The organism is Enterobacter soli (genome assembly GCF_964208575.1).
GTDB lineage: Bacteria > Pseudomonadota > Gammaproteobacteria > Enterobacterales > Enterobacteriaceae > Enterobacter > Enterobacter soli_A.
In genome coordinates, this window is record NZ_CAXOFU010000009.1 from 55942 (window position 1) to 112220 (window position 56279).

The 56279-nt window shown below is 53.6% G+C and carries 54 protein-coding genes and 1 tRNA gene (2 of these 55 only partly in view); 23 read left to right on the plus strand and 32 right to left on the minus strand.

All coding sequences use genetic code 11. The features are described from left to right. From AB6V08_RS11310 to AB6V08_RS11320, 3 genes are all read right to left on the minus strand, one after another. Positions 1 to 24: the start of a helix-turn-helix domain-containing protein gene (locus tag AB6V08_RS11310; protein WP_315687450.1), read on the minus strand. 276 nt of this gene lie to the left of the window's left edge; 24 of the gene's 300 nt are visible here — the first part of the coding sequence; it begins with the start codon at positions 22 to 24; the stop codon falls past the left edge of the window. Beyond that, on the minus strand, positions 21 to 371 hold the full coding sequence (locus AB6V08_RS11315; RefSeq protein ID WP_368542748.1) for a type II toxin-antitoxin system RelE/ParE family toxin: 351 nt from the start codon (positions 369 to 371) through the stop codon (positions 21 to 23). Before AB6V08_RS11315 ends, AB6V08_RS11310 begins: the two co-directional genes overlap by 4 nt. A gap of 189 nt (positions 372 to 560) precedes the next feature. Next, the gene (locus tag AB6V08_RS11320) at positions 561 to 845 is read right to left on the minus strand and encodes a SymE family type I addiction module toxin (RefSeq protein ID WP_368542749.1); all 285 of its coding nucleotides are present in this window, start codon (positions 843 to 845) and stop codon (positions 561 to 563) included. Positions 846 to 973: 128 nt separating this feature from the next. On the opposite strand from AB6V08_RS11320, the gene AB6V08_RS11325 reads away from it, so the two are divergent. Next, entirely contained in the window at positions 974 to 1135 is a 162-nt protein-coding gene (locus AB6V08_RS11325) for a YlcI/YnfO family protein (protein ID WP_368542750.1), read from the plus strand. Between the two features lie 473 nt (positions 1136 to 1608). Here AB6V08_RS11325 and AB6V08_RS11330 read toward each other — a convergent pair. Continuing rightward, positions 1609 to 1703 (minus strand) — tRNA-Sec (locus AB6V08_RS11330). 290 nt (positions 1704 to 1993) lie between these two features. On the opposite strand from AB6V08_RS11330, the gene AB6V08_RS11335 reads away from it, so the two are divergent. Both AB6V08_RS11335 and yicI read left to right on the plus strand, forming a co-directional pair. Continuing rightward, positions 1994 to 3385, plus strand: a complete 1392-nt coding sequence (locus tag AB6V08_RS11335) for a glycoside-pentoside-hexuronide family transporter (RefSeq protein WP_368542751.1) — start codon at positions 1994 to 1996, stop codon at positions 3383 to 3385. A 12-nt stretch (positions 3386 to 3397) separates the two neighbouring features. After that, positions 3398 to 5716 (plus strand): alpha-xylosidase, encoded by a 2319-nt coding sequence (gene yicI / locus AB6V08_RS11340; protein WP_368542752.1) that lies wholly within the window; start codon positions 3398 to 3400, stop codon positions 5714 to 5716. A gap of 85 nt (positions 5717 to 5801) precedes the next feature. Here yicI and AB6V08_RS11345 read toward each other — a convergent pair whose 3' ends face one another. Both AB6V08_RS11345 and AB6V08_RS11350 read right to left on the minus strand, forming a co-directional pair. Beyond that, positions 5802 to 7496, minus strand: coding sequence for an AsmA family protein (locus AB6V08_RS11345; protein WP_368542753.1), 1695 nt, complete (start codon positions 7494 to 7496; stop codon positions 5802 to 5804). Positions 7497 to 7615: 119 nt separating this feature from the next. Next, positions 7616 to 9007 (minus strand): NCS2 family protein, encoded by a 1392-nt coding sequence (locus tag AB6V08_RS11350; RefSeq protein ID WP_368542754.1) that lies wholly within the window; start codon positions 9005 to 9007, stop codon positions 7616 to 7618. Positions 9008 to 9231: 224 nt separating this feature from the next. Between AB6V08_RS11350 and gltS the strand changes: the two genes are divergently transcribed. Then, positions 9232 to 10434 (plus strand): sodium/glutamate symporter, encoded by a 1203-nt coding sequence (gene gltS / locus AB6V08_RS11355; protein ID WP_368542755.1) that lies wholly within the window; start codon positions 9232 to 9234, stop codon positions 10432 to 10434. Positions 10435 to 10436: 2 nt separating this feature from the next. On the opposite strand, the gene recG is transcribed toward gltS, so the two are convergent. The 5 genes from recG to gmk are packed head-to-tail and all read right to left on the minus strand — an operon-like array spanning position 10437 to position 16303. Beyond that, positions 10437 to 12518: an ATP-dependent DNA helicase RecG gene (gene recG / locus AB6V08_RS11360; protein ID WP_368542756.1), complete on the minus strand. Its 2082-nt coding sequence runs from the start codon at positions 12516 to 12518 to the stop codon at positions 10437 to 10439. Between the two features lie 3 nt (positions 12519 to 12521). Then, positions 12522 to 13211, minus strand: coding sequence for a tRNA (guanosine(18)-2'-O)-methyltransferase TrmH (gene trmH, locus AB6V08_RS11365; RefSeq protein WP_368542757.1), 690 nt, complete (start codon positions 13209 to 13211; stop codon positions 12522 to 12524). A 4-nt stretch (positions 13212 to 13215) separates the two neighbouring features. Further along, complete coding sequence (gene spoT / locus AB6V08_RS11370; RefSeq protein WP_368542758.1) at positions 13216 to 15330, minus strand: bifunctional GTP diphosphokinase/guanosine-3',5'-bis pyrophosphate 3'-pyrophosphohydrolase; 2115 nt, start codon at positions 15328 to 15330, stop codon at positions 13216 to 13218. 19 nt (positions 15331 to 15349) lie between these two features. Then, positions 15350 to 15625 carry a DNA-directed RNA polymerase subunit omega gene (gene rpoZ, locus AB6V08_RS11375; protein WP_000135058.1) on the minus strand — a complete coding sequence of 92 codons (276 nt, stop codon included), beginning with the start codon at positions 15623 to 15625 and terminating at the stop codon, positions 15350 to 15352. 54 nt (positions 15626 to 15679) lie between these two features. Further along, positions 15680 to 16303, minus strand: coding sequence for a guanylate kinase (gene gmk, locus AB6V08_RS11380; RefSeq protein ID WP_368542759.1), 624 nt, complete (start codon positions 16301 to 16303; stop codon positions 15680 to 15682). A gap of 251 nt (positions 16304 to 16554) precedes the next feature. Here gmk and ligB point away from each other — a divergent pair, with 251 nt between their 5' ends. Continuing rightward, positions 16555 to 18225 (plus strand): NAD-dependent DNA ligase LigB, encoded by a 1671-nt coding sequence (gene ligB, locus AB6V08_RS11385; RefSeq protein ID WP_368542760.1) that lies wholly within the window; start codon positions 16555 to 16557, stop codon positions 18223 to 18225. Position 18226: 1 nt separating this feature from the next. Here the strand turns inward: ligB and AB6V08_RS11390 are convergent, their stop codons facing one another. After that, positions 18227 to 18844, minus strand: a complete 618-nt coding sequence (locus tag AB6V08_RS11390; RefSeq protein ID WP_368542761.1) for a trimeric intracellular cation channel family protein — start codon at positions 18842 to 18844, stop codon at positions 18227 to 18229. Positions 18845 to 19512: 668 nt separating this feature from the next. Here AB6V08_RS11390 and AB6V08_RS11395 point away from each other — a divergent pair. The 3 genes from AB6V08_RS11395 to AB6V08_RS11405 all read left to right on the plus strand — a co-directional run bounded on the left by AB6V08_RS11395 (position 19513) and on the right by AB6V08_RS11405 (position 23775). Further along, a complete protein-coding gene (locus tag AB6V08_RS11395; RefSeq protein ID WP_059585558.1) occupies positions 19513 to 20556 on the plus strand; it encodes a nucleoid-associated protein in 1044 nt (347 codons plus the stop codon). Position 20557: 1 nt separating this feature from the next. Further along, positions 20558 to 22201: a hypothetical protein gene (locus AB6V08_RS11400; protein WP_368542762.1), complete on the plus strand. Its 1644-nt coding sequence runs from the start codon at positions 20558 to 20560 to the stop codon at positions 22199 to 22201. Between the two features lie 143 nt (positions 22202 to 22344). Further along, on the plus strand, positions 22345 to 23775 hold the full coding sequence (locus AB6V08_RS11405; RefSeq protein ID WP_059585560.1) for a hypothetical protein: 1431 nt from the start codon (positions 22345 to 22347) through the stop codon (positions 23773 to 23775). A 165-nt stretch (positions 23776 to 23940) separates the two neighbouring features. Here the strand turns inward: AB6V08_RS11405 and AB6V08_RS11410 are convergent, their stop codons facing one another. The 3 genes from AB6V08_RS11410 to AB6V08_RS11420 form a co-directional block, all read right to left on the minus strand. Beyond that, positions 23941 to 24981: a hypothetical protein gene (locus AB6V08_RS11410; RefSeq protein WP_059585561.1), complete on the minus strand. Its 1041-nt coding sequence runs from the start codon at positions 24979 to 24981 to the stop codon at positions 23941 to 23943. 124 nt (positions 24982 to 25105) lie between these two features. Next, positions 25106 to 25306 (minus strand): helix-turn-helix transcriptional regulator, encoded by a 201-nt coding sequence (locus AB6V08_RS11415; protein WP_072258353.1) that lies wholly within the window; start codon positions 25304 to 25306, stop codon positions 25106 to 25108. Positions 25307 to 25770: 464 nt separating this feature from the next. Continuing rightward, positions 25771 to 26145 (minus strand): helix-turn-helix domain-containing protein, encoded by a 375-nt coding sequence (locus AB6V08_RS11420; RefSeq protein WP_048983040.1) that lies wholly within the window; start codon positions 26143 to 26145, stop codon positions 25771 to 25773. Positions 26146 to 26390: 245 nt separating this feature from the next. On the opposite strand from AB6V08_RS11420, the gene AB6V08_RS11425 reads away from it, so the two are divergent. Together AB6V08_RS11425 and AB6V08_RS11430 are read left to right on the plus strand one after the other, a co-directional pair. Then, a complete protein-coding gene (locus AB6V08_RS11425) occupies positions 26391 to 26936 on the plus strand; it encodes a hypothetical protein (RefSeq protein ID WP_368542763.1) in 546 nt (181 codons plus the stop codon). 20 nt (positions 26937 to 26956) lie between these two features. Then, the gene (locus AB6V08_RS11430; protein ID WP_072258354.1) at positions 26957 to 27310 is read left to right on the plus strand and encodes a hypothetical protein; all 354 of its coding nucleotides are present in this window, start codon (positions 26957 to 26959) and stop codon (positions 27308 to 27310) included. A gap of 57 nt (positions 27311 to 27367) precedes the next feature. On the opposite strand, the gene AB6V08_RS11435 is transcribed toward AB6V08_RS11430, so the two are convergent. Beyond that, positions 27368 to 28630, minus strand: coding sequence for a tyrosine-type recombinase/integrase (locus AB6V08_RS11435; protein WP_368542764.1), 1263 nt, complete (start codon positions 28628 to 28630; stop codon positions 27368 to 27370). 194 nt (positions 28631 to 28824) lie between these two features. Then, positions 28825 to 29688, minus strand: a complete 864-nt coding sequence (locus AB6V08_RS11440; protein ID WP_368542765.1) for a YicC/YloC family endoribonuclease — start codon at positions 29686 to 29688, stop codon at positions 28825 to 28827. A gap of 125 nt (positions 29689 to 29813) precedes the next feature. On the opposite strand from AB6V08_RS11440, the gene rph reads away from it, so the two are divergent. Further along, the gene (gene rph / locus AB6V08_RS11445; RefSeq protein WP_013094888.1) at positions 29814 to 30530 is read left to right on the plus strand and encodes a ribonuclease PH; all 717 of its coding nucleotides are present in this window, start codon (positions 29814 to 29816) and stop codon (positions 30528 to 30530) included. A 66-nt stretch (positions 30531 to 30596) separates the two neighbouring features. After that, a complete protein-coding gene (pyrE, locus tag AB6V08_RS11450) occupies positions 30597 to 31238 on the plus strand; it encodes an orotate phosphoribosyltransferase (RefSeq protein WP_120158955.1) in 642 nt (213 codons plus the stop codon). A gap of 83 nt (positions 31239 to 31321) precedes the next feature. On the opposite strand, the gene slmA is transcribed toward pyrE, so the two are convergent. The 3 genes from slmA to coaBC form a co-directional block, all read right to left on the minus strand. Next, positions 31322 to 31918, minus strand: a complete 597-nt coding sequence (gene slmA, locus AB6V08_RS11455) for a nucleoid occlusion factor SlmA (RefSeq protein ID WP_368542766.1) — start codon at positions 31916 to 31918, stop codon at positions 31322 to 31324. A 120-nt stretch (positions 31919 to 32038) separates the two neighbouring features. Continuing rightward, complete coding sequence (dut, locus tag AB6V08_RS11460) at positions 32039 to 32497, minus strand: dUTP diphosphatase (protein WP_014068349.1); 459 nt, start codon at positions 32495 to 32497, stop codon at positions 32039 to 32041. Then, positions 32475 to 33686, minus strand: coding sequence for a bifunctional phosphopantothenoylcysteine decarboxylase/phosphopantothenate--cysteine ligase CoaBC (gene coaBC, locus AB6V08_RS11465; RefSeq protein WP_368542839.1), 1212 nt, complete (start codon positions 33684 to 33686; stop codon positions 32475 to 32477). The genes dut and coaBC overlap by 23 nt, the downstream gene beginning before the upstream one ends. Positions 33687 to 33860: 174 nt before the next feature. On the opposite strand from coaBC, the gene radC reads away from it, so the two are divergent. From radC to mutM, 4 genes are all read left to right on the plus strand, one after another. After that, positions 33861 to 34526 (plus strand): RadC family protein, encoded by a 666-nt coding sequence (radC, locus tag AB6V08_RS11470; RefSeq protein ID WP_368542767.1) that lies wholly within the window; start codon positions 33861 to 33863, stop codon positions 34524 to 34526. Positions 34527 to 34744: 218 nt separating this feature from the next. Then, complete coding sequence (rpmB, locus tag AB6V08_RS11475; RefSeq protein ID WP_002436699.1) at positions 34745 to 34981, plus strand: 50S ribosomal protein L28; 237 nt, start codon at positions 34745 to 34747, stop codon at positions 34979 to 34981. A gap of 22 nt (positions 34982 to 35003) precedes the next feature. Further along, a complete protein-coding gene (rpmG, locus tag AB6V08_RS11480) occupies positions 35004 to 35171 on the plus strand; it encodes a 50S ribosomal protein L33 (protein WP_003024094.1) in 168 nt (55 codons plus the stop codon). Positions 35172 to 35244: 73 nt separating this feature from the next. Further along, on the plus strand, positions 35245 to 36054 hold the full coding sequence (gene mutM / locus AB6V08_RS11485) for a bifunctional DNA-formamidopyrimidine glycosylase/DNA-(apurinic or apyrimidinic site) lyase (RefSeq protein ID WP_368542768.1): 810 nt from the start codon (positions 35245 to 35247) through the stop codon (positions 36052 to 36054). A gap of 39 nt (positions 36055 to 36093) precedes the next feature. Here the strand turns inward: mutM and coaD are convergent, their stop codons facing one another. The 4 genes from coaD to AB6V08_RS11505 form a co-directional block, all read right to left on the minus strand. Beyond that, positions 36094 to 36573, minus strand: a complete 480-nt coding sequence (gene coaD / locus AB6V08_RS11490; RefSeq protein WP_368542769.1) for a pantetheine-phosphate adenylyltransferase — start codon at positions 36571 to 36573, stop codon at positions 36094 to 36096. A gap of 3 nt (positions 36574 to 36576) precedes the next feature. Further along, positions 36577 to 37347 carry a glycosyltransferase family 2 protein gene (locus AB6V08_RS11495; protein WP_368542770.1) on the minus strand — a complete coding sequence of 257 codons (771 nt, stop codon included), beginning with the start codon at positions 37345 to 37347 and terminating at the stop codon, positions 36577 to 36579. Beyond that, complete coding sequence (gene waaA, locus AB6V08_RS11500) at positions 37347 to 38621, minus strand: lipid IV(A) 3-deoxy-D-manno-octulosonic acid transferase (RefSeq protein WP_368542771.1); 1275 nt, start codon at positions 38619 to 38621, stop codon at positions 37347 to 37349. The genes AB6V08_RS11495 and waaA overlap by 1 nt, the downstream gene beginning before the upstream one ends. A gap of 66 nt (positions 38622 to 38687) precedes the next feature. Beyond that, positions 38688 to 39671, minus strand: a complete 984-nt coding sequence (locus AB6V08_RS11505; RefSeq protein ID WP_368542772.1) for a glycosyltransferase — start codon at positions 39669 to 39671, stop codon at positions 38688 to 38690. Positions 39672 to 39828: 157 nt separating this feature from the next. Here AB6V08_RS11505 and AB6V08_RS11510 point away from each other — a divergent pair, with 157 nt between their 5' ends. Next, positions 39829 to 40932, plus strand: coding sequence for a glycosyltransferase family 4 protein (locus AB6V08_RS11510; protein ID WP_368542773.1), 1104 nt, complete (start codon positions 39829 to 39831; stop codon positions 40930 to 40932). On the opposite strand, the gene AB6V08_RS11515 is transcribed toward AB6V08_RS11510, so the two are convergent. From AB6V08_RS11515 to rfaD, 5 genes are read right to left on the minus strand one after another with little or no spacing between them, the layout of a single operon-like run. Next, positions 40911 to 42020 carry a glycosyltransferase family 4 protein gene (locus AB6V08_RS11515; protein WP_368542774.1) on the minus strand — a complete coding sequence of 370 codons (1110 nt, stop codon included), beginning with the start codon at positions 42018 to 42020 and terminating at the stop codon, positions 40911 to 40913. The two genes, AB6V08_RS11510 and AB6V08_RS11515, sit on opposite strands and share 22 nt — an antisense overlap. Beyond that, positions 42017 to 43120: a putative lipopolysaccharide heptosyltransferase III gene (gene rfaQ, locus AB6V08_RS11520; RefSeq protein ID WP_368542775.1), complete on the minus strand. Its 1104-nt coding sequence runs from the start codon at positions 43118 to 43120 to the stop codon at positions 42017 to 42019. Before rfaQ ends, AB6V08_RS11515 begins: the two co-directional genes overlap by 4 nt. After that, positions 43113 to 44099 carry a lipopolysaccharide heptosyltransferase RfaC gene (rfaC, locus tag AB6V08_RS11525; protein ID WP_368542776.1) on the minus strand — a complete coding sequence of 329 codons (987 nt, stop codon included), beginning with the start codon at positions 44097 to 44099 and terminating at the stop codon, positions 43113 to 43115. The genes rfaQ and rfaC overlap by 8 nt, the downstream gene beginning before the upstream one ends. Before the next feature lie 3 nt (positions 44100 to 44102). After that, a complete protein-coding gene (gene rfaF, locus AB6V08_RS11530) occupies positions 44103 to 45149 on the minus strand; it encodes an ADP-heptose--LPS heptosyltransferase RfaF (RefSeq protein WP_368542777.1) in 1047 nt (348 codons plus the stop codon). Positions 45150 to 45161: 12 nt separating this feature from the next. Then, complete coding sequence (gene rfaD / locus AB6V08_RS11535) at positions 45162 to 46094, minus strand: ADP-glyceromanno-heptose 6-epimerase (protein WP_368542778.1); 933 nt, start codon at positions 46092 to 46094, stop codon at positions 45162 to 45164. Positions 46095 to 46435: 341 nt separating this feature from the next. Here rfaD and kbl point away from each other — a divergent pair, with 341 nt between their 5' ends. The 6 genes from kbl to AB6V08_RS11565 all read left to right on the plus strand — a co-directional run bounded on the left by kbl (position 46436) and on the right by AB6V08_RS11565 (position 53604). Next, positions 46436 to 47632 carry a glycine C-acetyltransferase gene (gene kbl, locus AB6V08_RS11540; RefSeq protein ID WP_242174418.1) on the plus strand — a complete coding sequence of 399 codons (1197 nt, stop codon included), beginning with the start codon at positions 46436 to 46438 and terminating at the stop codon, positions 47630 to 47632. Positions 47633 to 47641: 9 nt separating this feature from the next. After that, positions 47642 to 48667, plus strand: coding sequence for an L-threonine 3-dehydrogenase (gene tdh, locus AB6V08_RS11545; protein ID WP_108417303.1), 1026 nt, complete (start codon positions 47642 to 47644; stop codon positions 48665 to 48667). A 178-nt stretch (positions 48668 to 48845) separates the two neighbouring features. Continuing rightward, entirely contained in the window at positions 48846 to 50426 is a 1581-nt protein-coding gene (locus tag AB6V08_RS11550) for a phosphoethanolamine transferase (RefSeq protein WP_368542779.1), read from the plus strand. Between the two features lie 69 nt (positions 50427 to 50495). Then, on the plus strand, positions 50496 to 51752 hold the full coding sequence (locus AB6V08_RS11555; RefSeq protein WP_368542780.1) for an O-antigen ligase family protein: 1257 nt from the start codon (positions 50496 to 50498) through the stop codon (positions 51750 to 51752). A gap of 71 nt (positions 51753 to 51823) precedes the next feature. Continuing rightward, positions 51824 to 52672 (plus strand): glycosyltransferase, encoded by an 849-nt coding sequence (locus AB6V08_RS11560; RefSeq protein WP_368542781.1) that lies wholly within the window; start codon positions 51824 to 51826, stop codon positions 52670 to 52672. Between the two features lie 20 nt (positions 52673 to 52692). Further along, on the plus strand, positions 52693 to 53604 hold the full coding sequence (locus tag AB6V08_RS11565; RefSeq protein WP_368542782.1) for a capsular polysaccharide synthesis protein: 912 nt from the start codon (positions 52693 to 52695) through the stop codon (positions 53602 to 53604). A 34-nt stretch (positions 53605 to 53638) separates the two neighbouring features. Here the strand turns inward: AB6V08_RS11565 and AB6V08_RS11570 are convergent, their stop codons facing one another. The 3 genes in view from AB6V08_RS11570 to gpmM are tightly spaced (at most 33 nt apart) and all read right to left on the minus strand, a layout consistent with a single transcriptional unit that may run on beyond the window. Further along, the gene (locus AB6V08_RS11570) at positions 53639 to 54571 is read right to left on the minus strand and encodes a divergent polysaccharide deacetylase family protein (protein WP_368542783.1); all 933 of its coding nucleotides are present in this window, start codon (positions 54569 to 54571) and stop codon (positions 53639 to 53641) included. Positions 54572 to 54574: 3 nt separating this feature from the next. Beyond that, entirely contained in the window at positions 54575 to 55834 is a 1260-nt protein-coding gene (gene envC, locus AB6V08_RS11575) for a murein hydrolase activator EnvC (protein WP_368542840.1), read from the minus strand. A 33-nt stretch (positions 55835 to 55867) separates the two neighbouring features. Continuing rightward, on the minus strand, positions 55868 to 56279 hold the 3' portion of the coding sequence (gene gpmM / locus AB6V08_RS11580; protein WP_368542784.1) for a 2,3-bisphosphoglycerate-independent phosphoglycerate mutase. The gene runs 1133 nt beyond the window's last position; only the last 412 of its 1545 coding nucleotides appear in the window; its start codon lies beyond the right edge, outside the window; its stop codon occupies positions 55868 to 55870.

Below are 56279 nucleotides of genomic sequence, written 5' to 3' on the forward strand. Positions count from 1 at the left end.
AATCGCTTCGTTTAAGGTTTTCATTTTGTTGCCTCCAGTACTGTCAGATGGGATGTGAATTCCTGATCTGCAATACGAATGAGCTTTTCATAAAAGTACTTTTTATTACTCTTATCACCCGCGCAAAGGACGATAGCCTGGCGTTCGGGATCAAAAGCAAAAAATGCACGAACCGGGCGGCCAGCATACTGAATACGTAACTCCTTCATATTCTTATACTGTGAACCTTTGACTGTATCGACGTAAGGGCGAGGAAGATGGGGTCCATAATTTTGCAGGTTTAGCAGATCTGCGAAGATCTTCTCCTGTAATCCTTCATCCTGCTCGTTTAGCCATTGCTCAAATACCCTTCCCAACAGAACCGTCCACATACTTTCGTCCATGATAAGCTGTAGCTTATAAAAAGAATATAAGCTGTAGTTAATAAATGCAATGGCTGCCAACGGTAGCCAGCTCTCGTTTGTGGGGAGTATGTCAGAAGCAGGCTAACAACCAGATCGCGGCATCGTGTTTATGCGAGCAGCTTTCCAGCATATTTTGCTATCCCTTCAGACATGGAACTAATGGGCCAATGCACCCTGGATTTCTGTCAACTTTGCTTGCGCGAGCTTGTAATCGTCCAGCAGCTTCTGCTCGTTCTCGCTATACGCCATCAACACGATGCAGCCTTTCATCACCTTCACCGTGACCTGATGCCCGGTTTCAAACCCCGCCGTGCGCAGCCATTTGCCGGAATGAATAATATTGGGCGTGGATTTGTCGTGAACCTTCGGGCGATATCCCACAATTAACGAACGCTCGGTTCCGCTTTCGTCGGTGTCTGGGGTAGAATGCGAATCAGCCATAATCAACTCCTTGATAGTTGGTGAGGTTAGACGCCCTTGGGTGCTCCAACACTGCGGGGCGTTGTTAGAATTCCTAATTCATGTGGTAGGTACCACATGCAGATAAACTAACCGAAGTGGTACCTACCATGCAAGAGAAAAAGAAACCAAATTTTGACCGCGCCAAGAGCACCATGAAGAACATTCGATTTGAGGATGAGCTTTTAGAGCAGATTGAGAAAGCGGCGGGGAAAGGGAATTTTAGTAAGTGGGTTAAAGAGGCGTGCAGAATACGACTCCAAAAAGAATAATTTAACTTCTAATTTCTTTGAAATAGAACTTATCACATAGCTAATAATTTTATTATTAGCTATCAATGATTAAAGTTATATAAAAAGATATTGCATCTTATTCATTTTCAACCAAATTTATCTTTAAATTTCTGAGAGCTCACTCGACGTTTCATTTTTCCATTGCAGTTGGGACACAAGTGTTGTTTCTTACCGTCTATTGTCCAGGTATGATATTTTTTTTTGAAAGTTAATTCACACACATCACATCGACGGGGTTTAAATATAGCACCAATAATACCTAATAGAACGAACCCACCAATTATCCATTCCACAATGTCAATCCTTAACTGTTTGTTATTAAAAGAAATAGCAGAATAACATTTGGCACTTAATACAATAAGTGATCAAATTCACATTGTGTTGAATAAAGAATCTTGATCTATAACTGAAAGGCTTTAGGAAAAGGGTATAGCAGATAAAGCGAGAACTTTTGGCGGAAGATCACAGGAGTCGAACCTGCCCGGGAACGCTGGCGCCCCCAACTGGATTTGAAGTCCAGCCACCTCACCGGAGATGACGATCTTCCGCGCCTCGATTGCTACATGGAGGCGGGGCGCATTATAGCTACTTTCAGTCATTTACCACATACCCAGACCCACTTTTTTCACGCCTCTTTTGACCTGCATTACCCCCTTTCGGTTAATTCCTAAGAAAATCCTCAGGTTAGCAATTTGTGCCGATCAACTTTTAACGCGATCACAAAAAGAAAGAAACGTAACCAGCTAACCAGATTTCAGAATACCCGCTCCTTCATCAATGGTTTACAACCTGTGTAACCGGTCTCAGCGCCCCCTACAGCGTGAAGGATAAAAAAAGATGAGCGAAGTGTTGTCCGTTAAAGAGAAAATTGGCTACGGCATGGGCGATGCCGCAAGCCATATCATTTTTGATAACGTTATGTTGTACATGATGTTTTTCTATACCGATATCTTCGGTATCCCCGCCGGGTTTGTCGGCACCATGTTCCTGCTGGCGCGCGCGCTGGACGCGATTTCCGACCCGTGCATGGGCCTGATTGCCGACCGTACCCGCAGCCGCTGGGGGAAATTCCGTCCGTGGATCCTGTTCGGGGCGATTCCCTTTGGCATCGTCTGCGTGCTGGCGTACACCACGCCGGACCTCAGCCATAACGGCAAGCTGATTTACGCCGCCGTCACCTATACGCTGCTGACCCTGCTCTATACCGTGGTCAACATTCCCTACTGCGCCCTCGGCGGGGTGATCACCAACGACCCGACGCAGCGTATCTCTCTCCAGTCCTGGCGCTTTGTGCTGGCGACCGCGGGCGGAATGCTCTCCACCGTGCTGATGATGCCGCTGGTCAACCTGATTGGCGGCGAGGATAAAGCCTTCGGCTTCCAGGGCGGGATTGCCGTGCTGTCGGTGGTCGCGTTCCTGATGCTGGCGTTCTGCTTCTTCACCACCAAAGAGCGCATCCAGGTGCCGCCGAGCACCACCTCCATGCGGGAAGATCTGCGCGATATCTGGCACAACGACCAGTGGCGCATCGTGGGCGTGCTCACCATCCTCAATATCCTGGCCGTCTGCGTGCGCGGTGGGGCGATGATGTACTACTGCACCTGGATCATGGGCTCGCCGGAAATCTTCGTCGCGTTCCTCACCACCTACTGCGTCGGCAACCTGATTGGCTCGGCGCTGGCGAAGCCGCTCACTGACTGGAAATGCAAGGTCAGCATCTTCTGGTGGACTAACGCCCTGCTGGCGGTGGCGAGCGTGGCGATGTTCTTCGTGCCGATGCACGCCACGACCACCATGTTTGTCTTCATCTTTGTGATTGGCGTCCTGCACCAGCTGGTGACGCCTATCCAGTGGGTGATGATGTCCGACACCGTCGATTACGGCGAATGGACCAACGGTAAACGTCTTACGGGCATCAGCTTCGCGGGCACGCTGTTCGTGCTCAAGCTCGGCCTGGCGCTGGGCGGCGCGCTGATTGGCTGGATGCTGGCGGGCGGGGGCTACGACGCCGCCGCGAAAACCCAGAACAGCGCGACCATCAGCATCATCATTGGCCTGTTCACCCTGGCTCCGGCAGCTTGCTACGTGCTGAGCGCCATCATCGCCAAACGCTATTACACGCTGAAAACGCCGTTCCTGACCAAAATCATGGCCGAGCTGGCGCAGGGCGCGCGACGCAACCAGCAGGCGTTCGACAACCTGCCGATCAGCAAAGAATTACGGAACTAAGAGGACGATAAGATGAAAATCAGTGATGGAAACTGGCTGATTCAGCCGGGTCTGAACGTAACCTATCCGGTTCAGGTGTTCGACGTTGAGCAGCAGGGCAACGATCTGGTGGTCTACGTGGCGCCGCGCGACGTGCGCGAACGCACCTGGCAGCTCGACACATTGATGTTCACGGTGCGCCTGTTCGCGCCGCAGGAAGGGATTGTCGGGGTGCGTATCGAGCACTTCCAGGGCGCGCTGGACAACGGCCCGCACTATCCGCTGAACGTCCTGAAGGACGTGAAGGTTGAGATTGAAAACAACGCTGAGTACGCCGAGCTGAAAAGCGGCAGCGTCAGCGTGCGGGTGACCAAAGGCGAGTTCTGGGCGCTGGATTTCCTGCGCAACGGCCAGCGCATCACCGGCAGCCAGCTGAAAAACAACGGCTACGTGCAGGATATTCGCACCGACCGCAATTACCTTTTTGAACGCCTGGATCTGGGCGTCGGCGAAACGGTTTACGGCCTCGGCGAGCGCTTTACCGCGCTGGTGCGCAACGGGCAGACGGTTGAAACCTGGAACCGCGACGGCGGCACCAGCACCGAGCAAGCCTACAAAAACATTCCGTTCTACCTGACCAACCGCGGCTACGGCGTGCTGGTGAACCACCCGGAAAACGTCTCCTTTGAAATCGGCTCCGAGAAAGTCTCCAAAGTGCAGTTCAGCGTTGAGGGTGAATACCTGGAGTACTTCGTGATCGACGGCCCGACGCCGAAAGAGGTGCTCAACCGCTATACGCAGTTCACCGGGCGCCCGGCGCTGCCGCCGGCGTGGTCGTTCGGCCTGTGGCTCACCACCTCGTTCACCACCAACTACGACGAAGCGACGGTGAACAGCTTTATCGACGGCATGTCCGGGCGCGACCTGCCGCTGCACGTCTTCCACTTCGACTGCTTCTGGATGAAGGCCTTCCAGTGGTGCGACTTCGAGTGGGACCCGGTGACCTTCCCCGATCCTCAGGGCATGATCCGCCGCCTGAAAGACAAAGGGCTGAAAGTCTGCGTGTGGATAAACCCGTACATCGGCCAGAAATCACCGGTCTTTAACGAGCTGAAAGAGAGGGGCTATCTGCTCAAGCGCCCGGACGGCTCGCTGTGGCAGTGGGACAAGTGGCAGCCGGGGCTGGCGATTTATGACTTCACGAATCCTGACGCCTGCAAATGGTACGCCGACAGGCTGAAAGGCCTGGTGGATATCGGCGTCGACTGCTTCAAAACCGACTTCGGCGAGCGTATTCCGACCGACGTGCAGTGGTTTGACGGCTCCGACCCACAGAAGATGCACAACCACTACGCCTACCTTTACAACGAGCTGGTGTGGAACGTGCTGAAAGAGACCGTGGGCGAAGAGGAGGCGGTGCTGTTTGCCCGCTCCGCGTCCGTCGGGGCGCAGCAGTTCCCGGTTCACTGGGGCGGCGACTGCTACGCCAACTACGAATCGATGGCCGAAAGCCTGCGCGGCGGGCTGTCGATTGGCCTGTCGGGGTTCGGGTTCTGGAGCCACGATATCGGCGGGTTCGAAAACACCGCTCCGGCGCACGTCTACAAACGCTGGTGCGCGTTCGGGCTGCTCTCCAGCCACAGCCGCCTGCACGGCAGCAAATCCTACCGCGTGCCGTGGGCCTATGACGACGAATCCTGCGACGTGGTGCGCCACTTTACGCAGCTGAAATGCCAGATGATGCCGTACCTGTACCGTCAGGCGGCGCTGGCCCGCGAGTTCGGCACGCCGATGCTCCGCGCCATGATGCTGGAATTCCCGGACGATCCGGCGTGCGATTACCTCGACCGCCAGTACATGCTCGGCGATGCGGTGATGGTTGCGCCGGTGTTCTCTGAGGCGGGCGACGTGCAGTTTTACCTGCCGGAAGGCCGCTGGACGCATCTCTGGCACAACGATGAGCTCGAGGGCAGCCGCTGGCACAGGCAGCAGCACGATTTCCAGAGCCTGCCGGTCTACGTGCGGGAAAATACCCTGCTGGCGCTGGGTAACAACACGCAGAAGCCGGACTACGCCTGGAATGCGGGCACGGCCTTCCAGCTGTTTAGCCTAAGCGACGGGGCAATGGCGGTGAGCGAAGTGCCCGCGGCGGACGGTTCCATAGCGTTTACGCTGAAGGCGACCCGCAGCGGCGATACCGTCACCTTTAAGGGTGAAGGCGAGGCGCAGGGCTGGTCAGTGTGTTTGCGTAACGTGCAGCAGGTGGGCGGCGTGAAGGGCGGCTCGCATACCGGCAGCGAGTGGGGCGTGGTGGTGAAAGCCCAGGGGAATGAGGTGGTGGTTCACCTCTGAACTGAAAAAAATGCCCGGTGGCGCTTCGCTTACCGGGCCTACGATCCCATGTAGGCCGGGTAAGGCATCGCCGCCACCCGGCTTTTTACTGTGCCGGCGCCACCGTCGACACCACGCCGCCCGCCATCGTCTGCTGCACCTGCTGTTTATCCATATTCACCGCGCTCAGCGTGCCGTTCACCGTCGGTTTCAGCGGCGCGTTAGCCTGCACGCTGCCGCTGGCGGTGAGCTGAATATTGCCGTCGCCGGAAATCGGCAGCGCAGGCCAGCCCCACTGCTGGATGACGTTCAGCGGCACGCCGCGCCCGTTCAGGCTGACCGAGGTCTGACGTTGCGCAAGCTGCGAAACGGTCGCGGTCGCCTCAAGTATCCCCTTCTCGGTAAAGGCGCTCAGCTCGGTCACGTTAACCGTTGCGGCGTTGGCGTTCAGCGAAAGCGACGGGCGACGCACGTCCACGCGGTTGAAGGTTGCCGCCGCGCCGTTCAGCGTGGCGTTGCCGCCCCACACGCCCCACTGGCGATCTTTCGCGAGCTGTAGCCCCGCGCCGTAGCCGTCGAGGGAGGTGATTTGCCACGGGAACGCCGGGTCGATATCAATCACCAGGTTGCGGCTCAGGCCGAATTTTTTCAGGGTGACGCTGTTGAGCCACTCCGGCAGGGGATCCATCCACAGGGTTTTCCAGTTCTGCGGCAGGGTATATTCCAGCCCGGCGATGGCGGCATCGTCCAGCACCAGGGCCTTACCGTCGCGCAGCCAGTTGCCGGATGTGCGCACCATGCCGCCCTCCCAGCGGGAAGTGAACTGACGCAGCGCAATGCCCTGCGGCGAGAATTCCGCGTTCAGGATCGGGTCAAACAGATGCAGCGAACCGTAGATAAACTCGCTGGCGTTCATCGATAAACGTCCGTCGTCGCTCTGCCAGTCGCCTTTGCTCAGGGTCAGGTTGCGCAGGCTTAAATCGAGATCGGTCACCGCCCAGTCCGGCCCTTGCAGGCGCGCGTCGGTCACCTCCAGACGGCCTATCCGCAATGACGGCAGCGTGGTGACGGGGGAGAAGAAATCGAGCAGCGATTTGTCGCTTTGCAGGCGGATGTCGTTCAGGCGCATAGCGTCGATGATCCAGCTGCCGTCGGCGTTGCGCAGCGCCGAGCCGGTCAGCGAGCCGCGCGCCATATCCGCGCCGATGGTGCTCAGCACCACCTCTTTGCCGTTGAGCTGGCCTTCAATCAGCACGTTGCTGGCAGGCACGCCGTTCAGGGTCAGCGAGCCTGCGCTCATCTGAATCTGCGCATTTTTACCCAGCACGTTGCCTGCCTCCGGCTGCCACGGGCTCACGCCGCCCGTCACCTTTTGCGCGCTCAGCTCCCACTCGGTATTTGGGCTGTTAAAGGCCATGTTGTTGAGCTGGAGTCTGTCTGCCTGGAAGGGCAGCGGCGCGGTCTGCGGCGAGAGGTTCAGGGTGCCGTCGAACAGCGTGATGGTGTCCATATGCAGCGGGTCGGTTATCTGACGGCTGCTCAGACCGATATCCACCTTTTTAGCGACCAGCGTGGCGGGTTTGCCGTCGCGGCCAAAGGTGATGTTTTCCAGAATAAGGTGGGAAGGCGATGAAAAACGGTGATCCATCTGGTCGAAGCTGAGTTCGTAGTCGGTGTTTTCCGTGATCCAGCCACTGACCTGCGAAGCGCCCCAGCGGGTCTGGAGCAGGAAATAAAACGCCAGCACCACCAGCAAGAGGGCCAGCAAAAGGTAAACGAGCAGCTTTCCAATAAATTTCATGGTCTTCCATCCCGTAGAACGCACATAAAGGAGTTATGCACGATTTATGCGCAATCCTCAAGGCGGGAATGGTGTAATTAGATGTCACGGCAGGCATTGACCGCCTGCCGTGAGGACGATCAGTTTTTCTCAGGCGGGAAGACGAGGTTCAGGACGATAGCGGTAATACCGCCCGCCGCAATGCCGGAGGAGAGCAGGTTTTTCACCCAGTCCGGGGCGAACTGCAGGATCATCGGCTGCTGAGACACGCCCAGACCGACCGCCAGAGACAGGGCGATAATCATGATCGCGCGGCGGTTCAGCGGCTCGCGTGAAACAATACGCACGCCGGAGGCCGCGATGGTGCCGAACATCACCAGCGTTGCGCCGCCAAGCACCGGCTCAGGAATGTGCTGCACAAATCCGCTTACCGCCGGGAACAGGCCGAGCACGATCAGCATCACCGCCACCACAAAGCCCACATAGCGGCTGGCGACGCCGGTCAGCTGGATCACGCCGTTGTTCTGGCCGAAGCAGGAGTTCGGGAAGGTGTTGAACACCGCCGAGACAAACGAGTTCAGACCGTTTGCCAGCACGCCGCCCTTCAGGCGCTTCATGTACAGCGGGCCAGACACCGGCTGCTCGGAGACATCGGACGTTGCCGTGATATCGCCGATGGTTTCCAGGGAGGTAATCATAAAGACCAGCATCAGCGGAAGCAGCAGGCTCCAGTCAATGCCCAGGCCGTAATAGAGCGGGGTGGGCACCATAATCAGCGGGCTGTTCGTTGGCGCGGTATTGTCCGGCAGCATGCCCAGCCCCCACGCCAGCAGGTAGCCAGCCGCCATGGCGATCACCAGAGATGCCACGCGCAGGTAAGGGTTACGCTGGCGGTTAAGCAGAATAATGATCGCCAGCACCACGCCCGCCAGCAGCAGGTTTTTCGGCGCGCCAAAGGTATGGTCGGCCATCGCCGCATAGCCGCCGCCGATGGAGGTCAGCCCGACCTGAATCAGCGACAGGCCGATAATCATCACCACCACGCCGGACACCAGCGGGGTGATCACGCGGCGCGCCAGGTGCAGCACGCGGGAGATAATCATTTCGGTGCAGCTGGCCAGCATCAGCGTGCCGAACAGCGCCGCCATCATGGTCGGAACGTCCGCACCGCCGGTTTTCAGCGCTGTGCCGCCCATGATCAGCGGGGCGACGAAGTTAAAGCTGGTGCCCTGAATCGACAGCAGTCCCGAACCCACCGGGCCCCAGGCTTTAATCTGGATAATTGAGGCCACGCCGGAGGCAAACAGGGACATGCTGATGATGTGCTGGGTGTCCTGAGCCGGTAAACCAAGCGCCTGGCAAATCAGCAGCGCAGGGGTGATCACCGCAACAAACATCGCCAGTAGATGCTGGCAGGCGGCAAACAGGGTTTGCGGCAGCGGCGGGCGGTCTTCGAGGCGGTAAATCAGTTCACTGTTATGCTTCTGCGCAATCGGTTGCGCATCAGGAGACTCTATGGTGTTAACGGACATCGGCGGCAATCCCAGGGTGGAAAAGCGGGCATTTTAGCTGACCAGTTGGTAAAAGCAAACGATTGCCACCAAAAAAAGGGAAGAAAACCTCTCCCTCTGTGCAGCTTTTCTACAACCGGTGAAGAAAAGAAATTACACTTTTTGCGCCGATGCTCATGACGAGCGCAACCCGGCCCAGGATAACGCCGCGTGTGTATGGAACACGCGCACTAAAGGAGCCTTCTATGATTCATCTCGATACGTTGTCGACGCTTGTTGCCGCAACGCTGGTCTTACTGCTTGGCCGCAAGCTGGTCCATAGCGTTTCCCTTCTGAAGAAATACACCATTCCTGAACCCGTCGCCGGCGGGCTGCTGGTGGCTCTCGCCCTGCTGGTGCTCAAAAAGAGCATGGGCTGGGAAATCGATTTTGATATGTCCCTGAAAGACCCGCTGATGCTTGCCTTCTTCGCCACCATCGGCCTGAACGCTAATCTGGCGAGCCTGCGCTCCGGCGGCAAAGTGCTCGGCGTGTTCCTGATCGTGGTGGTGGGGCTGCTGGTGATGCAAAACGCCATTGGTATCGGCATGGCCAGCCTGCTGGGGCTGGATCCGCTCATGGGCCTGCTGGCCGGGTCGATTACGCTTTCCGGCGGTCACGGGACAGGGGCCGCATGGAGCAAGCTGTTTACCGAGCGCTATGGTTTTGAAAACGCGACCGAAGTGGCGATGGCCTGCGCCACCTTCGGCCTGGTGCTGGGCGGCCTGATCGGCGGCCCGGTGGCGCGCTACCTGGTCAAACACTCCACCACGCCGAACGGCAGGCCGGACGATGAGCTGGTGCCGACGGCATTCGAAAAACCGGCGGTCGGGCGCACCATTACCTCGCTGGTGCTGATTGAAACCATCGCCATGATCGCCATCTGCCTGACGGTGGGCAAAGTGGTTGCGCAATGGCTGGCGGGCACCGCCTTCGAGCTGCCGACGTTCGTGTGCGTGCTGTTTATCGGGGTGATCCTCAGCAACGGCCTGGCGCTGATGGGGTTCTATCGGGTGTTCGAAAGGGCGGTTTCCGTGCTCGGCAACGTCTGCCTCTCGCTGTTCCTGGCGATGGCGCTGATGAGCCTCAAGCTGTGGGAGCTGGCGTCCCTTGCGCTGCCGATGCTGGCTATCCTCGCGGTTCAGACCCTGTTTATGGCGTTCTACGCCATGTTCGTCACCTGGCGAATGATGGGCAAGAACTACGACGCGGCGGTGCTGGCGGCGGGTCACTGCGGGTTTGGTCTGGGGGCGACGCCGACGGCTATCGCCAACATGCAGGCGATCACCGAGCGTTTTGGCCCATCGCATATGGCGTTTCTGGTGGTGCCGATGGTCGGCGCGTTCTTCATTGATATCGTCAACGCGCTGGTGATTAAGCTGTACCTGATGCTGCCGATCTTCGCCTGAAATCAGGCGTTGGAGTAACGTTCGGTTTCCGGCATCCAGCGTTCAATGAGCGCTGCCGCCTGTTCGGGGTAGCGTTCATGAATGTGGCGCGCAAGGCGCTGAACTTCGGGGATCATGGCCTGATCGCGCATTAAATCCGCCACTTTGAATTCCGCGTTCCCGGTCTGGCGGGTGCCGAGCAGTTCGCCAGGGCCGCGGATCTCCAGGTCTTTTTGCGCAATCACGAAGCCATCGTTGCTGTCGCGCAGCACCTGCAGACGCATTTGCGCCGTTTTCGAGAGCGGAGCTTTGTAGAGCAGCACGCAGTGGGAGGCCACCGCCCCGCGCCCGACGCGGCCGCGAAGCTGGTGGAGTTGCGCAAGGCCCAGACGCTCCGGGTTTTCGATGATCATCAGGCTGGCGTTGGGCACGTCCACGCCGACTTCAATGACCGTGGTGGCGATCAGCAGATGCAAATCACCCTGCTTGAATGACTGCATCACCGCCTGCTTTTCGGCGGGCTTCATGCGCCCGTGAACCAGACCGACGTTCAGCTCCGGCAGCGCCAGCTTCAGCTCTTCCCAGGTGGCCTCTGCGGCCTGCGCTTCAAGCAGCTCCGACTCCTCAATCAGCGTACAGACCCAGTACGCCTGACGGCCTTCCTGCGTGCAGGCATTGCGCACGCGGTCGATGATATCGCTGCGGCGCGTATCCGGAATAGCGACGGTGGTCACCGGGGTTCGGCCCGGCGGCAGCTCGTCGATGGTGGAGGTATCGAGATCGGCATACGCCGTCATCGCCAGGGTTCGCGGAATTGGCGTGGCGGTCATGATCAGCTGATGCGGGTGGAAGCCCTGCTGAAGGCCTTTCTCCCACAGCGCCAGACGCTGATGCACGCCAAAGCGGTGCTGTTCGTCGATGATCACCAGCGCCAGGCCGTTAAACTGCACCTGCTCCTGGAAGATGGCGTGCGTACCGACAATCATCTGCACGTGACCGCTGGCAATCGCCTCCTGCTGCGCAAGTCGGGCCTTGCCCTTTTGCTTGCCGGCAAGCCAGCCCACTTCGATCCCGAGCGGCGCAAACCAGGCGCGGAAATTGTTGGCGTGTTGTTCAGCCAGCAGTTCGGTAGGCGCCATCAGCGCGACCTGTTTGCCGTGTGCAATAGCGCGGAGGGCGGCAAGCGCGGCAACCAGCGTTTTACCGGAACCCACGTCACCCTGTACCAGGCGCATCATCGGCACGTCGAGCGCCATATCGCGCTCAATCTCGGCGGTGACGCGCGCTTGTGCGCCGGTCGGCTTGAACGGCAGCGAGGCCAGCAGCTTATCTTTGAGCTCATCACGCGGGCTTAACGGCTGGGCGTGGAAACGCTGCGCGCCCGCGCGAAGCGCCAGCATGCTCAGGTTATGCGCCAGTAATTCTTCAAGGATAAGCCGCCGCTGTGCCGGATGCTGGCCGCTCTCTAAATCGCTGAGCTGCAGCGACGGCGGCGGGCGGTGCAGCGTGCGCAGCGCCTGCGGCAGGCTCATCATCCCCTGCGCCAGCTCGGGCGGCAGCAGTTCAGTGATGGCACAGGTATCCAGCAGCTCAAGCGCCTGATCGGTCAGCTTGCGCAGCGTCGCCTGCTTAATGCCTTCGGTAGTGGGGTAGACCGGGGTCAGGGTTTCCTGCAATTCCGGCGTGCTGAGGTCGCCCTGCACGCGGTATTCCGGGTGGATGATCTCCGCGCCGTATTTGCCCCGTTTGGCTTCGCCATAGGCCAGCACGCGTCGGCCCGTCGCCAGGCTGTTCTTCATCGCCGCGCTGAAGTTGAAAAAGCGCATGGTGAGAATGCCGGTGCCGTCGCTTATCTGGCAGGTCATCATCCGGCGACCGCCGAAGGTGATGTTGCAGTTCAGCACTTCGCCTTCAACGGTGGCGTAAATGCCGGGCAGCAGATCGCCAATCTTGTACAGCTGAGTGCGGTCTTCGTAACGCAGGGGGAGGTGCAGCAGGAGATCCTGCACGGTGTGCAGGCCAATCTTCGCCAGCTTGCTGCTTTGCGCTGCGCCCACGCCCGTCAGCGTATTGAGCGGAATGGCATCCAGCAGGCGGCCTTTCATCGGCTACCCTGCGTACTGCATGGTGGCCCACCACTCGGCATCGGCTTCGATTTCGCCCTGCGCGTTGACGTGGGGGTAAGGTAGCTGTTTCTGCTTCGCCACGCGGGCCAGCACCGGGTAGCCGCCTTCAAACAGCAGGCGCTGCTGTTCGTCTTCCGGCAGCATACTGCTGCTGCGGTCATACATTCCGGCGTTCTGCCGCTGGCGCTGTGCTTCGTACAAAATGAGAGCGGAGGCCACGGAGACATTCAGGGACTGCACCATGCCGATCATCGGGATGATGATGTCCCGATCCGCCAGATCCAGCGCTTCCTGGGTGATCCCGGTTTTCTCCTGACCCATCAAAATGCAGGTCGGGCGGGTGTAATCAATTTCGCGAAAGTCGACGGCTTTATCGGAAAGGTGGGTGGCGAGGATCTGCATACCGCGGCCTTTCAGGTGCGATACGGCGTCGCCGATAGTTTCATGGGATTTAACCGATACCCAGCTGTTGCTGCCTGCGGCGGCGGAAAGCATGGTTCGCATCCGGCTGCCAGACCAGACGGCGTGGACTTCATGCACGCCCACAGCGTCTGCGGTACGGATAACGGCAGAAACGTTATGAGGCTTGTGGACCTGCTCCATGCAGACCGTCAGATCAGGCTGACGCCTGGCGAGCATCTCACGGATACGCTCATAACGTTTTGAATTCATTATCCTAGTTTCGGTTTCGGGTGACTTTAATCACGTCCGGCATGACGCGGATCTTGCGCATGATGTTCGCCAGATGCACGCGGTCACGGGCCGTCAGGCGAATAAACGCGCTGTACACGCGGCCATCTTTTTCTTCCGTGTTCAGGCTCTGAATGTTAGAAGAGGCCGTGTTGATTGCCGCCGTCAGGTTCGCGAGCGCACCCTGATGGTTGAACATATCGACCTTAATTTCGGTGATAAATTCTTGTGCAGTCTCTTTATCCCACTCAACCGCCATGAACTTCTCAGGCTCTTTCTGGTAGCCACGGATGTTACGGCAGGATTCGTGGTGGATAACCAGCCCTTTACCCGGACTGACGTGCGCAATGATCGGGTCGCCAGGAATCGGTCGGCAGCATTTGGCGAAGGTGATAAGCACCCCGTCAGCGCCTTTGATCGGCAGATGACCGTGACCTTGCGTGGTTGACGGTACCGCGGCGGCATCGCCCTGCTGCAGGTTTTTCGCCACCACCACGCTCATGGCGTTGCCGAGGCCGATTTCTGCCAGCAGATCGTCAAGCGACGCCAGCTTCATGCGCTCCAGCTCGCGCTGGATATTCTCTTTCGGGATCTCGGCCAGCTTACGGCTGCCACCCAACGCGTGGTTGAGCAGGCGGCGACCCAGGCTGACGGAATCATCGCGCTTGAGGTTTTTCAACAGCTGGCGGATTTTGGCGCGCGCTTTGGAGCTGACGACAAAGTTCAGCCATGCCGCGTTCGGACGTGCGCCCGGCGCGGTGATAATTTCCACCGTCTGGCCGCTAAAGAGCGGCTGAGACAGCGGGTAAGGCTGTCTGTCGACGCGTGCGCCCACGCAGGCATGACCGATATCGGTATGTACCGCGTAAGCGAAGTCGACCGGCGTCGCACCAGCAGGCAGCTCGACAATGCGCCCTTCTGGTGTGAAAACGTAAATCTCATCCGGGAAGAGATCGGATTTAACGCTCTCGATAAATTCAAACGAGCTGCCGGCGCTCTGCTGCAGTTCCAGCAGGCTTTGCATCCAGCGCTGGGCGCGGATTTGTGCCGTGGTGCTGCTTTCGCCACCGTGCTCTTTGTACGCCCAGTGTGCTGCCACACCCATTTCCGCCATCTGGTCCATATCTTCGGTGCGAATCTGCACCTCAACAGGAACACCGTGAGGGCCAATCATCGAGGTGTGCAAAGATTGATAGCCGTTCGCTTTTGGAATGGCGATGTAGTCTTTAACGCGACCCGGACGCGGCTTGTACAGGCTGTGCATCTGGCCCAGTACGCGATAGCAGGTGTCGGAATCGTGGACGATCACGCGAAACGCGTAAATATCCATGATCGAGTGAAAACGCTGCTCTTTGAGCACCATTTTGCAGTAGATGGAGTACAGATGTTTTTCGCGACCGCTGACGCGGCACGGAATGCCCGCTTCCTGTAAACGCCCTTCGATTTCAGAGAGGATCTTTTGAATCATCTCTTTACGGTTACCACGTGCGGCTTTCACCACCTCTTTAATCACGCGATAGCGGTTCGGGTATAACGCTTCAAAACCCAGCTCTTCCAGCTCGGTTTTAATGTGATGAATACCTAAACGGTGCGCCAGCGGGCTGTAGATTTCGAGAGTTTCACGGGCAATGCGGCGACGTTTATCCGGGCGAAGTGAGCCCAGCGTGCGCATGTTGTGGGTACGGTCAGCGAGTTTGATGAGTATGACGCGGATATCCTGCACCATCGCCATAATCATCTTGCGGAAGTTTTCGGCTTGCGCCTCTTTCTTGTCGCGGAATTTAAGCTTATCAAGCTTAGACACCCCTTCCACCAGTTCGGCAACGCTTTTGCCAAACAGCTGTTCCATATCCTGGTAGGTGGCGGGGGTATCTTCGATCACGTCATGCAGCAGCGCGGCCATCAGCGTTTCATAGTCGAGTTTCATCTCGGCCAGAATACAGGCCACCGCTACCGGGTGCGTGATATAGGGTTCACCGCTTGAACGTGTCTGACCCTCGTGAGCGTCACGTGCAACGAGATACGCCTGCTGAAGACGCTTAATTTGGTCTTCTGGCAGGTAGTTTTGAATCAGCTGATTCAGGCTTTCAAACAGATACAAGGGCGACCCGCAGGTTTAATTAACGACGACCTTCAGCAATGGCGGTTACGGCCTGCAGTTCTGCGGCTTCCTGCTCTTGCTGCTCCTGGCGTTCACGAACATCGAGGATCTGGTTGTTGATCAGACCTTCTTCAATTTCGCGAAGTGCAATAACGGTGGTTTTATCGTTTTCTTCCGGTACCAGCGGATCTTTGCCGCCTACCTGCATCTGACGAGCGCGACGCGCGGCGACCAGTACCAGGTCAAAACGGTTACCAATTTTCTCTACAGCGTCCTGAACAGTTACGCGTGCCATACTTAAAATGCTCCACAGGTGAAGAAATGACTGGGCATGATACTGAAAGTGGGTTCAGTCTGCCAACAGTTTGGTGATTAATGCGTCATGTCGCTGTTTTTGGCGGCTCATACGCAGACGTTCTGCACGAAGGATGGTTTTGAGATCGCTGAGCGCGGCATCGAAATCATCATTCACAATAAGGTAATCATATTCCGCGTAATGGCTCATTTCTGCAACTGCCTGTTCCATACGCTTCGCGATCACTTCTTCGCTGTCCTGACCGCGGCCACGCAGGCGGCGATCAAGCTCATCTTTAGACGGCGGTAAAATAAAGATACTGCGCGCCTGCGGCATTTTCTGACGGATTTGCTGCGCACCCTGCCAGTCGATATCAAGGAACACGTTCACGCCGGTCGCCAGAACCTGTTCGATGGTTTCACGGGAGGTGCCGTAGTAATTGCCAAAGACCTCTGCGTGTTCCAGAAACGCATCCCTGCCAATCATCGCTCTGAATTCGTCGTGATCAACAAAGAAATAGTGTTCACCGTGCACTTCACCAGGACGCGGTGCCCGCGTGGTGTGAGAAACAGAAACCTGTGTGTCGTACAACGGTTGGGTTTTTAACAACGCCTGAATAAGGCTGGATTTACCCGCGCCACTAGGGGCAGAAACAATATAAAGCGTGCCTTGAGCCATGAGAGTCTTTTGTATGTGTTAGCGAAGAAGTCTTACATACGGGCTTATTATACACGTCACCGCACTGTGACGTAGCCCTTGTCACACTTTTTCCCCTTGATTATTGAATTTTGCGTACCGTTTTCCGGATTTATGCCCGTTTTGCTGCAACAAAAACAAACCCTGGATAGCGCCTCGCAAAACGCCACTTTGCCGTTAGCGCCCTGAAGCGCATCGGGATATACCTTTTGCCAGTTAAAGGAGGGGTAGCGATGTGGCGATGGATTAGCGTGATTATGGGGCTGTGGTGCGGCTGTAGCCAGGCGGTGTGCCCGGTCTGGTCTCCGGCGAAAGCAGAGAAAGAGATTGCCGCGCTTGGGGCCCAGATTGCACGCTGGGACGATGCCTACTGGAAGCAGGGCATCAGTGACGTTAACGACGACGTTTACGACAGGCTCAACGCGCGGTTGAAACAGTGGCAGCGCTGCTTTGGCGGCGAAACGGCGGAGCTTGCGATCCCGGCGCTGACCGGCAGCGTAAAGCATCCCATTGCGCACACGGGGGTACAAAAGCTCGCCAGCAAAGCGGCGCTTTCGCAGTGGATGCGCACGCGCCGCGATCTCTGGATGCAGCCAAAAGTGGACGGCGTTGCGGTGACGCTGGTGTATCGCAACGGTGCGCTTGCGCAGGCAATGAGCCGGGGGAATGGGTTACAGGGCGAGGACTGGACGGAACAGGTGCGCTCGATCCCCTCCATCCCCAAAACGCTGCTGGGCCCGCTGGCAAACAGCGTGTTGCAGGGTGAGCTGTTTCTGCTGAGCGATAACCACATCCAGCAGCAAATGGGGGGAATGAATGCCCGGGCGAAGGTCGCGGGCGCCATGATGCGCCAGACTGACCGCGCGCTTTTGCGCCGCATTGGCCTTTTCATCTGGGCCTGGCCGGACGGCCCGGCAACCATGCAGCAGCGTCTTGCCGCGTTTAAAGAGGCTGGTTTCCCCCATACCGTGCGTTACACGCTGCCTGCCCGTTCTGTAGAAGACGTCGATAAGCAGCGCTCGCGCTGGCTAACCTCACCGCTGCCGTTCGCAACGGATGGCATTGTGGTTCGTTCAGCGACTGAGCCAGCGGGTGAGCGCTGGCTCCCCGGTGAAGGACACTGGGTGGCGGCATGGAAATATGCGCCGGTCTCGCAAATTGCGCAGGTCAACGAGATCCGCTTCACCGTGGGACGAACGGGCAAAGTGTCGGTTGTCGCCACGCTTGAGCCGGTACTGCTGGACGGCAAGCACGTGCGCCGGGTGAGCCTGGGATCGGTCGAGCGCTGGCAGAGGCTGGATATTGCACCGGGGGATCAGATCCAGCTAAGCCTTGCCGGGCAGGGCATTCCCCGATTTGATAAGGTTGTCTGGCGCGGTCAGCTTCGACAGAAACCGCAGCCGCCAGCGACACGCTACAATTCCCTGACCTGCTTTTATGCGTCTCCGGGCTGCATGGAGCAGTTTATCGCCCGGCTGGCGTGGCTAAGCTCGAAGCAGGGGCTTGATATCGAGGGCGTAGGGGAATCCGGCTGGCGGGCGCTGCACGATGCCCATCATTTTGAACATCTCTTTTCGTGGCTTGCGTTAACTCAGGCCCAGCTGCAGGCCACGCCGGGGTTTTCTGCCGCACGTGGGCTGGCGCTCTGGCATCGATTTAACCTGACCCGTGAGAAAACCTTTATCCGCTGGGTCACGGCGATGGGAATACCGCTGGCGCGCGCCTCGCTCAGCGCCGTTGCCGCAACGTCGTGGCAGGAAATGAGTCAGCGAAATGCGACGGACTGGCGGGCACTGCCGGGAACGGGCGAAGAAAAAGCGCGGCAAATCGTTAACTGGCTGCATCAGCCGCAGATTGATGCGCTGGCAAAGTGGCTTGCGGAGCAGCGCATCAAGGGGTTTTAGCTCAGTGGGCGTTGTGTTTGTAATGAAACACGGGCAGGCCGAGCTTCAGGCGTAGCGCCAGCATGCGGGCGGTAAAGCCGAACAGCAGCGTGGAGATCACCACGACGTCGTGATTAGAAACATAGTGCTGCAGGGCAACGTACAGCACCGCCGCCGCGAAGGAGATCCCGGCATAAAGCTCTTTCTGAAACACCAGCGGGATGCGTTTGCAGAACATATCGCGCAGCACGCCGCCGAAGACCCCGGTGACGACGGCGGCGATGGTCGCGATGACCGGGCCTTCGCCCATATCGAGTGCAATCTGCGCCCCGATGATGGAAAAAACGATAAGGCCGAGCGCATCCAGCACCAGAAACAGCTTGCGCAGATGGGGCATGACGGGCGCCACAATCGTGGTCAATACCGCCGCGGTTGCGACGATGATGACGTATTCCGGATTCTTCACCCAGCCCAGCGGGTAATGGCCGAGCAGGATATCGCGCACGGAGCCGCCGCCGAGGGCGGTTGCGGTGGCAATAATAATCACGCCGAAGGTGTCCATACGGCGGCGTCCGGCTGCCAGTGCGCCGGTCATGGCCTCAGCGGTGATGCCGATGAGATAGAGAATGTGAAGCAGCATATAACCTCCGGAGTGAAGCCGTGGAGGTTAGCGATTTGTGCGCAGGATCACGATTGAGATTTTCTAAGGCGAGTTACTTTGCCCTATGAAATTTTATCAATATGCGCCTGGGGATGTTGATGAACGGCGGTTAAGCGCGAACGAACACAATTTTAAGGATTAGAAATAATAATGGGTGGCGCTGTTAGCGCCACCCAGAGGGGATTACTCGATGTTGGATCTGAATGTTGATTATTTAGTTAAGTATATGATTTTTAGCTGCATTTTGTTATATTGGTTAAGTTTAAGTACACGCTTAAGTACATGATAATCAATTATATCTCCGATAATGGTTAAAAAGGATTAAGAGCTTTCATGGCCCTTCATGCCATGTTCACTTAAACAAACAGAGGATATGCGCAGTTATTCTCATAAATTCGCGTGCCTTCGTCTTGCGCTTCCTCTTCCTACTGTGTAGAACTAAATATCAGATGCTGGTGTGATTGAGTCGCTGGTTGATGGGCTAAGAGCCATAACAGCATCATAGTATCCCTCTATAAGGGAACGGAGGTTAGCATAGGAAGATAGCTCTGTGAGTGGTTAGCTCTCAAAAACGATAATGCCTGAGCTATCAAAATAAGAAAGTGTTAACACAAACGAAAATATCATAACAATTTGGGATTTTTTTCATGAGTGACTTTCAAGTACTAGCACACGCATTGTTTAATATCGCTGTCGCAGAAGAAAATGTAGAACCGGTTCATTTACCCGAAGAAGGTGATTTCACCAACTATTGTGAGCAGATTTTTACTGATTTGACTAATGACAAGAGAAGAAAAGCCTTTAAATTTAGGGATATAAATGAGCTTGTGCCGTCATCTATCACTAAAATATTAGAAGATACAAATCAATGGGATGTTGAAACACTTCGGGTTGCCGAAAAGTTACTTTCTGTTGAGATCGAAGCACAACGGCAAATACAGGCGATGAATAAAAATATTCAAAAAGGGGCATTGTTTTTACTTTTAGTGATGCATGAAAATAGGAAGATATTTGTTGTTTTGAAAATAGATCATAGCTCTTTTTTTGATGAAATTGAAGCAAGATATAAGCAAGGGCTTCCTGTTAGTAAGCAGCGTCTTCAAAAATCCTGTTTAGTCTGTATGGATCACGATGAAAGCTTCGATGATATATTCATTTCCGATAGTGGCGCGGGAATACGTGAATATTGGTGGCGGCATTTCTTAGCAACAGAAGAATTACTAAGTTCTGAATTAAACACTAAAAATGCGTTTAATTCTATTGACCGTTTTTTAAGAAAGGAAGTCAAGAAAGATTCCCCCGCTGATTATTGGTATATGAGGAATGATATTATTTCCTACTTTAGGAATAATGATCAATTTGCGTTCGATGAGGTTATAGAAAAATTCAGAGATCATCGTCCAGAAAGTGAAAATTTACGTGAAAGAATGGATGATTTGATTACTAAGCTTGAGAAATTACCGAAAAGTCCGAAAACAGGTTTTGATACACAATTTAATCTTGAACCAAATATTATTAAAGCAAAGATTAAGAAAACAATAGTTCTAGATGAAAACTTCGAATTAAGAATTACCGGAGAGGTTGATAACTTACGGAATAAAATAACACCAGACATTGATGGTAATGGGAAATATATAAAGATATATTCAGATGTAGGGTATATAGAGTTTGGCGGGCAACAGGTAGATTAAAATGGATATTATCAATGACCTCGCCAACATTTTCATTAAATCTGAACTGCGTTCAGTTACAGATAATTTTTCATATTGCGAGGCATTATATGATGTTTTAAATGATGAAATTAATGATAATTATGAGGAAAAATATAATACACTGTTGAATGATATACTAGATCATCATTTGGTTGTTGATATCGAGTATAAATTTGAAAATCAAGAGCATTATATTCAGTCTATTTCTGAGGAGAACCCACAAGAAGTCTCAGGAATTAAAGCAAAGATTCAGGATTTGATCGATTTTTCAGAGGATTTTGATAAAAGATTTATTTCAATTAAAATATACAAGAAAAAAGCATTAAATACAGACAATGAGCTTCATATTTTTAACTTTAACGAATTTGTCAAAGGTATTGCGAATCTAACTAACATCGAATTTTTAGAAAAATTAGCCGAGTTTGATTTGGAGAGGGAGTGTGTTTTCACTTCGTGGGAAACTATTACCTCTTTTAATACAGTGCTTTTTTCATTTAAAAATCTGCATGATAAAGTCATCCCCTACTCATCGGAAAATAGAAATAAAATTTTAGATAATAGGAATAAATGTTGTCATTTTACTCATGATTCATTGTTCAAATTTTATCCTAGTGAATTTCTTATTTTTGGGGAATGCGTTTATCCTGAATTAAAAATTAAGTTTGACGCATTATTAATTGTTTTTTCATTGATTTTTATATCTGATTATTCAGAGTTTCATAAAAAAGATGATGGTACATGGGATCTTATCTACAAATTGAAGGGTTATCGTTTAATCTCAGAGATTGTCCATATAAATGGAATGGGCAACGCTAACTCAATGGTTTTATTTGATATTTATGAATGGGTCTATAATCAGGGTAACTTTGTTGATAAAATGGGCTTGGCAAGAAATATAATATCAATACATGCCCAAGACAATAGTATACTTAATATTCCAAAATCAGTATTGAAATCAATTGAGTCCAGTTTTGATATCTACTTAAAAGATAATGTTAAACAGTATATTGAGATTAAGAATAAAATATCCGAGTTTATCATAACACAAAATGATAAGGCATCAGATATAACAAAAAATATGTTCTCTACGCTAAAGACAAGTTTTTGGAGTATTATTACTTTCTTTATTTCAGTATTTTTAGTGAAAATTGTAACTGATAAATCCTTTGATGGAATAATAACCAAAGAAACATTAATAGTTACTTTTATGTTTCTTATTTTCTCTGAAATATATTTGATTTTTTCTTCGAGAGAAGTTGATGAAGAAAAGAATAGGTTATTAGATCGATATGATACTATTTACAATAGGTATAAAGATCTTCTCAATAAAGATGATCTGAATACAATTATTAATACAGCTGAACTGAAAAGTACAGATGAACTTTATATAAATACTAGAAAGAAACGATACAACCGTATATGGCGAACCTGTAATATTTTGATGCTATGCGTTTCTTTGGTGCTTTTCGGGATCTCTAAAAAAGATGGAATTATAGAATGGTGGAATAGTTGGCATTTATACTCGCAGACTCAGCAGACTCAGCAGACTCAGCAGACTCAGCAGACTCAGCAGACTCAGCAGACTCAGCAGACTCAGCAGACTCAGCAGACTCAAAAACCCTAATATGATTGTTAGTTGACTTAATTTTTACGTAGAGGCGCAATCATGAATAAATAATTTTATGCTTGGTTAAATAAAGTTGCGGATTAATTAACTTCCAAAATTTCCAATTCAATTTTTTTCGGTAATTGTTTATAAGGATAGATATGTCTGGACTAATACAAAAAAACACGCACACAGATCTTATTGACCCCCAAGCACAGAGGGTTGTTGATTTCTTACAACAGATTGGTCTCCCTGCCGATAATATCATTGCTGAGCAATCAGAACGAGCTATCATTGGTCAAAATCTACCAAGTTATATTGAGTCCCTACCTCCAGAAATTAAAAGAGATGCTCGATATTTATCTAAGTTTGTCGTAGGTGCTGGCTTTGGTTTATTCGACTATTCTTTGAATGCGATTTGGAATGAAGTAGTTATAGATCTACGTAGAAAAGCGATTACTTATGGCATTGATATATTTTTCGACTCAGCTGTTGGAGGCGGTAAAAATCGCGAGTTTTATAAAACTGATGACGATCTTGCTTCGTTAAAAGATGCAGTGCTTCTTGATACGTGTCGAAAGCTAGAGTTAATATCAGATACTACATATAAAAAACTCAAACATATATTAGACATGAGAAATGATATTGGTATTTCTCACCCTACAAACTATACAATAAACGCTTTTGAGCTTTTGGGATGGCTGCAAACCTGTATTCAAGATGTTTTGAATGATCGTCCAACTGAAGCTGCGCTACAAGTTCAAGCTTTTATTAAAAATCTAAAATCACATACTCAGCCAATTGACGCGGCAACACAAAAAACAATAGAAAGTAAAATATCTGAACTTCCTAGTCATCATATTGCGAGTATACTTCGCACTACATTTGGAATTTATGTTTCTAATGAAACTGATCCACAAGTCAGAAAAAATATATCAGTTATTGCTCCTGCTATTTGGATTAATTGCATCGATGAACCAAAATATAAACTGGGGATCATTTTAGAAGGATACAATACTAATCTTCATCGTGAAAAATACGAACTTGGAGAGCAGTTTTTTCATGTTGTAGGAGGAAACCCATTCCGTTCATCAGGTGAAAGGGCTGTGATTGTTGATACGCTATTAGATCAACTACTAGAGAAGCATAATGGTTGGGATAATTTTCATCATGAGGCACCTGTAGCTGATTCTGTTGCATCTTATATCCAAGAACAGAATGATATTTTGCCAAATAACGCTGAGAAGCTAGTTAAAGTAATAATGATGTGTAGGATTGGGCGAGGTGTAAAATATTGCAACGGGGTATCACCGAGAGGGAAAGATTACTATGATTATATTCTTTCAAAGTTAGGGGATAAATATACCCCGCACGCTATGGCTATCCTTACTCATTATGAAATTCAGAGAAAGTTAAGTTCTTCTATATGCGGCTTACAAGCAAGGCAAGCATTAGAGATAATTAAGCGGAGTGTAGTAAATGAGCGTTTGATTGAGTGCTTAGACTATTTAATTTCTCGTATTGAAAACAATGGTAAGTGTGTTTTTGATACTGATTTTAAAAATCTTTCTGCTCAATACATAAATTGGTGACAGTATGGAATATAAAGCAGTCGGAAATAAGTTTGACTGCTTTATATGAATAATAGAATAGGGAGTGTTGGTGTGAGTAACAATTATGATTGTTAAATATAAACTCACGCCATTAGTTTAAAAGTTACAGAGTAATAGTTATTTGTAACGTTAATTCAAAGGAAGTTATACAATTAAATTTGCGAGTGTATTACCTAGATTGCGCACACAAAGATGCCATTTATCCCAAACTTTATTACTGTCAAATAGGTTTATTTGAAAGCTATTTATAATGGAAATTGATTTACGAGGTAGTCTATTTATTTGATTATTTTTTGAAATGTTCCGTTTAAACGCAACTAAGCTAGGTTCTTGCATAATGGTTAAAATAGAACTTTCGGGTAATAATTCATATAATAAATCCATCGAGTAAATTCGTAGCCTTTGAAAAGGATTTTCCATTTTCTTGAGGTCTATGAGCATCAAGGGTAGAGAGTCTTTTGTGCCCGGTTTTGCATTGGGTCTAAATCGAGCCTCAATGCGTAAAAATCTCTTATGCTTATTTATATTCACTTTGACATGTTCTGCTTTAAGCATATTTCCTATTGGTTTATACCTTTTTAAATTTATTTTTTCATAGCAGAGTATATGTAAAATAGAACGTTTGCTTCCAAGCTGAATACCAGGTAATCCACTTAATGTATTATAATAAGAGGTTTTTCCTGCCCTATGTAACCCCCAAAGATAATCATGTAAACGGCGGCCATAAACATCTAGAGCTACATCTATTTGTGTAACCCACGCCCTTGCTAGTAATTTATATAATTTTTTTCCTAGCCATTTATTCATCCATGAAAGCATATGATCGATTTCTTCTGCTGTTATATGTTGTGGATGAAAATCAAATCTTATGCCTCCGGTATTATTGTTAACTGGTGAGTAATCAATGCGCAATAAAATAGGGGATAATGCATTGTTTTTCTTAATTAATAAAGCGTTTCTGTAAGGCATGTCTTCTTTATTTTTTATGTATTTTGTGGAGTATCTTTTGTTTCCTATCTTCCTAATTTTTCTTAGATTAGAATAAATAGTATCCTTCTCTACTTTGTCTAAAAAGAAGCTAACTATTGTGAGCTTATCAATTCTTATTTTTAATGGATTATCGTTTTTATCTTTTCCAATTTGTAATGAGGAGCAAGTGTCTATGTTATATTTATGGAGAAGCATATTTTTATCTCTTTTGTTGGAATGTGTTTGTTATGAATAGACTATGTTTTAGGTATATCAAACTAATTCATGTTCTCTACACGTATATGTATGTGTGTATATAACGGGCTATTAGAGGGGATTATTAATATAGGTTCGAAGGGATTTTTGTACGACTGTTAATCCACTCCAAAACCTCCTCTTCTCGCCATGCAACTGCGCGTGCTCCGGTTAGGCTGACTTGCCGAGGAAATGCATTTGCTTCGATTAGTCGGTAGAGCGTTGCGCGAGAAATTGCGCATAGTTCCAGAACAGTTTTCACCTTGATTAGACGTTGATTCGGCATCGTTTGAATCCACAAGAAAGCGCATCGGATTGATACCTCTACGATTTACAGTTTTGTAGATTGAATGAGTGAAAAACTTGTAACATGTTGAATTTCATGTTTTTTTAATGTGTTTTTGAGGTGTTTGAAACTTTCGAAAGTTTCAAACACAGAAAAGTTTCGGAATTTCTGGGTTTCAAAACAAAAGTTCAGCTGCGGAAAATTTCAGATTTCCATGCGAAAAGTTTCGCACCTACTGAACGAAATAGGTGAGTTTGGTAGATCTTGAGAACAGCCTTTTTGGGCTGCTCTCAGCGAATACTATGATTAAAAGAATGACTATTTTTACTACATTAGATTGGTTTTTAAGGAGTGATTATTAATCAATTAACTCGAAATGATATAGATGTTATGGAATTAAAATAAGGAGATTTCATAGCATATACATATTTATGTCTAAAAAGCTATCTTGAAAGATAGATTAATTATGTGTATTCATCTAGGAACATGATTAGAACCCTGCGTTGTTCATGTGTTAAACGAGGCCAAATTTGTTCAAATCTATTCTTTAGGTCTACATCTTTCACTGGAACAAATTCTGGTTGTTCGTTATTACCAGAGGAGTTCTCATCAAAGCAATCAATGAAAAACCAACCAATTGGCGTATTCATTTTTATGGCAATATTTACAAGATGTGCGACATTAATTTTATTGGCTCCTCTTTCATAACGTGAAAGTTGTTGCTGGGAAATATCCGCATACTCGGCTAATTGCTGTGCAGTCATACCAAGTTCTTTTCTGCGCATCTGGATACGCTGACCAACCATCTTATCAGTGACTTCGGATGCAAGCTTCGCCATTTTCCCGCCTTGTTTCCAACGTATATGTCTATAAAAGACATTTTGCGGGTGTTTTACTCTTGCATGAACATCAATAATGGATTATAAATTGATTTTTACTCCTTTATGGATAGTTTGGCTTCAAGGAAGTCCATTTTTCTATCATTCAGCTTCCATAAAAGGAACTTAACTGAAATTTGGTCTGACTTCATTAACACTAGCAAGCAATAATTTTTTCTAAGAATCTATGATAATTGAGAGGTAATATGAACAATTCATCTATCGCTAAAATATTAAGTATCTCGTTGTTGTTTTCTTGTAATATTGTCTATTCATCTTCGAATAATTTACATTTACAAGAGACTGCAAGTTCAGTGTCAACTCAACAAGATGGAGTGACAAATAATGATGTATTAAAATACTTATCTGAAAAATACAGTAATGAAATCTCGAGCTTGGGACTTACAGATAAGCAACTCAACTCTAATGTTTATGTTCGCGCAAGCTTGAATGATAACTTTTTATTTTTCTCGAATCTGAAACAGTTTATCTCTGTTTTTTACGACCTTCCAAATCTTCAGTCAGTCAAAGTTGTTAAGTATGATAATTATATAGGTTTCAAAGTAAAACTTGCTGGGCGTCCTGCAATAGGGTTTGCACTTTATCAAGAGGATAATGAGTTTTTCTTGAAGGGGGTTATAAATGAAAAAGGACTTATTGCGGCTGAGAATATTGAAGAGGAGGGACTAGTATTTAACTCATATTATTCAGTCGCTTTTGTTGTATTTAATAAGAATGGTGTTAAATATTAATCTTATATATAGATGAAGATATGAAACTATTGACGGCTCTACCACTGATGATTTTTTGTTTTTCAACCAAAGCGAGTGATTTTAAAAAAATAAATGGAACACTCTCTTTGTATCAAAGCAAAAATCACACCGCCTTCAGTATTAATTCTTCACTTGGCACTACATTGGGAGTATGTGAAATAGGAGGTGAATTAACACTTATTGATGCACGTAAAGGGCAACGCAACCGTTGGGTTTATAGTGACCAGTCAAGCATGTGTGTTGTGTTGATTAGTGAATTAGATAATGGTGCCATGCAGGTTATCTCGAAGGATTGTGATAACCACTGTAGTGTAACATCTATAGGTTCTATAAACGGCACATATAATAAATGAAAGATTACTTTAGCCTGAAACTAATCAGGCTAAAGTAAATATTAATAGATTACAGTATTACGCTATTTCTTTTCTTATTGGTTCTACGTTGTAATTATTACCCTTTTCCAATGTTGTAAGTAGCTCAGCCCATACAGTCAAAGCTTGCTTACGTTCTTCAAAGTATTGATAGCGATTATATATACCTTCAACGCCTTTGATTTTATGATTTAAGCAGCGTTCTGCTATCACCGGATCTACCCCCAGCGCAGCTAAATGGGAGCGGGCTGTTCGCCGAAAATCATGAATCGTGAAATTTGGCACATCTGGCATATTTGATCTTATTTTAGCCAACGCTACTGGTAATGTACTTTCCTGAATATGAGGAATCATGCGATGTTGCATTTTTCTTGCTGGGAGAACCCATTCACTGTTGCCGGACATGATTTTTAATTCTTTAATCCAGCCAACAACGGGTACCGCCAGCGGGATATCAATACCATCGCCGTTTTTAACGCGCTCAGGAGGTAAATGCCAGACGCCTTCATCCAGATCAAATTCTGACCATCTGGCACCACACAATTCCATCTTACGGCAGCATAGGGCTAAAATGAGCTTCATAGTTAGTTCATTTTGACGGGAAAACCCTTTGGTCAAAGGCATTACCTGAAAAAGCTGTACCAGCTCTTCTCGACTTAACCAGCGTTCACGGCTTTGTTCTTGTCCTCCGGCATCAGAGATGTCAAATGCACTTGCTGGATTAGCAGCCAGCATGTGCCGCTTGATTCCATAATCAAAGATCCGTCGAGTCCATCTGAGGACGTCATTGGCAACGGTAGGCGCACCTCGTTGAAGGATCTTTTGCAACATATCATCAATATGATAGGGGCGAACGTCCTCTATTCGCAGGTTGCCTATGTTTGGATTTATATCTTTTTCGATTCGGCGGCGCAGTATGTCGGGGTGCTTCCAGCGTTTAAGTATCTGGCGTTCAAAATATTCGCTGGCTAATTGGGAAACCCTCAGTGCGTGTTTTTCAGACTCGATTTTTTTGAGAGCATCAGCTTTGTGCTCTTGCTTCTCTCCGGCTACGTCATAACCCAATGCTACACGTGCCGAGAGCTCTTTGGCGGTCTCTCGCGCCCTTGCTAGTGAGAGTTCAGCATAGGAACCGATACCCATTACCCGCTGTTTTCCAGAGAAACGATAGCGAAAGCGCCAGAATGGAGCTGCATACTTCTTTGGAAAACAAAGATATAAGCCGTTACCATCCGACTTTGCTTCGAAGCGTTCGTCAGCTCTGATCCATGCCTTGATTTGTATGTCTGTCATTTTTGCCATGTATGACTCTTGCTTATGTGCTGTGTGTACATATTCATGATGCCATAAAAGTCATTATGTACATAGATAAGTACACGCTAAACATGCGCTGTAGTGATACACCATGAGACAAGGCGATAAAGAAAGAGCCCTTTAATACGGGCTCTTAGAGGAGGTTTTAACTTGGGTGAGACAAAGTGAGATCGCCTGAGATATTACTCAATGTTCTGGATCTGCTCGCGCATCTGCTCGATAAGCACCTTCAGCTCAATCGCTGAGTTGGTGACCTCGGCATTAATCGATTTAGACGCCAGAGTGTTCGACTCGCGGTTGAACTCCTGCATCATAAAGTCGAGGCGACGGCCTACCGCTTCTTTCTTCTTCAGAATGTTGTAGGTCTCTTTGACGTGCGCTTCCAGACGATCCAGCTCTTCGGCTACGTCGACGCGCTGCGCCATCAGCACCAGCTCTTGTTCCAGACGGTTGTTTTCCAGCTGAACTTCGGCTTCTTCCAGCTTGGCAACCAGGCGCTCGCGCTGCCATTGCAGCACTTCTGGCATATGGGCACGCACTTTGGCGACTTCGGTGCTCACGCCTTCGAGGCGTTGTTCGATCATCGCTTTCAGCGCCTGGCCTTCGGTTTCACGGGCGACAATGAAATCATCCAGCGTGCCGTCGAGGGCGGCGAGAATTTCAGCGGCGATGGCATCCAGATCCTGTTCACCGGCGGCCATGACGCCAGGCCAGCGCAGGATGTCCACCGGATTGATTTCGCCTTCATCGCTCTGCATTTTGACCCAGTTCGCGGCGTTCACGAGCTGTTTTGCCAGTTTTTCGTTAAGGATCAGTTCGCCCTGCGCGCTGGCATCCGGCTCAAAGCGCAGATTACATTCAACTTTACCGCGAGTCAGACGAGTACGGATACGCTCACGCACAACGGGCTCAAGGCTGCGGAACTGCTCTGGCATACGGAAATAAGTTTCCAGGTAGCGCTGGTTTACCGAGCGCATTTCCCAGGTCGCGCTGCCCCAGCTGCCCTTGATTTCACGCCGGGCGTAGGCGGTCATACTGCGGATCATAGACATTCCCGTTTTGAAAGGAGAGATGGGGGGATTATAGCTTTCAGGGCTTTGTCAGGATAGGAATAAGCGCGTTTAATCCGTATAATGCGCAGCCACATTCGTTTCAAGCCGGAGAATTCATCATGCGTCCAGCAGGTCGTAGCGCCAATCAGGTGCGTCCCGTCACTCTGACCCGTAACTATACAAAACACGCTGAAGGCTCCGTGCTGGTTGAATTTGGTGACACCAAAGTTCTCTGCACCGCCTCTATCGAAGAAGGCGTTCCGCGCTTCCTGAAAGGTCAGGGCCAGGGCTGGATCACCGCCGAATACGGCATGTTGCCGCGCGCAACCCACACCCGTAACGCCCGTGAAGCGGCAAAAGGCAAGCAGGGTGGCCGTACTATGGAAATCCAGCGTCTGATCGCGCGTGCGCTGCGCGCCGCCGTTGATCTGAAAACCCTCGGTGAGTTCACCATCACGCTCGACTGCGACGTCATCCAGGCCGATGGCGGCACGCGCACGGCGTCCATCACCGGTGCGTGCGTTGCGCTGGCCGATGCCCTGAACAAGCTGGTAGCGGCGGGCAAGCTGAAAACTAACCCAATGAAAGGGATGGTGGCAGCCGTTTCTGTCGGGATTGTTAATGGCGAAGCGCTGTGCGATCTGGAATACGTTGAAGATTCCGCAGCGGAAACCGACATGAACGTCGTAATGACCGAAGACGGTCGCATTATTGAAGTGCAGGGCACGGCAGAAGGCGAGCCGTTCACCCACGAAGAGCTACTCACCCTGCTGGCGTTGGCCCGAGGGGGGATCGAATCCATCGTAACGACGCAGAAGGCGGCGTTAGAAAATTGATTTTAAAGGCGACTGATGAGTCGCCTTTTTTTTGCCTGTAAGACAGAAAACCAAAGGAGCAAATCCATGAAATCGTATCAGCGCCAGTTTATTGAGTTTGCGCTTAACAAGCAGGTACTTAAGTTTGGCGAGTTTACGCTGAAATCCGGGCGTAAAAGCCCCTATTTCTTCAACGCTGGGCTGTTTAATACCGGGCGCGATCTGGCACTGTTAGGCCGTTTTTACGCGGAAGCGCTGGTGGATTCAGGGATTGATTTTGACCTGCTGTTTGGCCCGGCCTACAAGGGTATTCCGATTGCGACCACCACGGCGGTGGCGCTGGCGGAACATCACGACCGCGACGTGCCTTACTGCTTCAACCGTAAAGAAGCCAAGACCCACGGCGAAGGCGGCAACCTGGTGGGCAGTGCGCTGCAAGGGCGCGTGATGCTGGTAGATGACGTGATCACCGCTGGCACCGCGATCCGCGAATCTATGGAGATCATTCAGGCCAACGGCGCAACGCTTGCGGGCGTGCTGATCTCTCTGGATCGTCAGGAGCGTGGACGCGGCGAGATCTCTGCGATTCAGGAAGTGGAGCGCGACTACGGCTGCAAAGTGACGTCAATCATCACGTTGAAAGACCTGATTGCCTATCTGGAAGAGAAGCCTGAAATGGCTGACCATCTGGCTGCGGTAAGGGCGTATCGCGAAGAGTTCGGCGTCTAAGATGGCCGCCCGGTGGCGCTGCGCTTACCGGGCCTGAGTAGCAGGCTGGCCGGATATGGCGAAACCGCCATCCGGCGAGTCTGTTACTGCAACTGTGCTGCCACCAACGGCCAGCGGGCGTCAAAATCGTCCGTTGGGCGATATTTGAATTCGCTGCGCACAAAGCGGGAGAGCATTCCTTCGCAGAAGGCCAGAATCTGGCCTGCCAGCAGCGTTTCGTCAGTTACGTACCCTTCGCCTTCGCGCATTTTCTTCTCACGCAGCACCTGGCGCAGCTGCGCTTCGATACGCTCGAAAAGCTGATTAATGCGGCCCTGAAGTCTGTCCTGTTCGAACATCAGCGCGTGGCCGGTCAGGATACGGGTCAAACCGGGATTGCGTTCGCCAAAGCCCAGAATCAACAGCACGATCAGGCGCAGACGAGCGGTAGTGTCCTTTTCGTCTTTCAGGATCAGATTGATGCGCGTGATCAGGCTGTCTTCGATAAATTCGATCAGGCTGTCGAACATGCGGGTTTTGCTGGGGAAATGACGGTACAGCGCCGCTTCTGATACGCCAACCGAGGCCGCCAGCTTTGCGGTGGTGATGCGTTGGCTTCCATCGCTGGATTCAAGCATCAGTGCCAGAGATTGAAGTATTTCTTCGCGACGATTCCTTTTCGCGGTTTGTTTTTCTGCCATGTTACAAAATACCCCTGAAAATAATCACTTGCCAGGCTGGCATCCACACAGCGACCGCAAACGAACGTTTGCGGTTTGTTATTGCATTATGGCGCTGTGGGACGCGTGTTTATCGGCGGGTTATTTACGCCCGGAATGGCCGAAGCCGCCTTCGCCGCGGTCGGTGGCATCAAAGTCTTCCACCAGATTAAATTCTGCCTGCACGACAGGTACGAATACCATCTGTGCGATACGTTCACCGGGTTCAATGGTGAAGCTGTCCTGACCGCGGTTCCAGACGGAAACCATCAGCTGACCCTGGTAGTCAGAGTCAATCAGGCCAACCAGGTTACCCAGCACGATGCCGTGCTTATGGCCCAGGCCTGAGCGGGGCAGGATAACCGCTGCCAGTGACGGATCGGCAATGTGAATCGCCAGCCCGGTCGGAAGCAGGGTGGTTGCGCCCGGCGCCAGCTCAACGGCGTCATCGAGACAGGCACGCAGGTCAAGACCGGCAGAGCCGGAGGTGGCATAGGTTGGCAACGGGAATTGCTGACCAACTCGCGGGTCCAGAATCTTAACGTCGATTTTTTTCATCATAACGGGTAACGATCTCGTCCAGTAATTGTTGGCCCAGGAGTTCCTTGCGCTCAAGCGGTAAGACTTTATCTCCATCCTGCCAGAAAAGGTGCAGTGCATTGCTGTCGCTGTTAAATCCTTGCGTGGACAGCGAGACATCGTTCGCGCAAATCAAATCGAGGTTTTTGCGGGTACGTTTTTGCCGGGCATATTCTTCCACATTATTCGTTTCTGCGGCAAACCCAACAACGTAAGGACGATGGCTTTTCAGCGCGGCCACCCCGGCAACGATATCCGGGTTTTTAACCATTTTTATTGTTAATTCATCGCCTTGCTTTTTGATTTTTGCATCAGAAATGGTTTCTGCGCGGTAATCCGCTACCGCCGCACAGCCGATAAAAATACTCTGATTTTGCGCGTGAGCCTGAACGGCGGCTTCCATTTCCAGCGCCGTCGTCACGTCAATGCGCTGCACAAACGGAGGCGTCGGCAGGGAAACCGGGCCGCTCACCAGCGTGACGTTCGCCCCGCGTTTTGCCGCCGCTGCCGCAATCGCGAAGCCCATCTTGCCGGAGCTGTGGTTGGTGATGTAGCGCACCGGATCCAGCGGTTCGCGCGTTGGGCCCGCGGTAATCATGATGTTGAGATGTTGCAGATCCTTTACAGGCGAGAAATGCGCCGCCGCCATGTCGACAATCGTCAGCGGGTCGAGCATACGGCCGGGACCGATATCGCCGCAGGCCTGGCTGCCGCTGTCCGGCCCCCAGATCAGCAGGCCGCGCGCCGCGAGCGTGTCCAGGTTGTGCTGGGTGGCGGCGTTGCGATACATCTGCTGGTTCATGGCCGGGACCACCGCCACCGGGGAAGGGGTCGCGAGGCAGATCGTCGAGACCAGATCGTTAGCCATGCCTGCCGCAACGCGTGCGATGAGGTCAGCGGTGGCCGGGGCCAGAATCACCAGATCCGCCCATTTGCCGAGCTCAATATGGCCCATCGCGGCTTCCGCGGCAGGGTCAAGCAGGCTGTCGGAGACCGGGTAGCCTGAAACGGCCTGCAGGCTCAGGGGAGTGATAAAGGCTTTGCCGCCTTCGGTTATCGCGACCCGCACGTCGGCCCCGCGATCGCGCAAACGGCGTACCAGCTCCGGCGCTTTGTAGGCAGCGATACCGCCGCTCACGCCAAGAACGATTTTTTTACCGGCCAGGCTCATCATGATTCTTTCCTGTTGGGTTTCACCAGAGAGCCGGCATTTTATCACAATCCCAAAAGCGGGGTGATTTTGTCCTTCGTCCACTTTGCGAGGCGTTACGCAAGAATGAAAACTGCGCGTCGAAGCCCGGATGAGGCTGTGGCAGCATAGCGGCAGACACAAGGAGACAGGGATATGGAACGTGTTTTACCGATGCTGCCGCGCGAAAAATTGCTCAACTTTGGCGTCACATCGCTCACTGATGACGAACTTTTGGCACTTTTTTTACGCACGGGAACGGCGGGGAAAACGGTGTTTACGCTGGCGCGGGAGCTGCTTCTGCATTTTGGTTCGCTGTCAGGGTTATTGACCGCCGAACTGGATGATTTTAAGCACGTAGAGGGCATCGGCGTGGCGAAATACGCCCAGCTAAAAGGCGTTGCGGAGCTGGCCCGGCGTTTTCACAGCGTGCGGATGCTGGAAGATAACCCGCTATTAACCCCTGATATGACGCGGGATTTTCTGCAAAGCCAGCTGACGGATGCCGAACGCGAGATCTTTATGGTGATCTTCCTCGACAATAAAAACAGGGTGCTCAAGCACTGCCACCTGTTCTCCGGGACGCTAAGCCACGTCGAGGTTCACCCGCGAGAAATTGTGCGCGAAGCGATAAAAGTGAATGCAGCCGGCGTGATCCTCGCGCATAATCACCCGTCTGGCTGTGCGCAACCGAGTAGAGCCGACAAAGAGATCACCGCGCGCATCATCAAATGCTGTCAATTCATGGACATTCGCGTGATTGACCATATGATAATTGGTCGCGGTGAGTACGTTTCTTTTGCAGAACATGGTTGGATTTAGACCATTTCACGCGATCCATCGGGATCTTTGTCTGTTCGGGACTTGAGCACATCGTCGAGTCAGCGTATACTACGCCACCTTTGAGAATCTCGGGTTTGGCATTTGGGCCTGGCAATCGATGGTTCACTAAGAACTACGCGATGACCGGGCTGTAAAGCCTGACGAGGCGCCGATACCCCATACGAAGCTCGAGCTAATTTGATTTTTGGAGAATAGACATGTCCCGAGTCTGCCAAGTTACTGGCAAGCGTCCGGTGACCGGTAACAACCGTTCCCACGCACTGAACGCGACTAAACGCCGTTTCCTGCCGAACCTGCACTCTCACCGTTTCTGGGTTGAGAGCGAGAAGCGTTTTGTCACCCTGCGCGTATCTGCTAAAGGTATGCGTGTTATTGATAAGAAAGGCATCGATACAGTTCTGTCCGAACTGCGTGCCCGTGGCGAAAAGTACTAAGTACTTAAAGAGGAAATAAATCATGGCTAAAGGTATTCGCGAGAAAATCAAGCTGGTTTCTTCTGCTGGTACAGGTCACTTCTACACCACCACGAAGAACAAACGTACTAAGCCGGAAAAACTGGAACTGAAAAAATTCGATCCAGTTGTACGCCAGCACGTACTGTACAAAGAAGCTAAAATCAAATAATTTTAGTCTCCTTGTATTGAAAAACCCCGCAACTGCGGGGTTTTTTGCATTCTGACTTCTCAACGGAGGAACCATGCCTGAATTACCTGAGGTAGAGACCAGCCGACGCGGTATTGAGCCTCACCTGGTAGGTGCGACCATTCTTCATGCTGTCGTGCGTAACGGTCGCCTTCGCTGGCCGGTTTCCGATGAGATCCACGCGCTCAGCGACAAACCGATCCTCAGCGTCCAGCGTCGCGCCAAATACCTGCTGCTGGAATTGCCCGACGGCTGGATAATCATTCACCTGGGCATGTCCGGCAGCCTGCGCATTCTCACGGAAGAACTGCCTGCGGAAAAACACGACCATGTCGATCTGGTGATGAGCAACGGCAAAGTGCTGCGCTACACCGATCCGCGCCGCTTTGGCGCCTGGCTGTTTACTAAAGAGCTTGAAGGACATAGCGTACTGGCGCACCTGGGGCCGGAGCCGCTTTCAGAGGCGTTCAACGCGGAATACCTGCAGGCGAAGTGCGCGAAGAAGAAAACCCCGATCAAGCCGTGGCTGATGGACAATAAGCTGGTGGTCGGCGTGGGGAACATCTACGCCAGTGAATCGCTGTTCGCGGCGGGGATTCATCCTGACCGCCTGGCGTCATCGCTGTCGGCGCAGGAGTGCGAGCTGCTGGTCAGAGTGATTAAAGCGGTGCTGCTGCGCTCGATTGAGCAGGGCGGGACAACGTTGAAAGATTTCCTGCAAAGCGACGGCAAGCCGGGCTATTTTGCCCAGGAGCTACAGGTTTATGGTCGTAAGGGCGAGCCGTGCCGGGTGTGTGGCACCCCGATTGTTGCCACCAAGCACGCCCAGCGCGCGACGTTCTACTGCCGCCATTGCCAGAAATAGGCCCATAAGCCGGGCACGCTCTGCCCGGCAGTCAGACGGCTATTTCAGCTTTTCCATCAGCGCCTGATGAACGTTGCCCGGCAGGAAATGGGTGACATCCCCGGCGTGGCGCGCCACCTCTTTTACCAGCGAAGACGAAATAAACGACCACTCTTTTGACGGCATCAGGAACACGCTTTCCAGCTCCGGCATCAGGTGACGGTTCATGTGCGCCAGCTGCATTTCATACTCGAAGTCCGCCACCGCGCGCAGGCCGCGGATCAGAATATTGGCCTGCTGGGCGCGGGCAAAATTCGCCATCAGGTCGCTGAACCCGACCACTTCTACGTTTGGCAGATGGGAAATGGCGTCGGTCGCGAGGGCAACGCGCTCGTTGAGATCGAACATCGGCTTTTTGCTCGGGCTTGCCGCAATCGCCAGAATCACCTTGTCGAACATGCTTGCCGCACGGGTGATGATATCGAGATGACCGTTAGTGATGGGATCGAAGGTACCCGGATAAATCGCTTTTGTGCTCATGGCTCACGTTTTCTCTGAGTAGCCGCGGCTCAGCGCCCACAGCTCGGTGTATTTGTTAAAAGTATACTGAGCATTCACGACTGCCAGTAACCAGCCCTGTTTACCGTCCAGCACGCCGCCGCGCAGCAGCAGCGTTTTCAGAAACGCACCCAGCGTATGGGTAAAAATCCCGGTCAGCGTCGCCTTCTTGCCGCGCTGGTGGCGCTCCTGCGCCCATGCGGTCGCATAGTTGAGCTGTTTACGCTGGAAGCTGGCGAAATCCCGGCAGGTCAGATGCAGCAGGTCGCCGGATAAGGCAATCACCTGAGCGTTATCGCAGGCCAGGGATTCATGCACCAGATTTTCGTTGTACTGATAGCGCTCGCGTTCATACAGGCGCATCACGCGGTCAGGATACCAGCCGCTGTGGCGCATAAACCGCCCGAGAAAGTAGTTGCGACGCGCAATGCTGTAGACCGCGCCAGGCTGAGGGGCGGCAAGCACGGCCTGGATAGCCTGCCGCAGTTCCGGCGTGATGCGCTCGTCGGTGTCGATCATCAGCACATAGTCGCCCGTGGCGTAAGACTGGGCGCGCTGGCGCTGAATGCCGTAGCCCTGCCAGTCTGTATGGGTGAAGACCTTCGCGCCTGCTGCACGGGCTACGTCTACCGTGTTGTCCTCGCTGCCGGAGTCGAGGAGGACAATTTCGTCGGCCCAGGCCACGGAGGCCAGGCAGTCGGGAAGCAGGTCGGCGGCGTTTTTGGCGATCAGAACGACCGACAGACGCTTAGACATTAATGGCTCCGCTGAGGCAGATAGGGTTGAAGAAGTTGCAGCAGACGGGTTAACGCGCCCTGGTTCTGGTGCAGCACTTCGACGGCGTGGCGGCCGTACCACAGGCGGTAATCTTCGTCGGTCAGCAGGGTGGATACCTCTTTGACCACCGAATCCGCGTCGGTCACGGTAATTAAGCCGTCGGCCTGCTGCAATTTAGCGCAGATATCTTTGAAGTTAAACGTGTGCGGGCCCATCAACACCGGGATCGCGTGCGCCGCGGGCTCCAGCGGATTATGACCGCCGCGCTCCACCAGGCTGCCGCCCACAAACGCCAGGTCGGCAATGCCGTACAGCAGCATCAGCTCGCCCATCGTATCGCCAATCACCACCTGGGTGCTGCTGGACGGGATTTCGCCGCTGCTGCGCAGGGTAAAGCTGAAGCCGCCTTTCTGCACCATCTCGCGGGCGTCTTTGAACCGCTCCGGGTGGCGCGGCACCAGTATCAGCAGTAAATCCGGGAATTTTTCCAGCAGCTTGCGGTGGGCTTGCAGGATGATCTCTTCCTCGCCGTCGTGAGTGCTGGTAGCAATCCACACCTGGCGGCGCGGCGCCCACTGGCGGCGCAGCGTGACCGCGCGTGCGGCGAGTTCAGGGGTCACCGAGATATCGAATTTCAGGCTGCCCGTGACCGCAAGCTGGTTGCGTTTCAGGCCCAGCGCGACAAAGCGCGCCGCGTCTTCTTCGTTTTGCGCGGCGATCAGCGTGATTTTGCTGAGCAGGCGGCGCATAAATTTACCCAGCTTGCCGTAGCCTTTTGCCGAGCGCTCGGAGAGGCGGGCGTTGGCGATAACCAGCGGGATTTTACGGGCGTGAAGCGCGGAAATCATGTTTGGCCACAGCTCGGTTTCCATCACGATCACCAGCTTCGGGCTGACGGTGTTCAGGAAACGGTTCATGGCGCAGGGCAGGTCGTAAGGCAGATAGACGTGATGCACGTCTTTGCCAAAAGCGGACATCGCGCGCTCAGAGCCGGTCGGGGTCATGGTGGTGACGGTGATCGGCAGTGACGGATAGCGGTGGCGCAGGGCGCGAACCAGCGGGATTGCCGCCAGCGTTTCGCCAACAGAAACGGAATGCAGCAGGATACCGTCCGGGGCGACTTTATTGCGGCAATAGCCATAGCGTTCAGCCCAGCGTTTTCGGTACGCAGGCGCTTTACGACTACGAAGCAACAGTCGCAGCCACACCAGTGGCTGAATGATGTAGAGCAGAGCGGTATACAACAATTCCAAGCGATTTATCCGTTTTTTAGTTTCGGCGGGCAAATTCTAAGCATTTAAGCCAGGTAAAGCTATCTCTTATGCCAGATACCGTTTCAGACGGAAATAACGGCGACCCAGGCGCCAGTGCTGGCGCAGCCCACGGGCGTTTTTCCAGATCAGCGACCAGATCCCGCGGTCAAACAGCTCGCGGATGATTTCACGCTTTTTGCTCAGATCGCCGATGTTGTTAATGGCGTGAAGAATGCCCAGACCCTCTTTGGCAATCTGCCACTGGCAGGCCGGCACGCGGCGCACCGCATCCGGGTAACGCTGGTTGATGGCATCCAGCATTTCGAGGATTTTCATGTAGTGGCGGGCGTTGCGCATTCGCGTGTCGTCCGTCCCCGGCGTGTGCGACACCGAGGCCGAGTGGATCAGGTAATCGTAAAAGGTTTCGTCGGTGTACTGCACGCGTTTGGCGGTCAGCAGCACTTCGGTGGTCCAGGGGATATCCTGGTGGCGCAGGCCGTGTTCAAAGGTGAAGCCCTGCTCTTTGATGAACGCGTGGCGGTAGATATTCAGCCAGGTCACGTGCAGGAACTTACGCGATGCCAGCGCGCGCTGAAGCCAGGTTGGGCCGTCCAGCACGTCGGTGGACTGCAGCTTGTCGGACGGGAAGATCTTTTTCGACGGGCGTCCGTCGTCGTAGATATAGGTGCCGTTGCAGGTCGCGACATCGAGATCGTTCTTTTTGGCCATCTCAAGCAGACGCGGGTACATGCCCGGATAAATCACGTCGTCGATGTCCGGGAAGGCGACGTATTCGCCCGTTGCCACGGCCAGGCCGGTGTTACGCGCGGCCGATACGCCCTGGTTGGCCTGATCGATAACCTTGTAGAAGGGGAATTCGCTGGCGTACTGCGCGATGATCGCCGCGGAGTTATCGGTTGAACCATCGTTCACAACGACAAGTTCCAGACTGTCCAGATGTTGAGCTTTGATGCTGTCGAAAAATGCGCTCAGGAATTTTTCACCGTTGTAGACGGCGACGACAAGGCTCAATAAAGGTGTGTCGGACATGCTTTCTCCGTTGTGTTCAGGGCAGGCCACCCATGTTGGTGATACCATTCGTGCTGTATTATATCTGGTGGATACTAAAAACATATGCCTGGAGGGACAAAGATCCCGTCAGGCGGCAAATTAGCGTCACGCTGGCGAGATTCTTAACGGGAAATGTATGCATATTGTTCACACTGAAGCAGACGGCGGTAAGGGCGGTCAGCCTTTGCGCATTATTAACGAATCGTCAGGGATGATTCAGCGTGGCCATCAGGTGACCATTCTCTGCCCAGAAACCGCGCCGCTGCACGAGATGGCGCGCAAAGCCGGGTTAACGGTGGTCACGATGCCGTTGAAGCGTAAGAACCTCAAAAACCTGCAGCAGCTGCGCCGCTGGCTGAGCGAGAACCGTCATTCGATTGATGTGATCAATAGCCATAATTCTGCCGATACCTGGCTGGTGGCGCTGGCGAACCTGACCCTGTCGAACCCGGTGCCGCTGGTGCGCACCCGCCACGCGTCCGGCGTGCCGCGCAATAACTGGACCACCCGCTGGCTGTTCCGCAAGGCGTGCGCGCACATCGTTACCACCGGCGAGGCGCTGCGCCTCCAGGTGGCGAACATTGGCGTGCCGATGTCTCAAAGCACCTCGGTGCCGAGCGGGGTGGATACCCGGCGCTTCCATCCGGCGGATAAGCACGAGGCCCGCGCCCACTGCGGGCTGTCGCAGGATGACTTCTGGCTTGGCGTGGTGTCGCACCTGCGTCCGAATAAAGGCCACAGCGTGCTGCTGCGCGCCCTGGCGGCGATTGAGAATCCGCATATCAGGCTGGCGATTGTCGGGGAAGGGCCGCATAAGGCCACGCTGGAGCGGGAAATCGTCGAGCTGGGATTACAGCAGCGCGTGGTGATGGCGGGGCATCAAAGCGATCCGGAGCGCTGGTTCCCGGCGTTTGATATCGCGCTCAGTCCGTCACACGATATGGAAGGGCTGCCGCAGGGCGTACTGCAATCCCTGGCATCGCGCATTGCCACCATCGCCACCGATGCGGGCGGGACGGGCGATGCGGTCATTAACGGTCAGACGGGGATATTGATCGCGCAGCGCGATGAAAAAGCGCTGCACGATGCGATTGTGAAACTCTACGACGACGCGGCCCTTCGCGAGCGGCTGGCGCAGCAGGGTTACGACTACCTGAGCACCCATTTCACCCGCGAATGTATGCTGGACGCGATGGAGAAAGTCTTCTCTGACGCGGCTCAGCGCAGCAGGTCGCGATAAAGCGCCTGGAGCTCCTGAGCCATCCGGTCGAGAGTATAAGGTTCAGCCGTTGCGCGCGCGGCGGCTGAATAGTTCACCCCCTCGCTGCGCCCTTTGAGCCAGCTGGCGATGGCCTCCTGATAGCCGGTCGCATCCAGCGCGTCGCGCACCCAGCCGTTTTTCCCCTCTTCGATCCACTCCGCCGCGCCGCAGCCGTGGCTGGTGAGCAGCGGCAGGCCGCAGGCCAGAGCCTCCACGCAGACGTTCGGGAACGGATCGTAAAGCGTCGGCAGGATCAGCGCGTCCGCCGTGCCGTACACTTCCCGCACGTCTGAAACCGGGCCGAGGAAGCGCACGCGTGACGCCACGCCAAGCGTGTGAGCCAGCTTTTCGAACTTGCGCGCGTGCTTATCGCGCCCGGCCACCAGCAGCCAGACGTCCCGGTGCGGCACGATGGCGCGCAGCGCGGTGGCAACGCCTTTGCGGCTAAACCCCGAGCCGACGTACGCCAGCACCGGCGCAGTCTCCGGAATGCCGAGCGCATCACGCCGCGAAAGCGCGCGCACGTCGGGGCTGAAGTGGGCGGTGTCTACGCCGTTGTAGATAACCGTCAGCCTGTCGTCCGGCAGCGCGAAGCGGCGGGCGATATCGTCGCGCACCATCTTCGAATTGCAGATAACGGTGCGCAGCTGCGGATGGGTAAACATCTGCGCTTCGGCCTGCAAAATATAGCGGTGATAGCGGCTGAACGACTGCGCCCAGCGCGCCAGCGGCGACAGAATGCGGCCATACTGCTCAAGCCAGGTGGCGTGCACGCCGTCCCCCGCGCGGAAGATCGTCGCGCCGGGAATGCGCTCGTGGCTTTGCACAATATCGAACTGGGCAAAATGCGAGGCGGCCTCCGCGGCAAAGCCGGACTCCCGGGCGATGCGGTTACGAAACGGCGGATTGACCGTCAGCGTTTTCCAGCCCGAGGCGTCTTCCCACTGGCGGGCAATCAGCGTCACGTCGAGCGTGGTGTCCTGCGCCAGCACGTTCAGGGCGCGGGAGACAAAGCGCTCCGCGCCGCCGTTGGGATTGTAGGTCTGTCGGACGATCGCAAGCTTCATGCCGGGGCGTCCAGCAGCAGCGTGTCGATAGCGCTCAGCACCTGCTGCGGCGTGATGGCGGTGATGCAGTCAGACACGCCGCTGTCGCCGCAGCCCGCTTTACCGCACGGCTGGCAGGTAAATCCGGCGGTGATGACGCGGTAGTTCACGCCCCACGGCGCCCACTTGATGGCCCCGGTCGGGCCAAAGATGGCGACGGTCGGCGTGCCGACGGCGCTCGCGAGGTGCATTGGCATGGAGTCAACGCCGAAGTAGATTCGCGCGTGCTTCATCAGCGCGCCCAGCTCTTTCAGGTTCAGCTGCCCGCTCAGGTCAAACACCGGCTGGGTCAGCGCGGCGCGCAGTTCGTCCATGTAGGCGGCCTCTTCTTTCGACGGTGCCGCAGAGAGGATAATCGGCAGGCCGCGCGCCGCCAGGCTGTCGATGGTGGCGGCCAGCTTTTTGATGTCCCAGGCTTTAAACATCCAGCGCGACGTCGGGTGAACCAGAATGTAGGATTTGCTCGCCAGCCCAAAGCCCGCCAGCTTCTCGGCGATAGACGCTTCCGCCGCATCGCCCGGCACAAACAGGGTGTGTTTGTCTTCATCGGACTGCGGATGAATGCCGATCCGGCGCAGGGCGTCGAGGTTCACCTCCACCATGTGGCGGCTGTTGTCCTGAATCGCCGGGTAGAGCGTGGTGAAGGATTTCACCCAGCGGCGACGCGCCAGGCCACCGCGTTTGTCCGGCTTAAAGCCCACGGAAACGCGCGGTTTAAGACGACGCGCCAGACGTGCGCCGTGCCAGTGTTCAGTCAGGTTGATCAGTACATCGTACTGACGCCCTTTCAGCGTGTTGAGCAGCGCGCGGTAGAGGCGGAACTGCTCGAACCAGCCCTTTTTGCGCCAGTTGCGGCCAATGGTATGGACCTGATTGATATGCGGATGGCTGGTCAACATCGCCTGGGTGTCGTCGTAGACCAGGGCATCGACCTCAACGTTCGGCCAGTTCTTCTTCAGCACGGTGAAGACCGGCGAAGTCAGCAACACGTCACCGTGATGACGCAGCTTAATAATCAGCACGCGCTTTGGCGGGCGCTCCGCTGAGAAAAAATCAGACATAGGCTCTCTCTGCTGCCAGCAACGGCTCTAATTGCGCAAATACCGCAGCGGCGCTGAGATCGCTCAGCTGCGATGAATGTTCCGGGCGGCAGATATGTTGATTTTTTCCGTAGCCGCCGATAAGACCCGGGTCCGTTGGGCCGTAAAGCGTAATATTCGGTCTGTCCAGCGCCGCCGTCAGGTGGCTGAGGCCGGTATCGACGGAGACCACCGCCGCGGCGCCGGCCAGCTCCTGCGCCACGCCGTCGAGCTTCATGCGCGGCAGCACGTCCACATAATCAAACCCTTCTGCCAGCCGCTTCGCCCGCGCCTCTTCGTGCGGCGCACCCCACGGCAGCCTGATGCGCAGGCCAGAGGTGCCCAGCAGGGCGATCAGCTCGCGCCAGTGTGCTTCCGGCCAGTGTTTGTCGTCGCGGGTGGTGGCGTGGAGGAAAATCAGATAAGGGGTGCTTTCCTGCGGCGAACCGTTAAGAAAATGCCGGGAAATGGCGTAATCGCCCTGCACGTCGGGTTTTGCATAGCCGAGGCTTTTCGCGAACAGCTCGCGGGTACGCTCTACGGCGTGCTGCTGCTTCGCAATGTGGTGACGGCGATTGTAGAACAGGCTTGCCAGCGGTTCGCGGGCGGTTTGCCAGTCCATGCCGTGCTTAACGCCGTGCGCCAGCCGGGTGACCAGCGCCGCGCTTTTGACCAGCCCCTGCGCGTCGATGATGGCATCGTAGCGCTGCGCCTGCACCGCCTCGCGAAAGGCCTGACGTTCGGCTTTGATCGGGGCGGAGAACCAGGCTTTGCGCCAGCGGCGAATCGCCACCGGGATCGTGCGGTCGACGGCTTCATGCCAGGTGGGGATTTGCGCGAAGCCTTCTTCCACCACCCAGTCAAAACGAATGCCGGGGATGGCCCGCATCGCGTCCGTCAGGGACGGCAGCGTGTGCAGAACATCGCCCATTGACGAGGTTTTAACGATCAGTACCCGCATTCGTTATCCTTCTTCGCTCAACAGTAGTTCGTTGAGCTCTTCGAGCACGCGCGCTGGCGTAATGTCGATCAGGCTCTGGTGATAGCCTTCTGCCGCGTCACCTTTGCGGACCTTGTGGTAGCCGGTGATGAGGCGAATGACGCGCGCTTTGTGCGACAGCGGCGGCGTGAAGTCCGGGCTGCTCGGGCCGTACAGCGCAACCAGCGGGCGGTTGAGCGCGGCGGCGACGTGCATCAGGCCGGAGTCGTTGGTGACTACCGCTTTGCAGGCGGCAAGCAGAATGACCGCCTGCTCCAGCTGGGTTTCCCCGGCCAGATTGCGGCACCAGGCCTGCTGCTCGCTGCTCAGGGTGGCGAGGATTTCGTTGCCCGCTTCGTGATCCTTCGCCGAGCCAAACAGCACAATCTGATAGCCTTCATCGATAAGCTGCTTCGCCAGTTCGGCATAGTGATAGTGCGGCCAGCGTTTCGCCGGGCCGAACTCTGCGCCGGGGCAGAAGCCAATCATCGGGCGCTCTGAGGAGAGGCCAAACGCGCTGCAGGTCTGGGATTTTTCGCCGTCGTTAACCTGAAGCTGCGGCCAGAGCAGCGGCTGCGGCAGATCTTTCGCGCTGCGCATCACGCCTTTGTCGTAGGCCAGCGCCACGTAGCGCTCGACCATCAGCGGCCAGGCCTCTTTATCCAGCACGCGCGCGTCGTTCAGCAGGCCGTAGCGCATTTCACCGCGCCAGCCGGTGCGGTGCGGCACGCCAGCAAAGAAGGGCACTAAAGCGGATTTAAACGAGTTAGGCAGCACGTAGGCGCGGTCGTAGCGCTTGTCGCGCAGGCTGTGACCGAGCTTGCGGCGTTCGCCAATTTCCAGCGCCCCGTGCCCGAGCGGCATCGGGATCGCGTCGTTAACTTCCGGCATCCGCGACAGCAGCGGACGGCACCACGCGGGTGCCATCACGTCGATTATCGCCTGGGGAAAGCGCGCCTTGAGCGTGCGATAGAGACTTTGCGACATCATCATGTCGCCCACCCATGAAGGGCCAACCACCAGAATCCTCATTGGTCGTCTGCCTTACGCGTCGCGGTTCAGCCAGGCCATATATTCCGTTACGCCTTCGGCGACGGTCTTGAACGGCTTGTCATAGCCCGCTTTACGCAGGTTAGTCAGATCCGCCTGGGTGAATGCCTGGTAACGGCCTTTCAGCTTGTCCGGGAACGGAATGTACTCAATGCTGCCTTTTTGGTGGTACGCCAGCGTTGCGTCAGCCACGGCCTGGAAGGACTCCGCGCGGCCTGTGCCCAGGTTGAAGATGCCGGACACGCCGTTTTCCCAGAACCACAGGTTCACGGCGGCCACGTCGCCCACGTAGACGAAGTCGCGCTTGAAGCCATCGCTGCCTTCGAACAGTTTTGGACTTTCGCCGTTGTTGAGCTGGGTGTTCAGGTGGAAGGCCACGCTCGCCATGCTGCCTTTGTGGCCTTCGCGCGGCCCGTAGACGTTGAAGTAGCGGAAGCCAACGATCTGGGAGTTGGCTTCTGGCAGAACCTGACGCACGTATTCGTCGAACAGGAATTTAGAGTAGCCGTAGACGTTCAGCGGCTGCTCGTACTCGCGGGATTCGATGAAGTCAGAGGTGCGTCCGCCGTAAGTGGCGGCAGACGAGGCGTACAGGAACGGAATTTCACGCTCCAGGCAGTAGTGCAGGATCTCTTTGGAGTACTGATAGTTGTTGTCCATCATGTACTTGCCGTCCCACTCGGTGGTGGAAGAGCATGCACCTTCGTGGAAGATGGCTTCGATCTCGCCGAACTCTTCACCTGCCATAATCTGGATAAGGAAGTCTTCTTTATCCATGTAGTCAGCGATGTTCAGATCCACCAGGTTTACAAATTTGGTGCCGTCTTTCAGGTTGTCCACCACCAGGATGTCGGTGATGCCTTTGTCATTGAGGGCTTTAACAATGTTGCTGCCGATAAAGCCCGCGCCGCCGGTAACGATGATCATAACTGTAACCTTTGAAGTGTGGAGCCCGGGGACAATCCCGGACGCTAATGTTTCTATCATATCATTAGTATGGCTGCCCTTCAGCCATTCACCGACATACACTTCTTCCTTCAAGTTGCCTCGGCGTTGGCTGCGTTCAGAAACCCCGGTCACATAGTTATCTATGCTCCCGGGGATTTCTTCTCTTGCCGCCTTGATGCATCTTGAATGATTTTGTGTATATGCGGCAAAGGTTACGCGTGATTTATGCTGCAAAAACGAGAAGAGATAATGTGTCATCTCGTCATGAAGTATAGGTTTGGGTAATATGTGCCGAAATTTGCCGAGTCTGGAGAATTGCAATGCGTGGTGATTTTTACAAACAGTTAAACAGCGACCTGGACACCGCACGTGCGGAAGGGTTGTTCAAAGAAGAGCGCATTATCACGTCCGCGCAGCAGGCGGACATCACCGTTGCCGATGGCAGCCACGTGATCAACTTTTGCGCGAACAACTACTTAGGTCTTGCGAATCACCCAGAGCTGATTGCCGCTGCCAAAAACGGCATGGACACCCACGGTTTTGGTATGGCTTCCGTGCGCTTTATCTGCGGCACCCAGGACAGCCACAAGCAGCTTGAGCAAAAGCTGGCGAACTTCTTAGGCATGGAAGACGCGATCCTCTACTCCTCCTGCTTCGACGCCAACGGCGGCCTGTTCGAAACGCTGCTGGGCGCAGAAGACGCGATTATCTCCGACGCCCTGAACCACGCCTCCATCATCGACGGCGTGCGCCTGTGCAAAGCGAAGCGTTTCCGCTACGCCAACAACGACATGGTCGAGCTGGAAGCGCGCCTGAAAGAGGCCCGTGAAGCGGGGGCTCGCCACGTGCTGATCGCCACCGACGGCGTATTCTCCATGGACGGCGTGATTGCCAACCTGAAAGGCGTGTGCGACCTGGCGGACAAATACGATGCGCTGGTGATGGTCGATGACTCCCACGCGGTGGGCTTCGTCGGCGAAAACGGCCGTGGCTCCCATGAATACTGCGACGTGATGGGTCGCGTGGACATCATCACCGGTACGCTGGGTAAAGCACTCGGCGGCGCGTCCGGCGGCTATACCGCCGCGCGTAAAGAGGTGGTGGAGTGGCTGCGTCAGCGTTCCCGTCCGTACCTGTTCTCCAACTCCCTGGCACCGGCCATCGTTGCAGCCTCTATCAAGGTGCTGGAAATGGTGGAGTCTGGCGCCGAGCTGCGCGACCGCCTGTGGTCTAACGCCCGCCTGTTCCGTGAAAAAATGAGCGCCGCAGGTTTCACCCTGGCCGGTGCCGATCACGCCATCATCCCGGTGATGCTGGGCGATGCGGTCGTGGCGCAGAAATTTGCCCGCGAGCTGCAAAAAGAAGGGATTTACGTCACCGGGTTCTTCTTCCCGGTGGTGCCAAAAGGTCAGGCGCGTATTCGCACCCAGATGTCTGCGGCGCATTCGCCTGAACAAATTGAACGTGCGGTTGAAGCCTTTACCCGCATCGGTAAACAGCTGGGCGTGATTGCCTGAGGACGTGAGATGAAAGCGTTATCCAAACTGAAAGCGGAAGAAGGGATTTGGATGACCGACGTGCCGGAGCCGGAAGTCGGTCATAACGATCTGCTGATCAAAATTCGTAAAACCGCCATCTGCGGTACGGACGTGCACATCTACAACTGGGACCAGTGGTCGCAGAAGACCATTCCGGTGCCGATGGTTGTTGGCCACGAGTACGTCGGCGAAGTGGTCGGCATTGGTCAGGAAGTGAAAGGCTTTAAGATTGGCGATCGCGTGTCTGGCGAAGGCCATATCACCTGCGGTCACTGCCGAAACTGCCGCGGCGGGCGCACTCACCTGTGCCGCAACACTGTCGGCGTGGGCGTAAACCGCCCTGGATGCTTCGCGGAATACCTGGTGATCCCGGCTTTCAACGCGTTCAAAATCCCGGACAACATCTCTGACGATCTGGCGTCTATCTTCGACCCGTTCGGCAACGCGGTCCACACGGCGCTGTCGTTTGACCTGGTGGGTGAGGACGTGCTGGTGTCTGGCGCGGGCCCTATCGGGATCATGGCGGCGGCGGTGGCGAAACACGTCGGCGCACGCAACGTGGTGATCACCGACGTAAACGAATACCGCCTGTCTCTGGCGCGCAAAATGGGCGTGACCCGCGCGGTGGACGTGTCTAAAGAGAGCCTGACCGACGTAATGGAAGAGCTGGGCATGACCGAGGGCTTCGACGTGGGCCTCGAGATGTCCGGCGCGCCTCCGGCGTTCCGCACCATGCTCGACACCATGAACCACGGCGGCCGTATCGCGATGCTCGGTATTCCGCCGTCAGACATGTCTATCGACTGGAACAAAGTCATCTTCAAGGGGCTGTTCATCAAAGGCATTTACGGCCGCGAGATGTTCGAAACCTGGTACAAGATGGCGGCGCTGATCCAGTCGGGTCTGGATCTGTCTCCCATTATTACCCATCGTTTCTCCATCGATGAGTTCCAGCAGGGCTTTGACGCGATGCGTTCAGGCCAGTCCGGTAAAGTGATTCTGAGCTGGGATTAATGCTGACATTTGGCACCCGAATTATCGGGTGCCAATACCCCTTTTCGTGGTTTGACTTTCCAGAGGTTACTTGTTAACTTTTGGCGAATTTTTCTCCACCCTGTCTTCTCCGCACGGATATCTTTTGCAATCGGATTGATGTCGTCAGGAAAGAATTATCCAGGCTTATCAGGTCATTATGTCCACACTGTTTTCGCAAAAACTGGTTGCTACACCTGCGCGGGTCACGACGACGATTTTTGTTATCATTTCCCTGCTTATTGTCGTTGGCGTGAATATTTTAAATGCAAAATATAATGCCGTGATTAACCGAACGCTGGTGTTTTTATTAATCCTGCTGACGTTAAAATGCATCAATAATAAACTTATTCGAAATGTGCTGGCGGCGGTGCTATTAATTCCGGTGGCGGCAGATTTGACTCTCCAGCTCTATGCGTGGAACAACTTTAATTCCGCATTCAGCTATGGCTTTGCGCTCAGCGTATTAAATACAACGCCGGGGGAAGCCAGCTCGATGCTCGGGCTTTACTGGCGCGAATGCATTATTTTCGTGGCGATCTCCGCGTTATTTATTTACACCGCCAACACCGGCTGGTGGCCGGTTGCCCCCCGTTTTCGCCGCTGGCCGGGCATTGTTCTGGCCCTAACGCTGCTCGCCTTTTTCGGCCAGGCCTGGCAACACCAGCTCAGAAAAAGCAACGTTGAAAGCCTGACGCAGCGCGTGGTGCAGGCAACGCCGGTGAGCACCGCAAAAGTCTTTATGCAGGCGATTGAAGATAACGCCGTGGTCGCCAATATCGGCAACAACATTCCCGATTATAAAATTACGCTCTCGGATACCGGCATCGAAAACTACGTGCTTATCGTCGGTGAGTCGGAGCGTGCCGTTAATATGGGGATCTACGGCTATCCGCGTGATACCACGCCGGAGCTTGTTAAGCAGAAATCGCAGCTTTTACTCTTCCGCAACGCCGTGACCCCCGCGCCGGTGACCATTATGGCCGTGCCGTTAGCCTTGACGGCGGATACCGTCAGCGGTCGCGATCCGCATAAATACAGCGATAACGTGATTAACATCGCCAATAAAGCGGGATATGACACCTACTGGTTCAGCCGCCAGGGCAAGGGCGGGGCGCATAATAACGTCATCACCGGCATCGCCATGAACACCAAAGAGCATCAGTGGGTGGAAGGGGGCTACGATGAAGACCTGCTGCCGCTGCTGAATGAGGCGCTGAAAAAGCCGGGCAAGAAGCTCATCGTGCTGCACATCTACGGCAGCCACGAACCGGCCTGTCGTCGCTTCCCGGCGGACCAGGCGGTTTTACACGGCGCAGGTGAAGCCGACGACTGCTACGACAACTCGGTGCGTTATACCGATACGCTGATGGGCAACATTTTCCGCACGCTGGAAAACTCCCGCTCGTCGGTGATGTACTTCTCCGACCACGGGCTGGTGCGCGATCCGCAGCGCGCGGTGGTGTACTCCCACGGCAACGTCAACCCGCCGAGAGAGGCGCTGCATATCCCGATGTTCATCTGGTATGGTCAGCAGGTTGATTCTAAAAATAAAATGCTCGGCGATTACGATAAAACCTGGTCCGCTGATGACGTCAACACGCTGGCGGAGCTGTGGCTGGGTATTCACCGCCAGGGCGAGCCGGTGAATACCGTGCAGTCCTGGCTGGCCGGTTACAATAAGAATGTCACCGTGCTGGACACGACCGGAAAGTCATATGAATGGCGCAATATTCGTTAACACAGGTGCGATCAACTTGCGATGAGTTGTGTGCTAGCCTGCGTTGTTTTTTGTATAAATGGAATGATGATGATTAATGTAAAACAAGAAAGGGTTCAGTTTGCGTTATTGCAATTACTCTTTGGACTGTGTGCGATAGCATTTGGTTGTGTAATTGTTTCACCCAATTTTTCAGCTAAGGTGTTGAGTCTGGCGGGAATTGTGGCTCTCATTATTTTCTTAATGGACATCAAAAATTTCAGGAAGAATGACGCATTCTGGATGTGCCTAATCCTGCTCATTATCGGCGTTTGCGATTTGGTGTGGTATCGAATGTTCAAGGTGGAAAGTGCGGCGATAAACTCATATCGCGCCTACCTTGAAGCCGGGAAAATCTGTTTGTTTGGTGCCTTTGCAATCTTTGTTTTTGCGAACAAGAGCCAGCTTAAAACAGGCAGCAATAAGATTCATGTCCTGCTTGTCATTGCCCTACAGGTGATGATTATTGCCTATGCAGGCTATCAGCATTTGTTCCTCGAAACGAAAAGGGTGTCACTGGCGCTGACGGGCGGTACGGATGCGACGGGGGCGGCCTATACGGTTGCATTTATCTCGTTCTACACCATTCTGGTGCTGCAACACAGTACGACTAAATGGAAAGAGCTGCTTATTCTGGGGCATTTTTTCACTACCTTCCTGGTATTGGTCGCCACCGAAACGCGTGCCGCTATTTTGGCCTATCCGATTATTTTCTTCGGTCTGCTGGTGGTTAAGCTCTACAAAGAGAAACATATTCCGTGGAAGGGCGTAGCTGTTTTCATTTTCGCATTGTGTGCAGGTGCTTTCATGATGAAAGATAATCTGGTGCAGCGATATAATGACCTTAACCGTGACATGGCTGCGTATAATAAAGATGACACCAGAACATCGATGGGCGCACGTCTTGCTATGTGGGAAACCGGCCTTACTGCGTCAAAAGGTCTTTATTTCTGGCAATCAACCGACGAACGAAACGCTATTATCGTTGCAGAAGTTAAAAGAGATATAGGTCTGCGCGGCGCGTTGGATCATATGAACGGGCACCTGCATAATGAAATTGTTGAAACCCTTTCAGTTAAAGGTCCATCGGGCGTCATTTTGTATATCCTGTTTGTTATTTCCCTCGCCTGGTATGCTTACCGGAAGCTCAACAGCATTATTCTCTGCGCGTTCTTAGTTTCATTCGTGATGTTTGGGATCAGCGGCGTGATGTTCTATTCTAAAACCACGCCGGTTGCCTGGATGTTGACGTTAATAATGTCGATTGTCTTCCTCGAACAAAACAAACACCGTGATGTCATAAAGTAAGCGTTTTGATTCTCCACCGGGAAAAAGGTATTCTCCCGGTGGAAAAATGTCATTTAACAGACGAGCCCGCCATGAACGAACTGATTTCAGTAATCATCACCACCTACAACAGAGAAGATTTGCTGGAACGTGCCGTTCGCTCAGTAATTGATCAGACCTGGCCTGCCGTAGAATTGATTATTGTTGATGACTGTTCGAACGAAAAAACGACTCAGCTTATCGAGCGTCTGCGTCCCGAGTGTGAAGCGCGTTTTGTGCATTTCACCTATGAACGCAATGAGAAAAACAGCGGCTCGAACTTCAGCCGTAACCGCGGCTACGCGCTCTCGCACGGCGTGTATGTGACGGGTCTGGATGATGACGACTACTTCCTGCCCGAGCGTCTGGCGAAGCTGGTTGCGCGTTACGATGAAAAGTACGCCTTCGTCACGGACACTCCCGCGCGTCTGGACAAAACTCACCGCACCTACCCGGACACCAATGAGAAAAGAATCATTGGCTTACAGGATATTCTCTGTGAAAACGTGGTCGGCAATCAGGTGCTGACAACCCGGGAAAAATTACTGGGCGTTGGCGGCTTTTCTCCGGAAATTAAGCAGCAGCAGGATCGCGATGTCTGGATCAAATTAATCCTGAAATACGGCCCGGGCATTAAATACAGCTTTAGCACCGCAATGGTGGACGCCGAACACGGCAGCAACCGAATTACTTCGCAAATTAAAAAATACAACGCGTATCGCAAGCTCTATTTTAAATATCGCCAGCATATGTCTGAAACGACAAAAAGTAATAACCTGTTCCAGCTAATGTCATTTCGTGGGTTTACATCCTCGCGCATGAACGGCTTATTACGTGGCCGCAAGAAAGACGCTAAGTTAAGAATGAAGTTGCTACGCCGTACGTTAAAAGAGATGTTCTGAGCGTGCGCAAGGGTGGAAAGATGAATCTCAACCTGATTAATAAACTGATCAAGAAAACGCGGCGCTGGCACAAGAAAACCGGGCTTTCTCTTTTTCAGCGTGCCGCGATGCACTTCGAGCAGAAGAAGAAAGCGACGATCTTTGGCGTTATCGACGCGCTTGGCGTCCAGCCGGAATCCGCCAGCGAGGCTGCCCCCGCGCCCTCGCGCATCATCTGGATCTGCTGGTTTCAGGGGCTGGAAAGCGCGCCTGAACTGGTGAAACGCTGTATTGCGTCGGTCAAGCGCAATGCCCCGGATGCGCAGGTTGTTATCCTGACGGATGACAATATTCCTGACTATCTCTCATTGCCGGAACACGTTAAAACGAAATACCAGGCGGGGCTTATCAGTAAGGCGCAATATTCAGATATCGTGCGCTGCTCTTTGCTCTTTCAGTACGGCGGTATCTGGATGGACGCCACGGTCTTTATGACCAAAGCCGTGCCGGAGTCCTTCTATGAAAAGACCTTCTCGTCGCTGCGTTTTGACGCGCAGGAAAATGCGCTGAGCCAGGGATACTGGACGGCCTATTTTCTGGCGGCGCAAAAGGGTAATTCGCTGGTGAAACTCGTCCGCGATATTCTTTATCGCTACTGGCAGCATCACGATACCCTGATTGAGTATTTCCTGATTGATTACAGCTACCTGTACGCCCGAGAGAGATACCCGGCTTTCCGTGAAATGATGAACGCGCAGCCGGTAACCGGAAATAACCGTTTCCTGATCCGCCAGTACATCTCTGGCGCGCCGAATGCGGCGGCGATGTCGGCGTTAAGCCGCGATCCTGTGGGCATCTATAAGCTTTCGCACAAAGAAAAATACCTGACGTCGGATAACGGTCAGCCCACCCTCTACAGCCAGATCCTCGACGGCTCCTTCAGCCTCCAGTGACAAAAAAGCCACCTTCACAGGTGGCTTTTTACCATCAGGACTTCTTGCCCCAGCCCTGCCATTGCTGCTGCACGTATTTCACCAGCGTGCTCTCGCTAATACTCTCGCCCACGACGGAGAAGAATCGCGTCGCGTAAACCGGCTCAAGCGGCTGCTTCGGTCTGCAGTTCATTACGCCGCTGAACGGATTGCGCGGGGCAGGCTTTCCGGGCCGGGCGCTGTTCGGCGTGGAGGTATCCACCTGCGGCTCATTGAGCAGGTCGCTCGGGCGAACCAGGGTGATATCAGAAGGCAGCGTCGGCAGCATCTGCTGCAGGACGCGCACGGTAGACGGATGCGGGTGACCGATAGCGATGGCGGAGCCGTTGCGGCGCGCCAGCTGCACCGCGCGGTTGAACTGAACGCGGATATCCGCGTCGTTCTGCGTATCGTCGAGGAACACCTTGCGCTTGATGACCTTCACGCCGGTGCCCTGCGCCGCGCGCATCGCCTGGCTGTTGCCGATGGTCATGCTGTCGAGGAAATAGAGGTTATAGCGCTCCAGCGACTGCATGACTTTCAGCATCCCGTACAGGCTGGAGGTCATCGCGCTGCCCATATGGTTATTCAGGCCCACGGCGAAAGGCACCTTGTTGTACGCGTCGCGGATAATGCGATCGATCTCATCGCTGCTCATGTCCGGGCGAAGGGTGTCTTTTTCCAGCGGCTGTTTACTGAGAGGGGCCATCGGCAGGTGGATCAGCACCTGGTGCCCGCTGTTGTGGGCTTTTGTCGCCATTTCCCGTGCGTGCGGGGCATTCGGGAGGACGGCGACGGAGATCGCTGACGGCATCGCCAGCACCTGATTTTCATAGTGTGGGCGATAACCGAAGTCATCAATCACAATGGCGAGCTTGCCTGCGTATACCGGTGCAGCCAGCGCCAGTGCGCTGACGACGGAGAAAAACATTCGACGAAATTGAAGCAAAACTTATCTTCCCAACCACGGCTGTGGATTGACCGCCTGACCCTGGCGACGAATTTCGAAATAGAGTGACGGGCGGCCCTGACCGCCACTGCTGCCCACGAGGGCGATGGGTTGGCCTGCGCGTACCTGAGTGCCCACGCTGACCAGTGCGCTCTGGTTGTAGCCGTAGAGGCTCATGTCGCCTTTACCGTGTTCCACGACGACGACAAGCCCGTAACCCTGCAGCCAGTCGGCCAGGATCACGCGGCCATCGGCGATGGCTTTTACTTCGCTACCTTCAGACGCACCGATAACTATCCCTTTCCAACGTAGCTCACCCTGGAGCTGTTCGCCATAGCGATGGAGGATAGAACCGCGAACGGGCCAGTAGGCCTGACCACGTGGAGAGCCCAGTCCGCCGGTGCGGGACATGAGCGAGCGCTCGCTTTCGCTCGGTTTGTAGGTGGTGCCTTTGCGGGAGGCTTCCTGCTGCTTGTCGCGCACGGCCTGCGCTTCTCGCGCCTCTTTCTCGGCGCGCGCTTTCGCGGCCGCTGCCGCACGGGCAATGCTGTTGCGCAGCTTGGATTCGTTGGCGCGCATTTCGCTCAGCTGGCTCTGGCCTTCCTGAATGGACGACTCCAGCCCGGCAAGCGTCTTCTTACGCTCGTTGCGCGCCTGCTCCAGCTTCGCCTGCTGGGCCTGCTGATCGTAAAGAAGGGTCTGCTGCTGGCTCTGCTTCTCTTCCAGCTCGGCTTTTTGCGAGGCCACTTCTTCGCGGGTTTGCTTCAGCTGGGCGATAGTCTCCTGACGCGCCTGGTTCAGATAGCCGAAATAGGCCTGCAAGCGCTGACCGCGCTGAGTCTCTTCGCCGCTGAGGATCAGCTGAATGCCGGTGTGCTCGCCCTGACGGAATGCCGCATCAAGCTGAGCCGCAAGATTGCGCTCCTGGCTGGCGCGCTGGCGCTCCAGTTTCGCAATCGAGGCATTCATGTCGTCGATCTGTTTATTGAGCAATGCGAGGGTGTTTTGCGTTTCACGCAGCTTGCGGGCGGCGGCGGAAATGGCTTCTTCCTGTTGCTTAAGCTGGGCGAGGAGCGATGAACGCTGCTGCTGTTGCTGGCGTACCGAGCGCTCTTTGGCGGCGATATCGGCCTGAATGGATTTCAGCTGGTCACGGTCGTCCGCATGAGCAGACGGCGCGCACAGCAATACGCCAGCGCTGAATGCGCTGGCGTAAAACAGGGCCCTGACGGATAACCGAAGCGGCTTCACGACCCATGTGATTGAATAAATCGCCTTTCCCCTCATGGGGAGCGATTATTCCACGATGAACAGCGGCTTGCCAGTCATCTCTTTAGGGATTTCCATACCCATCAGCGTCAGCATGGTTGGCGCGATGTCGGAAAGCTTGCCGCCTTCAACCGCTTTCAGTGATTTATCACCGACATAAATCAGCGGAACAGGCAGGTTGGTGTGGGCAGTGTGCGCCTGGCCGGTCGCCGGATCGCGCATCTGTTCTGCGTTACCGTGGTCGGCGGTGATCAGCAGCTGGCCGCCAACGGATTCAACCGCTTTCGCAACCTGCTCAACGCAGCGATCCAGCGCTTCAACCGCTTTAACCGCCGCTTCCATCACGCCGGTGTGACCCACCATGTCGCCGTTCGGGTAGTTACAGATGATGGTGTCGTACTTGCCGCTTTCGATAGCCGCAACCAGCTTTTCCGTCAGC

Excerpts from the sequence above, each read along its gene's own strand:
- slmA (WP_368542766.1), bottom strand. The coding sequence starts at position 31,918 with ATGGCAGAAAAACAAACCGCGAAAAGGAATCGTCGCGAAGAAATACTT.
- AB6V08_RS11410 (WP_059585561.1), bottom strand. The coding sequence starts at position 24,981 with ATGCTTCTCCATAAATATAACATAGACACTTGCTCCTCATTACAAATT.
- AB6V08_RS11440 (WP_368542765.1), bottom strand. The coding sequence starts at position 29,688 with ATGATCCGCAGTATGACCGCCTACGCCCGGCGTGAAATCAAGGGCAGC.
- AB6V08_RS11560 (WP_368542781.1), top strand. The coding sequence starts at position 51,824 with ATGAACGAACTGATTTCAGTAATCATCACCACCTACAACAGAGAAGAT.
- radC (WP_368542767.1), top strand. The coding sequence starts at position 33,861 with ATGGAACGTGTTTTACCGATGCTGCCGCGCGAAAAATTGCTCAACTTT.
- rfaQ (WP_368542775.1), bottom strand. The coding sequence starts at position 43,120 with ATGTCTGATTTTTTCTCAGCGGAGCGCCCGCCAAAGCGCGTGCTGATT.
- rpmB (WP_002436699.1), top strand. The coding sequence starts at position 34,745 with ATGTCCCGAGTCTGCCAAGTTACTGGCAAGCGTCCGGTGACCGGTAAC.
- AB6V08_RS11435 (WP_368542764.1), bottom strand. The coding sequence starts at position 28,630 with ATGGCAAAAATGACAGACATACAAATCAAGGCATGGATCAGAGCTGAC.
- coaBC (WP_368542839.1), bottom strand. The coding sequence starts at position 33,686 with ATGAGCCTGGCCGGTAAAAAAATCGTTCTTGGCGTGAGCGGCGGTATC.
- recG (WP_368542756.1), bottom strand. The coding sequence starts at position 12,518 with ATGAAAGGCCGCCTGCTGGATGCCATTCCGCTCAATACGCTGACGGGC.
- AB6V08_RS11510 (WP_368542773.1), top strand. The coding sequence starts at position 39,829 with ATGCATATTGTTCACACTGAAGCAGACGGCGGTAAGGGCGGTCAGCCT.
- mutM (WP_368542768.1), top strand. The coding sequence starts at position 35,245 with ATGCCTGAATTACCTGAGGTAGAGACCAGCCGACGCGGTATTGAGCCT.
- AB6V08_RS11505 (WP_368542772.1), bottom strand. The coding sequence starts at position 39,671 with ATGTCCGACACACCTTTATTGAGCCTTGTCGTCGCCGTCTACAACGGT.
- yicI (WP_368542752.1), top strand. The coding sequence starts at position 3,398 with ATGAAAATCAGTGATGGAAACTGGCTGATTCAGCCGGGTCTGAACGTA.
- rfaC (WP_368542776.1), bottom strand. The coding sequence starts at position 44,099 with ATGCGGGTACTGATCGTTAAAACCTCGTCAATGGGCGATGTTCTGCAC.
- AB6V08_RS11315 (WP_368542748.1), bottom strand. The coding sequence starts at position 371 with ATGTGGACGGTTCTGTTGGGAAGGGTATTTGAGCAATGGCTAAACGAG.
- rfaD (WP_368542778.1), bottom strand. The coding sequence starts at position 46,094 with ATGATCATCGTTACCGGCGGCGCGGGCTTTATCGGCAGCAACATTGTT.
- AB6V08_RS11405 (WP_059585560.1), top strand. The coding sequence starts at position 22,345 with ATGTCTGGACTAATACAAAAAAACACGCACACAGATCTTATTGACCCC.
- ligB (WP_368542760.1), top strand. The coding sequence starts at position 16,555 with ATGTGGCGATGGATTAGCGTGATTATGGGGCTGTGGTGCGGCTGTAGC.
- AB6V08_RS11325 (WP_368542750.1), top strand. The coding sequence starts at position 974 with ATGCAAGAGAAAAAGAAACCAAATTTTGACCGCGCCAAGAGCACCATG.
- trmH (WP_368542757.1), bottom strand. The coding sequence starts at position 13,211 with ATGAATTCAAAACGTTATGAGCGTATCCGTGAGATGCTCGCCAGGCGT.
- gmk (WP_368542759.1), bottom strand. The coding sequence starts at position 16,303 with ATGGCTCAAGGCACGCTTTATATTGTTTCTGCCCCTAGTGGCGCGGGT.
- dut (WP_014068349.1), bottom strand. The coding sequence starts at position 32,497 with ATGATGAAAAAAATCGACGTTAAGATTCTGGACCCGCGAGTTGGTCAG.
- AB6V08_RS11515 (WP_368542774.1), bottom strand. The coding sequence starts at position 42,020 with ATGAAGCTTGCGATCGTCCGACAGACCTACAATCCCAACGGCGGCGCG.
- coaD (WP_368542769.1), bottom strand. The coding sequence starts at position 36,573 with ATGAGCACAAAAGCGATTTATCCGGGTACCTTCGATCCCATCACTAAC.
- AB6V08_RS11425 (WP_368542763.1), top strand. The coding sequence starts at position 26,391 with ATGAACAATTCATCTATCGCTAAAATATTAAGTATCTCGTTGTTGTTT.
- AB6V08_RS11550 (WP_368542779.1), top strand. The coding sequence starts at position 48,846 with ATGTCCACACTGTTTTCGCAAAAACTGGTTGCTACACCTGCGCGGGTC.
- AB6V08_RS11335 (WP_368542751.1), top strand. The coding sequence starts at position 1,994 with ATGAGCGAAGTGTTGTCCGTTAAAGAGAAAATTGGCTACGGCATGGGC.
- AB6V08_RS11430 (WP_072258354.1), top strand. The coding sequence starts at position 26,957 with ATGAAACTATTGACGGCTCTACCACTGATGATTTTTTGTTTTTCAACC.
- AB6V08_RS11390 (WP_368542761.1), bottom strand. The coding sequence starts at position 18,844 with ATGCTGCTTCACATTCTCTATCTCATCGGCATCACCGCTGAGGCCATG.
- AB6V08_RS11320 (WP_368542749.1), bottom strand. The coding sequence starts at position 845 with ATGGCTGATTCGCATTCTACCCCAGACACCGACGAAAGCGGAACCGAG.
- AB6V08_RS11555 (WP_368542780.1), top strand. The coding sequence starts at position 50,496 with ATGATTAATGTAAAACAAGAAAGGGTTCAGTTTGCGTTATTGCAATTA.
- tdh (WP_108417303.1), top strand. The coding sequence starts at position 47,642 with ATGAAAGCGTTATCCAAACTGAAAGCGGAAGAAGGGATTTGGATGACC.
- AB6V08_RS11345 (WP_368542753.1), bottom strand. The coding sequence starts at position 7,496 with ATGAAATTTATTGGAAAGCTGCTCGTTTACCTTTTGCTGGCCCTCTTG.
- kbl (WP_242174418.1), top strand. The coding sequence starts at position 46,436 with ATGCGTGGTGATTTTTACAAACAGTTAAACAGCGACCTGGACACCGCA.
- rpoZ (WP_000135058.1), bottom strand. The coding sequence starts at position 15,625 with ATGGCACGCGTAACTGTTCAGGACGCTGTAGAGAAAATTGGTAACCGT.
- pyrE (WP_120158955.1), top strand. The coding sequence starts at position 30,597 with ATGAAATCGTATCAGCGCCAGTTTATTGAGTTTGCGCTTAACAAGCAG.
- rfaF (WP_368542777.1), bottom strand. The coding sequence starts at position 45,149 with ATGAGGATTCTGGTGGTTGGCCCTTCATGGGTGGGCGACATGATGATG.
- AB6V08_RS11395 (WP_059585558.1), top strand. The coding sequence starts at position 19,513 with ATGAGTGACTTTCAAGTACTAGCACACGCATTGTTTAATATCGCTGTC.
- AB6V08_RS11350 (WP_368542754.1), bottom strand. The coding sequence starts at position 9,007 with ATGTCCGTTAACACCATAGAGTCTCCTGATGCGCAACCGATTGCGCAG.
- AB6V08_RS11415 (WP_072258353.1), bottom strand. The coding sequence starts at position 25,306 with ATGCCGAATCAACGTCTAATCAAGGTGAAAACTGTTCTGGAACTATGC.
- rph (WP_013094888.1), top strand. The coding sequence starts at position 29,814 with ATGCGTCCAGCAGGTCGTAGCGCCAATCAGGTGCGTCCCGTCACTCTG.
- AB6V08_RS11400 (WP_368542762.1), top strand. The coding sequence starts at position 20,558 with ATGGATATTATCAATGACCTCGCCAACATTTTCATTAAATCTGAACTG.
- AB6V08_RS11420 (WP_048983040.1), bottom strand. The coding sequence starts at position 26,145 with ATGGCGAAGCTTGCATCCGAAGTCACTGATAAGATGGTTGGTCAGCGT.
- AB6V08_RS11495 (WP_368542770.1), bottom strand. The coding sequence starts at position 37,347 with ATGTCTAAGCGTCTGTCGGTCGTTCTGATCGCCAAAAACGCCGCCGAC.
- gltS (WP_368542755.1), top strand. The coding sequence starts at position 9,232 with ATGATTCATCTCGATACGTTGTCGACGCTTGTTGCCGCAACGCTGGTC.
- AB6V08_RS11565 (WP_368542782.1), top strand. The coding sequence starts at position 52,693 with ATGAATCTCAACCTGATTAATAAACTGATCAAGAAAACGCGGCGCTGG.
- rpmG (WP_003024094.1), top strand. The coding sequence starts at position 35,004 with ATGGCTAAAGGTATTCGCGAGAAAATCAAGCTGGTTTCTTCTGCTGGT.